This window comes from Zhihengliuella halotolerans (assembly GCF_004217565.1).
Lineage (GTDB): Bacteria > Actinomycetota > Actinomycetes > Actinomycetales > Micrococcaceae > Zhihengliuella > Zhihengliuella halotolerans.
The window spans coordinates 3,130,699-3,188,369 of record NZ_SHLA01000001.1 but is presented as its reverse complement, the minus strand read 5'-3'; the positions used below and the strand labels follow the sequence as shown (position 1 = coordinate 3,188,369).

The window sequence follows — 57,671 nt, the reverse complement described above, 5'->3', positions numbered from 1 at the left end:
GGCGATCACCCACGGGGCCGTGGGGACCGCCGACGCGGAAGCGCTGTCGACCTACTTCGACTCGCTGGCCGACGCGATCACCCCGCTCAGGGCGTCGATCGCGGAGACGAGCGCCGCCGCGCGGTCGCGGGCCGAGCACGCGGCGCGCGTCGAGCTGGCCGCCTGCGCGGCCGAGCTGGATCCGCGCGAGTTCGGGGTCACGGGCCTCGAATGCGAATCGCTCGTCATGATCCTGCGGCCGATGACCGTGGACCTGCTGGAGGCCGCAGGCCTCGACCACGAGGAGGCACGCGGCTATCTGCCGAGGCTCTAATGCGGGTGGCAGCGGCTAGAGTCGGGGCCATGGCGAGCAAGACATCATCACGCGGCAAGACCCCCGGATACCGCTGCGCCGAGTGCGGCTGGACCACCGTGAAGTGGGTCGGCCGCTGCGGCGAATGCCAAGCGTGGGGCAGCATCGGCGACAACGGCCCGGTCGGCGCCCGGACCCAGGCCGCGTCGGTGGCCGAACCGGCTCCGATCATCGCCGACGTCGACGCCTCCGCCGCGCAGTTCCGGCCCACCTACGTCGGCGAACTCGATCGCGTGCTCGGCGGCGGCCTCGTGCCCGGGGCGGTGATCCTCCTCGCCGGCGAGCCCGGCGTCGGCAAGTCGACCCTGCTGCTCGACGTCGCGTCGCGGGCAGCCGTCAGCGGCAACCGCGTCCTCTACGTCACGGGCGAGGAGTCGGCGGCGCAGGTCAAGCTCCGTGCGGACCGGATCGGCGCCATCGCGGACACCCTGCACCTGACGGCCGAGACCGACCTGGCGCAGGCTCTGGGGCAGGTCGAGGCGCTGTCTCCGGACGTGCTCATCGTCGACTCCGTGCAGACCCTCTCCTCCACAGAGGTCGACGGCGCCGCCGGGGGCGTGACCCAGATCCGCGAGGTCGCTTCGTCGCTCATCAGCGCGGCGAAGAAGCGGAACATGACCGCGATCCTCGTCGGCCACGTGACCAAGGAGGGCTCGATCGCGGGGCCCCGCCTGCTCGAGCACCTCGTCGACGTCGTGTGCCAGTTCGACGGCGAGCGGCACTCCCGCCTGCGCCTACTGCGGGCGATCAAGAACCGCTACGGCCCGACGGACGAGGTCGGCTGCTTCGACCTGACGGAGAACGGCATCATCGGCCTCGCCGATCCGAGCGGCCTGTTCATCGCCGGCACGGAACAGCAGGTCTCCGGCACCTGTGTCACCGTCTCGCTGGAGGGGCGCCGTCCCCTCCTCGCCGAGATCCAGGCGCTGGTCTCCCCCACCTCCGGCGGACAGGCACGGCGCTCGGTCACCGGCCTCGACAGCTCGCGCATGTCGATGCTGCTGGCGGTCCTGCAGGCGCGCGCCAGCGTATTCCTCATGGAACGGGACACCTACGTCGCGACCGTCGGCGGCGTGAAACTCACGGAACCGGCGGTCGACCTGGCTGCCGCGATGGCGCTGGCCAGCGCCTACGCCGATCAACCCCTGTCGCGCAGGCTCGTGACCTTCGGGGAAGTCGGCCTCGCGGGCGAGGTCCGGCGGGTGCCCGAGATCTCGCGGCGCCTCCATGAGGCCGAACGGCTCGGCTTCACCCACGCGATCGTGCCGCCGAGCCCAGAGCCCCTCACGGGCATCCCCAGTGGCTTCAAAGTCCGAGAGGTCACCACTCTGGCCGAGGCCCTGCAGACCGTATTCCCGAGGAAGTAGGCCACCCGCCGTCGTCGTACGGGGCATAAACTGGGCTGACCACTCACCACCGCCGCAGAGGAACCCTCCATGACCAAGAGCCCCGAAGACGCGCTCCGCGCGACGCTGGCCCGCGTCGCGCCCGGAACCCAGCTGCGGGACGGGCTGGAGCGGATCCTGCGCGGGCGCACGGGCGGCCTGATCGTCCTCGGGTTCGACAAGACAGTGGACTCCATCTGCTCCGGCGGATTCGACATCAACATCCATTTCTCCCCCACCCGCCTGCGCGAGCTCGCGAAGATGGACGGCGCCATCGTGTGCGACAAGGACTCCTCCAACATCCTGCGTGCCGCAGTGCAGCTGGTTCCGGACCACACGATCCCGACGCAGGAATCGGGCACCCGCCACCGCACCGCCGAGCGCGTCGCCATCCAGACGGGCTTCCCGGTCATCTCCGTCTCGCAGTCCATGCAGACGATCGCGATCTACGTCCAGGGGATCCGCCACGTCCTTGAGGGCTCGGAGCCGATCCTCGCCCGGGCGAACCAGGCGCTCGCCACCCTCGAGCGGTACCGGATGCGACTCGATCAGGTCACGAGCCAGCTCTCATCGCTGGAGATCGAGGCCATGGTCACCGTGCGCGACGTCGCCGTCGTCCTCCAGCGCCAGGAGATGGTCCGGCGCATCTCGGAGGAGATCGCCCAGTACGTGCTCGAGCTCGGCGTCGACGGCCGCCTGCTGTCCCTCCAGCTCGACGAGCTCACGGCCGGCCTCGGCCCGGGCAGCGACATCCTGCTCAAGGACTACTCCAAGAACGGCACGACGGCGGAGGCCATCGACGTCGCCCTGTCGAAGCTGCGCCACTTCTCATCAGCGGAGATCATCGACCTGAACAAGATCGCGGTAGTCCTCGGGTGCAGCGCCCACCCCGACACCCTCGAGTCGCCCCTGCGTCCCAAAGGCCACCGTCTACTCGCGGGCATCAAGGCGCTCCCCCGGGCGGTCGCCGGCCGACTCGTGGAGAACTTCGACGACCTGCAGAAGCTGATGGCCGCCGACATCACCGACCTGATGCACGTGGACGGCATCGGCGAGCAGCGAGCCAGGACCGTCCGGGAGAATCTCTCGAAGGTCGCGGAGTCGAGCCTGCTCGACCGTTTCTCCTGACCCGGTCAACCACCGCGACACCTCGCAACACCCCGTCCCTCCACCCCCGCTACAGCCCGCGGATCAAGGTCCCGCGGAGCCCGGCCGCAGGGCCTCGCACTCTCTGTCCACAAATCGAATACATCTTCCAAAAGTACCCACAGCCCATACTACAAATCGCTGTCCTGTACTAAAATAGAGGCATGGCCATCACGCACCCCACGGAGACCCCCGCCGCCGCTTCCGGCGCCGCGGGCCGGGTCCGCGAGGCCGCCGAGCACCTGACCGGACTCTGCCCCGAGGTCGGGTCCCTGAGTGACGCGGACCTCGTGCACGCCGCGGGTGCGGTCGAGGCCCTGGGCCGGCTCGTCGACGCCCTGCGCGTACGTGCCGCCGGGGAGATCGAGGACCGCTCCAGTCAGGGTCTGGGTGAGGACCGGCTTTCGGCCCGGTACGGGTGCCGGACCGGTAGTGAGCTGCTCGAGCGTCTCACCGGCGCCCCGGGGCGCGAGGTCCGCCGCCGGGCCGGACTGGACGCGCGGACCCGGGCCGGTGTCTCATTGACCGGTGAAGAGCTTCCCGCGCGGTTCCCCGACATCGCGGACGCCCTGCACGCCGGGAGCCTGGGCATCGAGACCGCGGAACTGCTCACCGGGATGCTTACCCGCGTCGGCCCGCGGGCGGACCCGGGTGCGGCGGCCGCGGCCGAGGCGGCGCTCGTGGCCACCGCCACCGCCACCACCGGAAGAGACTTCGCGACACAGGACTCGGCGGCCGATGCCGACGACAGCTCCAGCAGCGGCCCGGACGACGGCACCGGCACTCCGGACGGCTCCACCGACAAAGGCGCCGGCGGGATGCCGGCGGCGACGTTCGCGGAGGTCAAGATCCACTCCCAGGTCTGGGAAGCGCACCTGGATCAGGACGGACCCGATCCCGAGGCCACCCGTGCCGCCGCACGCCGCGGCCTGACTCTCGGGTCGGCCCGGGACGGGCTGATCCCTGTCCGCGGGAACTTGATGCCCGAAACCGCCGCCCAACTCACCCGGCTCCTCGCGGCGTATCTGAATCCCGCGGCCCGCCACCACGGCACCGACCCGAACCCAGAAACCCACGCCGGCGCTACCGGCGCTGAGGATGCTGCAGCCACGCACGGCGGCGCGGACGGCGACAATGTCGCCGGTTCCGAAGCCGCAGGTGAGGCCAGCACTGCTGGCGGCACTACTGCTGAGACCGGCACGACCTCCGGGACGCCGGCGGTCGTGGATGAGCGCACGCCCGCGCAGAAACGCCACGACGTACTCGCCTCCATCCTCACCGCTGCCGCCCGCTCCGCCGAAACCCCAACACTGGGCGGGGACGCCGCGACCCTGCTCGTGCACATCACCGCCGAAGACCTCACCGATCCGGCCGGGAGCGCGACCCTGGACGGCATCGACATCCCCGCAACCGCCCGGATCGCCCACCGCATCGCGTGCGCCGGGGCCGTGCAGAAAGTCCTCTTCGACCGTGCTGGCCGCATCGTGGCCCTCGGGACGAAGGAACGAGTCTTCAACGCCCACCAGCGCCGGGCCATCACGGCCCGTGACGGCGGGTGCGTGATCCCCGGGTGCACGATCCCGGCCTCCTGGTGCGAAATCCACCACGTGCACGCGCACGCCGAGGACGGTCCGACGCACACCGACAACGGAGTGCTGCTCTGCTGGTTCCACCACCACCACCTCGAAAACTCCGGCTGGGACATCAGCATCACCGACGGAGTCCCACACGTGAAAGCACCACCCTGGTACGACCCGACCGGCACATACCGCCCAACAGTCAACGTCCTCACCCGCCGCGGCCGACACCACCGACCCGAACCACCACCACCAGTGGCACCCGAAGCCAAGACCACACCGAAACGGGACGTGCTACCGGACTCTGCCCCGAACACGAGACCTGCAGTGGACACGGGAACGAGCGCGGGCGGCAGCGACGAGAACAGCCCGCCGGGCTGGAACCCGAGCGAGACCGCACGCCCCTTCACGCTCGAAGAAGGCTCCCCGACCCGCTGGGACCCTGCCACAGGGCGGAGCCTCGAAGAGGCCGCCGAGGAACGCCGGCGACGATGGAACGCAGCAGACGACGAACCACCCTGGTGAACCCTCCGGAACTGCAGTAGCGCATCGGGAACCGCGGAGCCGCCGCGACCGAGTGCGGTCAAGGACGCTGGAACAGGTCGAGATCCGGCGAGCCCACCAGAGCGACGCCGAGGACGCCGACTCGGACTAGTTGACGTGGATGATCTGCACGAGATTGCCGCAGGTATCGTCGAAGACGGCAGTCGTGGCCGGGCCCATCGTCAGCGGATCCTGGGTGAACTTGACCCCCAGGCCTTTGAGCCGCTCGAACTCGGCCTCCACATCGTCCACGGCGAACGAGACGACCGGGATGCCATCGGCGGCAAGCGCCTCCTGGTATTGGCGTGCGGCAGGGTGACGATTGGGCTCGAGCAGAACCTCCGGCCCGTCCTGCTCGTCCGGAGCGACGACGGTGAGCCACCGGTCCGCGCCGAGCGGGATGTCGTGCCGCTTCACGAAATCGAGGACGTCCGTGTAGAAGCGGAGGGCCGCCTCCTGGTCCTCGACGAAAACGCTCAACTGGTGAATTCTCATGCTTCTCCTCCTGGCTTCGGAGGCCGCAGCCACCGAGTGGCCAGGGTCTCGAGGGGTTCGATATTCAGGTCGTGGAACTTGTATCGGCCACTGCGACGAGTGCGGACCAGGCCAGCCTCCTCGAGGACCGCCAGGTGCTGGCTGACGCCCTGTCGTGACAGATCGAGGCCGTGCTTGGAGACCAGACGAGTACACAGCTCGAAAAGCGTCTGCCCGTCGCGTTCGACGAGTTCGTCCAGAATGCAGCGGCGAGTCGGGTCAGCCAAGGCCTTGAAGACGTCTCCTGCCATGGCCCGAGATTATGCAAGTATGTGCTTGCCTGTCAATGGGTGGCGGCGACTACTGAAGCTCGAAGACGGCGACACTGGACTCGCGGTTCCCGAGCTTCGCCTGAAAGAGGTACGTGCCCGGTCGCGGCTTCGCCGACACGGCCTGGCAGCCCGGTGCGCTGCGTTCGCGCTCCCACGTGAAACGGGCCGTCTCCTGCTGCCCGGGCTTCAAGGTGATGTGCAGATCCGCCGGATCCGCGAGGCAGTCGGCGGTCGAGAAGATGCGGTCTGCGGTGGACGTCGCAGTGTCCTTGCCGCTTGTGACCAGGAACTCCTGCTCCCCCGTGCCGACGTTGACCTCGCAGTCGAATCCGCCCGAATTCTCCACGGTCATGACCAGCACCGGGTTCTCCTCGGGCCCGTACCTCCGCTGCTCGGTCGAAGCCTTCACAACGACGTCGCGCGGCTGGCAGCTCGTCGGTTCCTCCGTCGACTCCGGGCTCTTCGAGGCGCCCGCACCGTCACCCTCCGACGGCGATCCGTCGTCGCCTCCGCCGCCTTCAGGCGGGTTGGCCGTCACGTCCGGGTCCGCTGTCGTCGCAGCGCGAAGCGCACCGACCGCGGCGATGGATCCCCAGACGATGAGGCCGACGACAACGAGCATCGCGAGCAGCACGACCAGGCGCCGGCGGCGGTAGACGGCCGGGCTGGATCGACGACGAGGGGTTGGCATGCTGCAAGCGTATAACCGCGCGGCCGGTGAGCGCGGAACGCGCGCCGCGTTAGGGTATTCGGGTGCAGAAGACAACCCTGACCCCCGCCCCTGCCGACCTGCACCGGCTGCACACGCAGATAACGCACTGGTTCGACGTCCACGGGCGCGACCTGCCCTGGCGGCGCCCCGAGGCCGGCGCGTGGGGCGTGATGGTCAGCGAATACATGCTGCAGCAGACCCCGGTCGTGCGCGTGTTGCCGGTGTGGCACGAGTGGATGGAGCGCTGGCCGACGCCCGCGGATCTCGCGGCGGAGCCGTCCGGCGAGGCGCTGCGCGCGTGGGGCAAGCTCGGCTATCCGCGGCGAGCTCTGCGCCTGCACGCGGCGGCCCAGCGGATCGTCGAGGACCACGACGGCGAAGTCCCCGGCTCGTTCGACGAACTCATCTCGCTGCCCGGAGTCGGCGACTACACGGCCGCCGCGATCGCGTGCTTCGCGTTCGGTGCCCCGGAAACCGTCGTCGACACCAACATCCGCCGCGTGCACGCCCGCGCCATCACCGGCAATGCCCTACCCGAACCCAGCTACACCGCCGCCGAAGCGCGCCTCGCGGCGGCGCTCATGCCACCGCGCGACGCGGCGGACCCGCGACTTCCCGGCCCGTGGGGCGAGTACGACGACGGCGCGCTCGCGTGTCGCTGGAACGCCGCGGTCATGGAGCTGGGCGCGCTGGTGTGCACGGCGCGAAACCCGAAGTGCGACGCGTGCCCGGTGGCGTCGTCCTGCGCGTGGATCGAGGCCGGCCAGCCGGCCCCGCACTACACGCCGAAGGGCCAGCCGTGGGCCGGCACGGACCGGCAGGTGCGCGGGGCGTTCATGGCGGTGCTCCGCGGGGCGGATGCCCCCTTGGGTCGGGACGAGCTGGTGGCCGCCGACGTCGTGCTCGCGACGGACGCGAAGGCCGACCAGCTGGAGCGGTGTCTGGCGTCGCTGCTCGCGGACGGGCTGGCCCACGAGGGCGCGCACGGAATCAGCTTGCCGCACTGACGCCCCGCAGGTCAGATGATCCTCGCAGGGCTCAGATCTTCTTGACGATGGACGACTTGAGTTCCATCGGCCCGAACCCGTCCACCTTGGCCGCGATGTCGTGATCGCCGCTGCCGTCGACGAGCCGGATGTTCCGGACCTTGGTGCCCGCCTTCAGCGCACTCTGCGCTCCTTTGACCTTCATGGTCTTGACGATCGAGACCGTGTCCCCGTCGGCGAGGACGTTGCCGACGGCGTCCTTGACCACGCGCTCCGACTCGGCGGCCGTTTCAGCCTCCGGGCTCCACTCGTGGGCGCACTCGGGGCAGACCAGGAGAGCGCCCATCTCGTAGGTGTAGGCGCCGCGGCACTCCGGGCAGGGCGGAAGCGAATCGCTCATGGTCTTCTTTCTCGGACGGACGTCGAGCCGGCAGGAGCCCGTAGGACCAGCCAATTCTACGGGCTGCCGACCGGGCTTCACCTGACGACGAGGTCCGCGGTCGTCAGGTTGTCGCAAGTCGCGATCAGCGCGTGCCCGTCGTCGACGCGGATGGTCACGAGAGGGCCGGGCGCGCCCGTACCGGAGCCCGCCGCGTAACAAAGCGGACGCAAGAGCGACGTTGCCCTTGTCCGCCCCATCAGGGTGCGAAAATCTTCCCCCAGCCAGCATCGCTGTCGGCAACGGATCCGTCGTCGCAGCTCAGACACGGAAAGGCCACCCCATGAGCAGTACCGAGCCGCGCACGCTCGCGAAGTCCCTTGGAAACATCGACGCCCTCGCGCTCGGGTTCGGAGCCATGATCGGCTTCGGCTGGGTGGTGCTGACCGGCGGCTGGCTCGAGAGCGCCGGAACGCTCGGGGCGACGGCCGCAATGCTCGTCGGCGGTGGAATCATGGCCGTCGTCGGCCTGACCTACGCCGAGCTCACGGGCTCCATGCCGAAGGCCGGCGGCGAGCACAACTTCATCCTCCGGGCACTCGGGCCACGCCCCTCGTTCATCGGCTCCTGGGGCATCACCGGCGGCTACGTCACGATCGTGGCGTTCGAGGCGGTGGCCCTTCCACGCACGGTCGAGTACATCTTCCCGGGCGTCAGCCAGATCCCCCTGTGGACGGTCGCGGGATTCGAGGTCCATCTGACGTGGGCGCTCGTCGGGGTGGCGGCGGCCGTGGCCCTGACGTGGATCAACATCCGCGGCGCCAAACAGGCCGGTGTGGTCCAGACGTTCACAGTCCTGTTCCTGCTGATCATCGGGTTGCTCCTGATCTTCGGCTCGTTCGCCGGCGGCGAAGCGCAGAACATGCAGCCACTCTTCAGCGGCGGGATGGCCGGATTCTTCGCGGTGCTCGTGGCCGTGCCGTTCCTCTTCATCGGCTTCGACGTGATCCCCCAGTCCGCTGAGGAGGTCAACATCCCGGCGCGCAGGATCGGTGCGCTCGTGGTCCTGTCCGTCGTACTCGCGACCGCCTGGTACGTCATGGTGGTCCTGACGACGTCGACGGCGATGCCCGCGGCGGATCTCGCCGGAGCCGACATCGCGACGGCGGACGCGTTCGGCGCGATGTTCGGTTCCGCGTTCATGTCGAAAGTCATGATCGCCGGCGGCATCGCCGGCATCCTCACCTCATGGAACTCCCTCCTGCTCGGCGCCTCGCGCCTCATCTACTCGCTGGCGCGCAGCGGCATGCTGCCCGAGTGGTTCGCCGACCTGCACCCCAAATACCGCACACCGTACAAGGCGCTGATGTTCATCGGCGGCATCTCGATGCTGGCCCCGTTCTTCGGGGCACAGATGCTCGGCTGGCTCGTCGACTCCGGCGCGCCGAGCATCATCGTGGCCTACTTCCTGGTCTCGGTGACGTTCCTGGTGCTGCGACGACGCGAACCAGGGATGGACCGCCCACTGCGCATCGGTGGTGTCGGCCGCGGAGGCGAGGCCATCGGCTGGATCTCGGTCATCCTCACTGCAGCCCTTTTCAGCCTCTACATGCCCGGCATGCCGGCCTCGCTCACGTGGGAGCCGTGGCTGATCTTCGCCGTGTGGTGGGCGCTCGGCGCCGTATTCTTCTTCCGCGTCCCCGCGGGCATCACTCCGGGCGTGGATGCCGAGGAGAAGGTTCTCGCCGCCGTGCGCACCCGCAACGCGCGCTAGGAGGCGAACGCCACGACGAGGCCTGGTGGTCGTCCGCTAGGCTTCCAGAGGTACTGCGGCCACGGGAGGGAGAACACAGCATGGAAGTCCTCGACGACCTCGAACGCCGTATCGCCGCCGCGCTGCAGATCAACCCCCGTGCGTCGTGGCGAACCGTGGCTCACGCGCTCGACGAGCACGAACGCACGGTGGCCCGCCGCGGCACGGACCTGCTCTCGGTCGGGCGGATCGCCGCCGTCGGAATCCGCTCGCGCCCTGCCTCCCTGCTGGTGCGTGCCCGGTGCACGCCGGGTTCCGCCCCCGTCACGTCCGAGGCGCTGGCGACGCGGGCGGACACCAGCTTCTCCTACATGGTGACCGGCTCGACCGACGTCGTCGCGGAGATCCTCACGACCCGCGACCAGCTGGCGCATCTGGTCTCCGTCGACCTCGCGACCACCCCGGGCATCGCGCATGCGGAGACGCTGCCGGTGTTGAAGTACTTCCGCACCATCCGGTCGTGGCGCATCGGCGCGCTCACCCCGCGCGAGGTCGAAGAGCTGGGGGGACCCCGGCTGGCCCGCGACGGCGCGCCGTTCGTGGACCTTGACCTCTCCGCGCAGGACAAGGACATCGTCGACTGCCTCGTCGCCAACGCGCGCATGAGTTTCGAGGAGATCGCCCGCCGGGCCGGCGTATCGGAGACCACGGCCCGGCGGCGGGTCGAGTGGATCCTGAGCAGCGAGGCCGTCCAGCTGCGTCTTCTCGTGGAACCGGCCGCCGTCGGCCTGCCGCTGGAGGCGCTCGTGTGGCTGCGTATCGCCCCCGCGAAGATCAGCGCGATCGGCGAGTCCCTGCGCCGTGACACCCGCGTCCGGTACGCGGCCGCACTGGCCGGCAGCTCGCAGATCGTCGTCGACGTGACCCTGCCGACGGGCGACGACCTCTACCGCTTCGTCACCGAATCCGAGTGGTCCTCCGAAGTCGAATCATTCGACATCACGATGGTCGTGCGCGCCCGCAAACGCGGGGGCCGTCTGAACGATCCGTCCGTCGCCTGAGATCTCCGGCGCGGTCCGGGCGTAGCCCGTCGCCGCTTCGAAGACGCGCGCGACGCGCAGCAGCTGCGGGTCACGGTAGTGGAATGCGCTCAACTGCACCCCCGTCGGCAGGCCGGAGTCGCTGAACCCGGCCGGCATGGCGAGCGTGGGCAGCCCCGTCGCCGAGAGCAGGCAGGCTGAACGCATCCAGTCCAGGTATGTCATCGACTCGACTCCGTCCACGTCCGACGGGTAGCGCAGCGTCGCGTCGAACGGGAGGACCTGCGCCCCCGGAGTCAGGAACAGGTCGTACGACTCGAAGTAGGCGCGGACCCGCTGCTGCAGCCGCGTCGCGGCCGCCGTCGTCTCGATCAGGGTCCGCGCGTCGAGCGCCCACCCCTTCTCGACGTTCCAGATGACCTCGGGCTTGACGAGCTCCGGCTGGGAATCGACGAGGGCGCCCAGGCCGGTGGCGAAGTCGATCGCTCTGGTGTCGCCGAAGACCCGGTCGGCCTCGGACAGGTCGATCGTTGCCTCCTCAACGGTCGCGCCGAGGGATTCGAAGACAGCGACCGCGCGGTCCAGGGCCGCGAGCATGGGCGCCTCCACGGGCACGCCCAGGCCGAAGTCGCGGCTGACTCCGATCCGGACGCCACGCAGGTCGGCCGGCGCCTCGCCGCCGAAGGCCGACGCGTCCAGCGGGGCCTGCAACTGCAGCTCGGCCGCGGGCCCCGAGGCCGCCCGCATGAAAAGCTCGATGTCTTCGACCGTGCGGGCCATCGGGCCGACCCTGCCGAGCCAGGCCCACGCGTTGCGCTCGCCCGGCATCGGGATGACGCCGAGCGAGGGGCGGAGCCCGAACACATTGCAGAACGACGCCGGGATGCGCACCGAGCCGCCCATGTCGCTGCCCTCGCCGAGCGGCTGGATCCGCGCGGCCAGGGCTGCGGCCAGACCTCCGCTGGATCCGCCGGCGCTGCGCGTCGGCGCGTACGGGTTGGTGGTTGTCCCGAAGACCTCGTTGAAGGTGTGCGACCCGGCACCGAACTCGGGCACGTTGGACTTGCCGGTGGCGACGACGCCGGCCGCGCGCAGCCGGGCGACGATGAGGTCGTCGCGATCGGGGACGTGCTCGGCGAAAGCCGGCGAGCCGTTGGTCGAACGCATCCCGGCCACCTGGTGCGTGTCCTTGTGCGTCATGGGCAGCCCGTGCAGTGCGCCCGTCGGACCGGACTCCGCGAATCGACGGTCCGCCTCCGCGGCCCGCTGCATCGCGCCCTCGGCGTCGATGGTGACGATCGCATTGATCGGACCGTTGACCGCTTCGATGCGGTCGAGATGGGCCCGCGTCGCCTCCCGCGAGGACAGTTCGCCCGCGGTCATCAGGGCGACGAGTTCGGTCGCGGACTTCTCGTGCAGGTCGGTCATGTTCTCTCCTCGGTTCGGCTGGCGGCGTCCGTGTGCGACGACGTCGCCGGCACCTCACATCTCCCCTCGAGTGTGTTCGACGTCACGGTCGCAGGGAAGCGCGGGCGACAAAAACCCCGCTGGTGGCGGATATGGACAGATCGCGGTCCGATTCCGCCAATCATTGAACCGGGCCGCGAGGAGTGTGAATGTTATGGACATCACATTTGGCACCGGAAGGAAATTCCATGAGCAGCACATCAGCGGTCGTCGCCGCGAGCGGCGCATCCACCGACATCGCCGCGGTGGCCAACTCGCCGGTCCTGTGGATCTGCGCACTCGGCGTCTTCGCCATCATCTTCGTCCAGACGGCGATCTACATGAAAGCGGCCCGCACGGCCGGTTCGTCCGTCGATCTGGACAAGAAGGACCTGACGCGGGCCTTCCGCTCCGGCGCCATCGCCTCAGTGGGTCCGTCGCTCGCCGTCGTCATCGTGGCAATCGCACTGCTGGCGCTCTTCGGGACACCCGCGGTGCTGGTCCGGATCGGCCTCATCGGCTCGGTGTCGACCGAGGTCGCCTCAGCGTCCATCGCCGCCTCGTCGCTCGGCGCGGACCTCGGCGGGCCCGACTACACGCAGCAGGTTTTCGCTATCGCCTTCATCGCGATGTGCCTCAGCGGTGGTGCCTGGATGCTGGCGACCCTCATCCTGACCCCGCTGCTCAAGCGCGGCGGGAACAAGCTCTCCGAGGTGAACCCGGCCGCGATGGCGCTCATCCCGGGCGCCGCGCTGCTGGGAGCGTTCACGACCCTGACGGTCGCTGAGCTGCCCAAGTCCGGCCTCGGCGCGCTCACGATCGGCATCTCGGCGATCATCATGGCTGGACTCCTCTTCACGGCGAAGAAACTCAACGCCGGCTGGATCAAGGAGTGGGCCCTCGGCATCTCGATCATCGTCGCCCTGACGTTCGCCTACTTCGCCCACACGGCCACCGTCGCCTGACGAGACCGCTAGAGAAGGAACCCCCATGTCAACGATCATCTCGGAATCCCCGACCGGTATGCAGGCCTTCGAACGCACGACGTCTCGCTGGGGTCGGCTCACGATGCTGGCTGGTCTGCTCATCTCCTTGGCGGGACCGCTCTACGTGGCCCTGTTCATGGACGTCGGGGTCACCCTGACGCACATCATCACCGCCTACACCGCCGTCGCGGCCACGTTCCTCATCTTCGCGGTCGTCGAACCCGTCACCTACTTCCCGATCCTCGGCCAGGCCGCCATGTACCAGGCCTTCATGATCGGCAACATCTCCAACAAGCTGCTGCCGGCGGCCCTGTGCGCGCAGAGCAGGATCGACGCGAAGCCGGGCAGCAAACAGGGCGACCTCGCGGCCGTCATGGGCATCTGCGGCGCCGCGATCGTGCACTTGACCTCGCTGCTGATCTTCGTGGGCATCTTCGGGACGTGGCTGCTGACCATCATCCCGGAGTCCGTCACCGAGGTCACACGCCTCTACATCCTGCCCTCGATCGTCGGGGCCGTCCTGATCCAGGCGATCGCCGCCGTCAAGCAGGCGCGGCCGACGGTGATCGCGCTGGCGGTGGCCGTCGTCCTCGTCTTCGCCGTCATCCCCGCCGTCCCGGCCCTCACGTACTACGCAACAGCGATCGGCGTCCTCGCGACGGTGCTGATCTCCTGGTTCGCCCGCAAACGCGACTGATGAAAGAGAACACCATGACACACGCCATCGACCGGATCCGGCCGCTCGACGCCGCGGCCCAGGAGCACGTGCACGCCCTCTACCGGCACCTGCACGCCCACCCCGAGTTGAGCATGCAGGAGCACGCCACCGCCGACTTCATCGCCGCGGAGCTGGACGCGCTGGGCGTCGAGAACTTCCGCTGCGGCGGCACCGGCGTCGTCGGCATCCTGCGCAACGGCGAGGGCCCCGTCGTCGCCTTCCGCGCCGACACCGACGGCCTGCCCATCGCCGAGGACACGGGACTAGACTACGCGTCGACGGCGACCGGCACACTGGCCGACGGCACGGAGGTCCCCGTCATGCACGGGTGCGGGCACGACACCCACGTGGCCGCACTGCTCGCCGCCGCCCGGATGCTCGACGCGTCCCGCGACGGCTGGGCCGGGACGATCGTGCTGCTCTTCCAGCCCGGTGAGGAGACGGCAGCGGGCGCCCGCGCCATGGTCGACGACGGCCTCTGGGACAGAGCTCCCCGCCCCGAAGCGGTGCTGGGCCAGCACGTCATGCCGCTGCGGGCCGGGACGATCGCGATCAGCAGCGGGACCGCAATGGCCATGGCCGACGCCCTGCGCGTGACCGTGCGCGGCAAGCAGTCGCACGGCTCGCAGCCCCAGCACGCGATCGACCCGATCGTCCTCGCCTCGTCCATCGTGACCCGCCTGCAGACGATCGTCTCCCGTGAGCTGGATCCGATGGATCCCGCCGTCGTCACGGTCGGCACCTTCCACGCCGGCCTGAAGGAGAACATCATCCCGGACCGGGCAGAGTTCACGCTCAACATCCGCACGCTGACGCCGCCCGTGCGCGAGCAGGTGCTGGCCGCCGTCGAACGCATCGTGAAAGCCGAGGCCGCCGCCGCGGCCGCCCCCGAACCGACGATCGAGAAGCTCTACGACTTCCCGGAGAACTACAACGATCCCGCTGCGGCCGCCCGCGTGACCACCGCGCTCGAACACGCCATCGGCGCCGAGAACGTGAACGCCACGGGCCCCCTCATGGGGTCGGAGGACTTCGGCCACCTCGGGTCTGCCATCGGCGTTCCCACGGTCTACTGGATGTTCGGCGGCTTCGACCGCGACGAGGACGTGCCCATGAACCACTCCCCCTTCTTCGGCCCCGTGCCCGAACCGACCCTCACGACCGCGGCGCGCGCTGCCGTCGCCGGCGTGCTCGCCTGGGTCGGCTCCGACGACGAGGAGGCCACCGCATGAGCGGCCCCGCGACTCCCCCGGCCACCGGCCCGCTGACCGGAACGACGGTTCTGGACCTCAGCCGCGCCCTGGCCGGCCCGCACGCGGGCATGATGCTCGGAGATCTGGGCGCACGCGTCATCAAGGTCGAGAGCGCCGCCGGCGACGACACCCGCCGCTGGGGACCGCCGTTCGTCGGGCCCGAGGACGACCCGCAGGCCACCTACTTCCTCTCCTGCAACCGCAACAAGGAGTCCGTGTCGCTCGATCTCAAGGACGACGACGGCCGGGCCACCCTCGAGGCGCTCGTCGCCGACGCGGACGTGCTGATCGAGAACTTCCGCCCGGGCGTCATGGACCGCCTCGGGCTCGGTTTCGAGCGGCTGCACGCGCTCAACCCGGCCCTGGTGATCCTGTCGATCTCGGGGTTCGGGCACGACGGCCCGGAGTCCCACCGCAGCGGATACGACCAGATCCTGCAGGGCGAGGCCGGCCTGATGTCCCTCACTGGGTCAGGCCCGGACGATCCCCAGCGAGTCGGCGTCCCGATCGCGGACCTGCTGGCCGGGATGTACGGGGCCTATGGAGTCGCCGCTGCGCTGGCCGAGCGGGAGCGCACGGGCCGCGGCCAAGTCGTGCGGACTTCGCTTCTGGCCGCCGTCGTCGGGGTGCACGCCTTCCAGGGCACGCGGGCCACGGTCGCGCACGAGGTCCCGCGCGCGCAGGGCAACCACCACCCCTCGATCGCCCCCTACGGGCTGTTCCGGTGCGCCGGCGGGCAGGTGCAGATCAGCGTGGGCAGTGAGAAGCTGTGGGCCTCCTTCGTCGAGGCGTTCGGCCTGGGCGACCGCGTCGAGGGACTCGAAACCAACGCGGAGCGCGTGCACCGGCGTGAGGACGTCATCCGCATCGTGGAGGAGGCGTTCGCGGCCTACGGCCCCGCGGACCTGCTGGCGCGGCTCGACGCCGCCGGCGTCCCCGCCGGCAAGGTCCGCACCCTCGACGAGGTCTACGCGTGGGAGCAGGTCGCCTCGCAGCACCTGCGGGTCGACGTCGACCACCCCGTCCTGGGGCCTGTGACCCTGCCGGGGCCGGCCGTGCGCTTTTTCGGTACGAACGGCGCCGAGACGACCCGGCTCGAGCACACCCCGCCGCCCACCCTCGACCAGCACGGGGCCGCAATCCGCGCCGCAGCCCGCGGCGCCGCCGACGCGGGAGCCGGCGCTGCCCCGGCGCCAGCCACGGGGGGCGGCCGATGACCGCCACGCCCCGCCCCCGCCGCACCACGGCGCGCGAACTGATCGCGGAGGTGCTCGACGGCGGCACGTTCGTCTCGTGGGACCGCACCCCCGAGACCGGGCACCTGCCGCCGTCGTACCGGGACGAGCTCGCGGCCGCTGCCGCGAAGAGCGGGACGGACGAGTCCATCATCACGGGCGAGGGCCGGGTCAACGGGCGTCGCGTGGCGGTCGCCGTGAGCGAGTTCGGCTTCCTGGGCGGATCCATCGGCATGGCAGCCGCCGACCGCCTCGTGCGCCTGTTCGACCGGGCCGCCACCGAGGGGCTCGCCGTGCTCGCGAGCCCGGCCTCGGGCGGCACGCGCATGCAGGAAGGCACGCCGGCGTTCGTTTCGATGGTCGGCATCTCGGCCGCGGTGCGTCGCCACCGGCTCGCGGGGCTGCCGTATCTCGTGTACCTGCGCGACCCGACCACCGGCGGCGTCATGGCCTCGTGGGGATCGCAGGGCCACGTCACCGTCGCGCAGCCGGGCGCGCTGCTCGGGTTCCTCGGCCCGCGCGTCTACGAGACGATCTACGGCCGCCCGTTCCCCGCCGGCGTGCAGGTCGCCGAGAACCTGCAGGCCAAGGGGCTGATCGACGCAGTCGTCCCGCTGAGCGAGCTCGCCGGGGTGGTCGACCGCGCCCTGCGGATCCTCGCCCCCGCCGATTCCCAGCGGCACGACGGCGGCGCCCCGGCCGCCACACCGCCCACACCGCCCGCGCCGGCCGGCCCCGAGGACGTGTGGCGGTCGATCGAGGCGACGCGCGCGACGCGCCGACCCTCGGTGCGACACCTGCTCAAGTACGGCGCCTCCGACATCCTGCCGCTCTCCGGCACGGCGCAGGGAGAACGCGACCCGAGCATGTTCCTGGCCCTCGCGCGGCTCGGCGGGCGCGCGTGCGTCGTCGTCGGGCAGGACCGGCGGCCCGAGCGTTCCGAGCCGTTGGGGCCGGCGTTCCTGCGCGAGGCCCGGCGCGGAATGCGCCTGGCCGAGCAGCTCTCGATCCCGCTCGTCACCGTCATCGACACCGAGGGCGCCGCGCTCTCCCGTGAAGCGGAGGAGGGTGGGCTGGCCGGGGAGATCGCCCGGTCGATCACGGAGCTGATCGGGTTGCGCACCGCGACGGTCTCAGTGCTCCTGGGCCAGGGCACAGGCGGCGGGGCGCTCGCGCTGCTGCCAGCGGACCGCACGATCGCCGCGGCCAACGCGTGGCTCTCGCCGCTGCCGCCGGAGGGTGCCAGCGCGATCGTCTACCGCGACACGGAGCACGCCGCGCAACTGGCCGCCGAGCAGCACGTCGACTCCGCGTCGCTGTTCGCGGCCGGGATCGTCGACACCGTGGTGCCCGAGCCGGGACCAGCCGACGAGCGCCCACGGGAGTTCTCGCGCGATATGGCCGACGCCGTCGCCGCGGCCCTGGCTGAGGTGTCGGCGCTGCCGCTGGCGTCGCTGCTGGCGGGCCGAGAACACAAGTACGCCCGCATCGGACTGCCCCTCTGATCGCGCGCCGTGCCGGCCCGGAAACGGGTGCCGGGCGCGGCGCGTATGACCCGTCGTCGTAATATCCGCGCCTGAGCGCGAATCATGCTGATAATTGGGGGATGAATGCCGGGCCGAACGTGCTCTCCTTTACGGAGACGATCGTCACGCGCCGCGGAGTGCGGCGCGTCGGCGTCCTCCGTCGCCGCAAAGCCGTGGAGATGCGGGAGTCGGTCTGGAACATCCAGGTCGACGGCAAGCCGCTCCAGGGGTGGATCCGCGACTGGACCGGGGCCCAGGACGCGCCGGCCGAGATGGCGGACCTGCATTCGTCATTCCCCGCCGCCGGCCTCCTGCGTATTGACCACCTGCTCGGGCTCGAGCAGGGCCCCGGGACCCAGCGGGTCGGCCTGCTGTTCTGCCCGATCTGCCGCAACGAGGCCTGCGGCTACCTCTCCTGCGAGATCGACCTCCAGGACGACGCCGTGACCTGGACCCGCTTCGGCTGGGAGGACACGGTCGCCGGCTCGGCGCGCACGACGCCGATCGCGGGTGCCGAGACGCTTTCGTTCGACCCGGAGGCCTACCGTGAGGCGCTGCTGACGCTGCGCCGGAAGATCTCACCGGTCGACCAGTCGACTACCGTCTAACCGAGCAGGCGGGCCTTCAACTCCTTCACGCGCGCGTGGATGTCGTCGCGGACGAGCTCCATGCGTTCCCGCCCCGCGATGCCGCGCGCGCTCGGCTCGTCGGTCTCCCAGCGCTCGATCACGACGCCGTCGACCGGCTCGACCTGCGCCTCTGCCCCGAGCACGACCACGAGCCCGGCGGCGCGCATGTTCTCCACGGTGAGCGGCTTGGGGACCTCGGCACGGATGTCGACGCCGGCGTCGAGCAGGACCTCGGCGGAAAGCGTGTTGATCTTCTCGGCGGGCTTGGTGCCCGCACTCGTCACCACGACGTCGTCACCGGCCTCGAGCGTCATCAGGCCGGCGGCCATCTGGGACTTGCCGCCGTTCTTCGAGCAGACGAACAGGACTGCGGGCTTGACGGTCATGGGATCTCCTTGTTCTCAGGCGTTGGCGCCGAATGCGCCCAGGGCGCCGGCCAGGTCGTCGAGCGCGCCGGGCACCACGGAGTAGTACGCCCAGACGCCGCGCTTCTCGCGGGCGAGCAGGCCGGCGTCGACGAGGATCTTCAGGTGGTGGGAAACGGTCGGCTGGCCGAGATCGAGCGGACCGGTCAAGTCGCACACGCAGGCCTCACCCGAGTCCCCGGCCGCCACGAGTGAGAGCAGGCGCAGCCGGTTCGGGTCGGCGAGCGCCTTGAACCGCGCAGCCAGCACCGACGAATCCGCTGCGCTCAGGCCGGGAGTCTCCACCGACGGCAGGCAGCAGGCGCCGTCGGCGGTCTTCTCTGCGACCTCCGCAAGTGCTTCCGCCATGACCTCTCCCCTCATCCGCCGGACACTCCCGGCAAAGATTGACAGTTATCGATGCATTACATCATACTCGAGACATCGACAAACGTCGATACCTGAACCCGACCACCCCGGGCGGGCCGCCGACCGCAGCCCACCCGCGACAGGAGCACCCCGTGGACACCGCCGTCACCACCGCCTCGCTTCCCATGAACCAGCACGACGACGACGCGCTTCCCGTCGCGGTCATCGGGGCCGGGCCGATCGGCCTGGCGACCGCGGCCCACCTGCTCGAACGCGGCCTCCCCGTCGTCGTACTCGAGGCAGCAGCCTCCGTCGGCGCGACCGTGTCGGCCTGGGGTCATGTCAAGACCTTCTCGACGTGGCAGTACAACATCGACGCCGCCGCGCGCAGGCTGTTGGACGCGGCAGGGTGGGAAGCCCCGAAGCCCAAGCGCCTGCCGACCGGCGCGGATCTGGTCGAGCAGTACCTCGCCCCGCTCGCCGCAACCGCACCCATCGCCCGCGCCCTGCACCTCAGCCACCGGGTCACGGCCGTTTCCCGGGCGGGGACCGACGGGCGCGGGCTCGACAAGACGCACTCACGGGGCCGGGACGACTCACCTTTCCTGCTGCGCATCGCGGCAACCGGCGCACAGGACGCAACCGCAGCGGACGGCGCGACCGGCGCGGGCAGCCGCGACGCCGTCGTCGTACAGAAGACGCTGTACGCACGGGCCGTGATCGATGCGTCAGGCACGTGGGAGCAGCCGAACCCCGTCGGCCCGGCGGGGCTCGAGGCCCCCGGCGAGCGCGAGGCCCGCGGGGCCGGGCTGATCACCTCGGCGCTGCCGGACGTGCTCGGCGCCGATCTCGAGCGGTTCGCCGGTCGCCATACGCTGGTCGTCGGCGCAGGTCACTCGGCGGCGAACACGCTACTCCTGCTCGGCCGCCTGGCCGACGCGGAGCCGGGAACGCGGGTCACGTGGGCACTGCGCGCGGCCGACCCGGCGCGGGTCTACGGCGGCGGCGATGCGGACGGGCTGCCGGCTCGCGGCGCGCTCGGTGCGCGCCTGAAGAACATGGTGGACACGGGCCGGATCGAGCTGCGCACCTCTTTCTCCGTCGCTGAGACCCTGCCCGCCGGCGGCCGTCTGGACGTGCTCGCACGCACGCCTGACGGCGAGGAGGTCCTGACCGTGGACTCGCTCGTGCCCGCCACCGGATTCCGCCCGGACCTGGACGTGCTGCGCGAGTTGCGGTTGGATCTCGACCCGGCGGTCGAAGCTCCGCGCGCGCTCGGCCCGCTCATCGACCCGGAGTTCCACAGTTGCGGGACGGTCGAGCCGCACGGCGCGCGCCTCCTGGCACACCCCGAGAAGGACTTCTACATCGTGGGCATGAAGAGCTACGGCCGCGCGCCGACGTTCTTGATGGCAACCGGGTACGAGCAAGTGCGCTCGATCGCCGCAGCCCTCGCCGGCGATGCCGAGGGCGCCGAGCGCCTCGAACTCGAACTGCCAGAGACCGGAGTCTGCTCGGCGGGCGCCGGCAGCAGCTGCGACGCACCCGCCCCGGCCGAACAGGAAGCGGCCGACGACGACGGCGCCGCCGGGTGCTGCCCCACCCCGGAGCCGGTGCTCATCGGAGTCCCGACCGGTCTCGCGCACGGCCGGCAGGGTGCAGAATAAACCGCCCGGAGCCATATATTGACATCCGTCGATCTACGGCGCGATGATTGACCAGCAATGCATCGATAATCATCGATACAAGATTCGGAGAACCCCTCGTGCCCCAGGCCGACACCCGCGCCCCCGCCCCGCCGCTCGACGAGACCGCTCACGTCGTCGCGAAACTGTCCGTGCTCGACCGCTTCCTGCCCGTCTGGATTGTGGCCGCCATGGCCGTCGGCCTCGGACTCGGCGCGGTGGTCCCGGGCTTCGGCGAAGCCCTCGAGGCCGTGCAGATCGCCGGGGTCTCCCTGCCCATCGCCATCGGCCTGCTGGTCATGATGTACCCCGTGCTGGCGAAGGTCCGTTACAACGAGACGCAGCGCGTCATTGGCGACAGGAAGCTCATGATCACGTCCCTCGTGATCAACTGGGTGCTGGCTCCGGCCTTCATGTTCGTGCTCGCCTGGATCTTCCTCGCCGACCTGCCGGAGTACCGGACCGGCCTGATCATCGTGGGCCTGGCGCGCTGCATCGCGATGGTGCTGATCTGGAACGATCTCGCCTGCGGCGACCGCGAAGCCGCCGCCGTCCTCGTCGCCGTGAACTCCGTCTTCCAGGTCTTCATGTTCGGCATCCTCGGCTGGTTCTACCTGCAGCTGCTGCCCAGCTGGCTCGGCCTGCCGACGACGAGCGCAGAGTTCTCCATCTGGGCCATCACGATCTCCGTCTTGGTCTTCCTCGGCATCCCGCTCGTCGCCGGCTACCTGACGCGCACCCTCGGCGAGCGCGCCCGCGGGAGGGAGTGGTACGAGGCGAAGCTGCTGCCGAAGATCGGCCCATGGGCCCTCTACGGCCTCTTGTTCACGATCGTCGTGCTCTTCGCGCTGCAGGGCGAGCAGATCGCGAGCCGCCCGCTCGACGTCGCGCGGATCGCGCTGCCCCTGATTGTTTACTTCCTCGTCACGTTCTTCGCCTCGATGCTGATCGGCTACGTGCTTAAGCTCGGTTACGCACGCACGACCACACTGTCCTTCACTGCATCGGGCAACAACTTCGAGCTGGCGATCGCCGTGGCGATCGCGACGTTCGGGGCGACGAGCGGTCAGGCCCTGGCCGGCGTCGTCGGGCCGCTGATCGAGGTCCCGATCCTCGTGGCCCTCGTCTACGTGGCCCTCTGGGCCCGCAAGTTCTTCACCGCCAGCCCCGCACCGATCGAGAGGTAGTACCCATGAGCAGCAAACCCTCCGTCCTGTTCGTCTGCGTCCACAATGCCGGACGCTCCCAGATGGCCGCAGCCTTCCTGACGAGCCTCGCCGGGGACCAGATCGACGTGCGCTCCGCCGGTTCGGCGCCGGCGGAGACGGTCAACCCGGCTGCCGTGGAGGCGATGGCCGAGCTCGGCATCGACATGTCGACCGAGGTCCCCAAGATTCTGACGACCGACGCGGTTGCGGCATCCGACGTCGTCATCACGATGGGCTGCGGCGACGAGTGCCCGTTCTTCCCGGGCAAGCGCTACGAGGACTGGAAGCTCGAGGATCCCGCCGGGCAGGGCGTCGACGCCGTCCGCCCCATCCGCGACGACATCAAACGACGCATCGAAGCGCTCATCGCGTCCCTCGTCCCCGCCTCCTTCTAGGGCCGACCGGTCCGCAACGAAAGGCCGTCATGAGCAACGAGACTCCCGCCCGGAACACTTCGACACCGAACTCGGGTAATGACCGCTCGACCATGGACCGCCACGTCCTGATGCGGGAGGTCAACCACCTGGCCGCGCGGTATCGCGGGATCTTCGCACCGGAGATGATCGAGCGCTACCTGTTCGAGTCGTACACCACGCTCAGCCGCAGCGCGCGCGTGCGCACCTACTTGGCGGCGACCGCGACGCACTTCACTGCGGACCGGCTGCACGCCCTTGCACAGTCGATGGGCGCGGCCCCGAAGGACCAGCCGGAGGTCCTGTTCGTGTGCGTCGAGAACGCCGGTCGATCGCAGCTGGCCGCCGCGTTCATGCGGAAGATCGGCGGCGACGCCATCTCCGTTCGCTCCGCAGGGTCGAACCCATCCGCCGAGTTGCACCCCGTCACCCTGTACCTCATGCAGCAACGCGGGTTGCCGACCGAAGGCTTGTACCCGAAGCCGCTGACGGACGACGTCGTGCGGGCTGCCGACGTCGTCGTGACAATGGGCTGCGGCGACGCCTGCCCGATCTATCCGGACAAGCAGTACACCGACTGGGATCTCGACGACCTCCGCGCGGTCGACGAAGCCGGCGCCGAGGCGGTCGCGGAGGACATCGAACGCCGCGTGACCGCGCTCTGGGAAGAGCTCCGCAACCGCTGACACTCTAGGTGGACTCGTCCAGACGCTCGGAGAGAAGCCGCCGCGCCGTCGTGCGCAGGAACCCGAGGGAGTCCGCGATAAGCGGCGCGCCTTCGGTCCCCCGGCGGATGGTCGCGACGATCCGCCGCGTCGGACGCCCCAGACCCGAGATCGGCAGGCGCGTGACGTTCTCGGCCCCGCCGAGGCTCGCCAGTCGGGGAATCAGCCCGAGGCCCATGCCCGCGCCCACGAGGGCCGTCGCGGTCTCCCATTCGGTCGCCTCGTGCTCGACCCTCGGCGTCACGCCCACGGCCGTGAAGGCCGCGGCGAAGAGGGACCGATAGGGCGTGCCCACTGCGTCTGAAATCCAGGCCTCGCCGGCGAGCTCGGTCAGGGAGATCGACTCGCGGCCGGCATGCTCGTGATCCGCCGGAATCATCACGTCCAGCGGGTCATTGAGCAGCGTCGTCTCTTGGAAGCGCGCGTCGCTGCCCAGACTCGCTTCCGCCTCCGTGGCCACCACGACGGCTAGATCGATGCGTTCGGCCGCCAACAGCTCGAGGCACCGGGACGGACTCGCTTCGGCGACGTGTACGCGAACCTCCGGACGTGTCCGACGCATATCCGCGGCGAGCGGGACGAGCAGGTTCGAGGCCGCCGTCGAAAAGCCGCCGAGGCCGAAGTCGGTCGGCGCCTCACCGGACTCCGACATGGCGGTCGCCTTGATGCGCTCCCACTCGGCGACGAGCGCGTCGCTCCGCAGGACTAGGGAGCGTCCCGCTGACGTCAGCTGCAACCCCCGCCCCTCCTTCACAAGGAGTCTCATACCGAGCGAATTCTGCAGCTCCCGCAGTTGGGCGGAGACTGCCGACGGGGAGTACCCCGTGAGTTCCGCCGTGGCAGCTATGGTCCCGCAGGAGGCGAAGGCCCGCAGGGTCGTCAGACGGTGATCGATCATGCATATATTCTGCACTGTATTCGCCACAAATTCATGCTTTTTTCGCACGTTCTGCGGCTCTAACCTGAATGGACCAGCCCGTTCGCAATGACGCGACACTGGCGTTGGGCGACACCCGCCCCACCAAGTTCAGAACGACCCGGAGGAAGACATCCCCATGGCTCAAGCCGTCAAGACGAAGACCAGCTCGCGGGGCAAGGTCAGCCCCGCTCGCTCTGAGGATCAGTTCGCGGCCGTCCGCACCCTCTTCGAGAACCGACGGGCCGGCTACTCCCTCGACGCCCCCTTCTACACGGACCCCGAAGTCTTCGCGGCCGACATGAAGGGCATCTTCGGGCAGCACTGGCTGTTCGCCGCGAGCCTCGCCGAGATCCCCGAGCCGGGGGACTACGTCACCATCGACTACGGCCCCTACTCCCTGATCATCCTCCGCACGGACGAAGGCGTGAACGCGCTGCACAACGTGTGTCGCCACCGCGGCGCGAGGGTCCTCACCGAGCCCGCCGGCACCACGGGCAACCTCGTGTGCGGTTACCACTCCTGGACGTACGACGCGGAGGGTTCGCTGATCCACGCGTCGTCGCCCGGCGAGATCAACTTCGACAAGGCGTGCTTCTCCCTGAAGCGGGCGCACAGCCGCGTCGTCGCCGGTCTCGTCTTCGTCTGCCTGGCCGCCGAGCCGCCCGCAGACTTCGACGAGGTCTCCAAGATCTTCGAGCCCTACGTGGCCCCGCACGAGATCGCGAACGCGAAGGTGGCCTTCCAGCAGGAGCTCATCGAAGAGGGCAACTGGAAGCTCGTCATGGAGAACAACCGCGAGTGCTACCACTGCGACGGCCACCCCGAGCTCGCCTGTTCGCTGTTCCCGACCTGGGGCCTCACCGAGGAACTCGTCCCCCCGCACCTCGAGGACGCGTGGCAGCGCAACGTCACCGCCGAGACCGCGCTGCAGGAACGCTGCAACCGCTACGGCCTCCCCTATGAGGTCGTCGAGGAGCTCGACACCCGCATCGCCGGAATCCGCATCTCCCGGGAACCGCTGGACGGCGCGGGTGAGTCCTTCTCCGCCACGGGCCGCCGCCTCTCCAAGAAGCTGCTCGGCGACCTGCGCGACTTCCGGCTCGGTCGGTGCTCGATGCACCTGCAGCCGAACTGCTGGTTCCACCTGCTCTCCGACCATGTCATCACGTTCGCCGCGTTCCCGATCAACGAGCACCAGACGCTCGTGCGCACCACGTGGCTCGTGGCCGACGACGCCGTCGAGGGAGTCGACTACGACCTCGAGTCGCTGACCTACACCTGGAAGCAGACCAACGTCCAGGACAAGAACTTCGTCGAGATGTGCCAGCAGGGCGCGGCCAGCCCCGCCTACGAGCCCGGTCCGTACATGAAGAGCGAGTACCAGGTCGAGGCGTTCATCAACTGGTACACGCAGCGCATGCAGGAGCACCTCGGATGACAGTCAGCACCACCCTCACCGCGATTCCCGACGTCCAGCGCATTCGCGGGCTGGAGATGCCGTGGAACCGAGTGTTCCAGAGCACTCCCGAACCCGCGGGGGCGGCGCGGGCGCTGTGGCCGTGGTACCCGCAGGAATTCCTCGCGGAATGCGTCGAGACGGTGCCCGAGGCCGGCGACATGCTCACCATCGTCCTGCGCAGGATCGACGGCGCACCGCTGGCCTTCCGGTCGGGCCAGTACCTCAACATCGCCTTCCCCGTGGACGGTCCCGACGCGGAACCGGTGAACCGCAGCTATTCGATCTCCAGTGCGCCGACACAGCCCTGGACCTTCGCGATCACCGTCAAGCGCGAGGAGGGCGGCCGCGTCTCCCAGTGGGTCCATGAAAACGTCCGCCCCGGCATGGTCCTCGACATGCTCGGCCCCGTCGGCGCGTTCCACCTGCCCGACATGGACCGGCGGGCCCGGTACCTGTTTCTCGCCGCCGGCGCAGGCGTCACGCCCTTGATGTCGATGATCCGGACGATTCACTCGCTGCCCGGCCGCGCCGACGTCGTCATGCTCTACCACGGCGCCGAACCAGGCGCGTTCGCCTTCTCGCGGGAGCTGGAGCACCTCGCGTCCGTCGACTCCCGGATCAAGGTGTACTACTCCCTCGGAGATCGCAGTGTGACCGGGACATGGCAGGGCATGGTCGGCCGACTGACCGCTCAGATGATCGACGAGGTCGTTCCCGACGCCAACGGCCGCCAGGTGTACGCCTGCGGGCCCGAAGGGTATCTGGACGTCGCGACGGATTTCCTGAGCAAGGTGGGCGTCGACGACACGTCCATCCACATGGAGTCCTTCTCCGGCAGCCGGGCCACGCGACTCGAGTACCGCGACGAGGTCGCCTTCGCCGGCGAGATCGCCGAGGAGATCGCTGCGGCTCAGGACGAGGCGCACGAACCGGAACCGGTGACGGCCGCCTTGGACCTGTACCAGATCGCCGCCGGAACCGAAGCCAAAGCCGACGACGGCACCGCGGAGCACTACGAGACCGGGGACGTCCTGGCGGCCGAACCGACCGCCTCCGCAGAGACCCCCGCAGAACCGTCGTCGTTCGAGACCGTCGGCCAAGGAAGCCTGAACATGTCCTTCCTCCGCAGCGGCCTGAACGTCAGGATCGACCCGGGCGAGGAGATTCTGGCCGCCGCCAAGCAGGCGGGCATCAGGATCGGGGCCAACTGCCAGGAGGGCATGTGCGGTTCCTGCAAGATCGTCAAACTCTCGGGTGATGTCGACATGCACCATCAGGGCGGTATCCGTGCGCGCGAGATCGAGGCCGGCAAGTTCCTGCCGTGCTGCTCCACCGCGCAGACCGACCTCGTACTCGACGCCTGACCCCACCGGTTGCCCGTCACCGGGCAACCGGCTACGCACCACCACCACATACCAAGAATTTAGGGAGTCCCCCGTGTCTCACACCACACCGAGGATCGTCATCATCGGCGCAGGCATCGTCGGCGCGAACCTCGCGGACGAACTCGTCCAGCTCGGCCACACCAACACCCTCGTCCTCGAGCAGGGGCCGCTGGGCATCCCCGGAGGTTCGACGTCGCACGCTCCGGGCCTCGTCTTCTCCTCGAATGGGTCGAAGTCGATGACCGAGTTCGCCCAGTACACCATCGAGAAGCTGACCGGCCTGGTCGGCGAGGACGGGCGCGGGTCCTTCCTGCCGGTCGGCGGTCTGGAGATCGCGACCAACGAAGAGCGCCTGCAGGACCTGCACCGCCGCGCCGGATGGAACCGCTCCTACGGCGTCGAGGCTGAGGTCATCGATGCGGCCGAGTGCCTGAAGAAGTTCCCGATGCTCAACCCTGAAAAGGTGCTTGGCGGGCTGTTCACCCCGGGTGACGGCCTCGCTCTGGCCGCCAAGGGCACCCAGCTGGTCATGGAGCGTGCCAAGGCCGCCGGCGTCGAGTTCCGCGACCGCACGATCGTCACTGATATCGAGCAGTCCGGCGGCAAGGTCACCGCGGTCATCGCGGGCGAAGAGCGTTTCGAAGCCGACATCGTCGTCTCCTGCGCCGGTTTCTGGGGTCCGGCCATCGGCAAGATGGTGGGCACCGCGGTTCCGCTGCTGCCGCTGGCGCACCAGTTCGCCTGGAGCACCCCGGCACCGAGCCTGGCCGGAGTCAACGAGCTGCCGAACGGCGCCTCGCGCCCGATCCTGCGCTACCAGGACAAGGACCTGTACTACCGCGAGTGGGGCGACCGCATCGGCATCGGCTCCTACGCCCACCGCCCGATGCCAGTGGACCTGGACACCCTTCCGGCCTACAAGCCCGAGGACATCACGAGCGAGAAGATGCCCTCCTCGCTGCCCTTCACCCTGGAGGACTTCGCCCAGCAGTGGGAGGACACCCAGGAGATCCTGCCGGATCTGCGCAACACCGAGATTCAGCGCGGCTTCAACGGCATCTTCTCCTTCACTCCCGACGGCGGCTCGCTGGTAGGCCAGTCCCGCGAGGTCGATGGATTCTTCGTGGCCGAAGCCGTGTGGGTCACCCACGCACCGGGTATCGCCAAGGCCGTCGCCGAGCTCATCGCCACCGGGACCTCGAAGACCGACCTGTCCGACTGCGACCTGAACCGCTTCGAGGACATGCAGACGACCGCCGAGTACGTCGAAGAGACCTCGAAGCAGAACTTCGTCGAGATCTACGACGTGCGCCACCCGCTGGAGCCGCGCACCAGCCCGCGCGATGTCCGCCTCAGCCCGTTCCACGAGCAGCAGAAGGCGCTGGGCGCCTTCTACCTCGAAGGCACCGGATGGGAGCGTCCGCACTGGTTCGAGGCCAACGCCGCACTGCTCGACGAGCTGCCCGCCGAATGGGCAGCCCCCGAGCGCGACGAATGGTCGAACAAATTCCACTCGCCGATCGCCGCGGTCGAGGCCTGGAAGACCCGCACCGCGGTGGCCATGTTCGATATGACCCCGCTCAAGCGCCTGGAGATCACCGGCCCCGGCGCCGGTCAACTGCTCCATGGCCTGACCACCTCGAGCATGCTGCGCAAGCCGGGTGCGGTGAGCTACACCCTGCTGCTGGATGCAGCCGGCGGCATCACCAGTGACATCACCGTGGCTCGCCTGTCCGAGGAGCTGTACCAGGCCGGCGTGAACTCGAACGTGGACCTGGCCTACCTCTCCCGCGAAGCGCGCAAGCAGACCGCCGCAGACCCGGCGAAGTGGGCAGCCGTGCGGGACATCACCGCCGGCACCTGCTGCATCGGCCTGTGGGGCCCGTACGCCCTGGACTTGATCAACAAGATCACCCGCGATGACCTGAGCAAGGAGGGCCTGAAGTACTTCAACGCCAAGCAGGTCTCACTCGGCGGCATCCCGGTGACCGCGATGCGCCTGTCGTACGTGGGCGAGTTCGGCTGGGAGTTGTACGCCTCGGCCGACGTGGCACACAAGCTCTGGGACGTGATCTGGGAAGCCGGTCAGGAGTTCGGCGTCATCGCCGGCGGCCGCGAGGCCTTCCAGTCGATGCGCTTGGAGAAGGGCTTCCGCTCCTTCGGGACCGACATGACCAGCGAGCATGAGCCGAACCAGGCCGGCCTCGGATTCGCGGTCAAGGCGTCGAAGACCGACGACTTCGTCGGCAAGAGCGCGCTGGCGGAGCGCGCGGCGGCGGCCACCAAGCGCTTGCGCTGCCTGACCGTCGACGACGGGGTCTCGATGGTTCTCGGCAAAGAGCCGGTATTCATCGACGGCGTGGCCAGCGGCTACGTCACCAGCGCGGCCTACGGTTACACGGTGCGCCAGCCGATCGCCTACGCGTGGCTGCCGAACAGCGTGGAAACCGGTGACTCGGTCGAGATCGAGTACCTCGGTCGCCGCATCGCAGCCACCGTGGTGGACGACCCGCTGTACGACCCGCAGATGACCCGTCTGCGCGGATAGCTCGAGATGCTGACGGCGGACGGGACGAGACACCCGTCCGCCGTCACAATGATTCGCGGCCGCACCAGTTTTCGGACGTGAAAAAGACGAGTCAACAATTCCTCCCGCTTCGAGTCATTTCTCGACTTACAACTTGTCGGTTCCCAAAAACTGACCGATCCGCGCACATAAGCTCGGCACCACATCGCGGTCTGATTATCAACGCTGAGCATCCGCGAACAATCCTCCGATGCCTCCCCCACTGAAGCACCAAACCTAGGTGTCTAGCCGCAGTACTCCTCGTGCATGACGAGTTCAACCAGTCGCCAGGCGTCCAGCACCTTTGCGAACGAAATGATATGCGCCGCCTTCTGAAACCACGGCGAAATGTCATTCGGAGATGATTGTCGTACATCCCAGGAAAGCCTTCATTTTATTGCGAAAGAGGCATCTCTATGTCAGCTTCACCCACGGAACATAAGGCGGGCTCCGCCTCCAGATCGAAGATTTTGAAACCCGTCTTCATCCCCGCATCGATCGTGATCTTCGCGCTGCTCATCGCGACGGTGATCTTCAGCCGGGTCGCTGGCGACACACTGGAGGAGGCCACCGGGGAGCTCAACGCTGCGATCTCCGACGGCGTCGGCTGGTGGTACGTGATCGCGGTGAACATCTTCCTGGCCTTCGCGATCTACTTCGCGGTCTCGAAGATCGGCCGCATCCGGCTCGGCCGCGACGACGAACAGCCCGAGTTCGGGATCGCCTCCTGGTTCTTCATGCTCTTCAGCGCCGGCATGGGCATCGGCCTGGTCTTCTTCAGCGTCGCCGAACCGCTCAGCCACTACATCACCACCCCCTACGGCGTCGAGTCGGAGACGACGGACGCGGTGAACACGTCGATGGGCGTCGTGATGCTGCACTGGGGCCTGCACCCGTGGGGGATCTACGCGATTGTGGGCCTGGGCTTGGCGTACATGACCTTCCGCCGCGGCCGCCCGCTGGCGGTGCGCTGGCTGCTCGAACCGCTGCTGGGACGCGAGCGTGTCGAGGGCTGGATCGGGCACGCGATCGACACGGTCGCGATCGTCGGCACCCTCTTCGGCGTAGCGACCTCGTTCGGATTCGGCGTCAGCCAGATCATCGGCGGCCTCGAGTTCCTCGGCTGGGCCGAGTCCTCGAACTGGCTGATCATCACGATCATCGCCGCGATCACCCTGATTGCGGTCTGGTCGGTGGTCTCGGGTGTGCACAAGGGCCTGAAGTGGCTCTCGAACTTCAACATGAGTGTCGCGGCGCTGCTCGCCTTCGCCGTGTTCGTCATGGGTCCGACGATCATCCTGCTCAAGGCGTTCCCCGAGAACCTGGGCAACTACCTGAGCATCCTGCCCGAAACCATGCTGCACTCCGGCCCGTTCTCCGAGGACGGCTGGGAGGCCGGCTGGACGATCTTCTACTGGGGCTGGTGGGTGAGCTGGGCGCCGTTCGTCGGCATGTTCATCGCCCGCATCTCCCGCGGCCGGACGATCCGCGAGTTCATCGTCGGCGTGCTGCTGGCTCCGACGCTGGTCAGCCTGATCTGGTTCACGATCTTCGGTGATTCCGCGATCCTGTTCCAGCGCGAGGGCACGGTCGACATGCTCACCGACGGGGCCGTGAGCAGCACGACGGCGCTGTTCCAGTTCTTCGAGGCGTTCCCGCTCACGGTCGTACTCAGCGTCATCGCGATGCTCGTCATCGTCCTCTTCTTCGTGACGTCTTCGGACTCGGGGTCTCTCGTGATCGACATGCTCGCCAGCGGCGGTAGCACGAACACCCCGAAGTCGACCCGCATCTACTGGGCGTCGCTGGAAGGTGTCGCGGCGGCCGTGCTGCTCGTGATCGGCGGCAGTGTGGCCCTGACCGCGTTGCAGACACTCTCGATCGCAACCGCGGCGCCGTTCTCGATCATTCTGGTGCTGGCGTGTATTTCGCTGACCCGGGCCTTCCGCCACGACGTGGCCTCGATGCCCAGCTACATGGAAGTCATCACCACCAGTGAGACCGAGGGCAGCGAGGCAGGAACCGGGAACGACAAGACCCGATCCAATGTTCTCCGCGGTATCTCGGGGGCGTCCGCCGCCCTCTCCGGGTTCTCGGCCAACGGGCGTACCGACGTCGGAGACGAGACGAAGCAAGTGATCTCGTTCCGCCACGTCGACCCGGCGGTGGCCGTCGTCGACCCGGAAACCGGTGCCATCACGATCGTCGACGAGCAAAGGGACCCCCTGGCGGGGCAGACGTTCGACACCCCCGAGTTCGAGTCCTCCCAGGAATACCTGGACCAGGGCGGTGAACCCAACGGAGCCGATGACGGCGACCGCTCCGCCACCTGACCCGACGGACGAGTAGCCCCCGAACGCCGGCGGGGCCCGGACATGGTCCGGGCCCCGCCGGCGTTTATCGTCTGCCCGGCCTGGCGATTCGCAGGTCGAAGGGCGGCCGCTGTCCCCTACCGCTGCCGGGCGACTGGAGTCCCGGCGACAGCTCCTCGCTGCGGACACCTGCCTCACACGACAACGGCGCCCGACACGAGATGCTTCGGGCGCCGTTGTCCGGGTGCGATCAGGCCGGGTCGATGACGAGCAGGAGGTCCCCACCGTTGACCTGTGCAGTGCCGCTGATGGCCACGCGCGAGACGGCCCCGGCAACCGGCGTCGTGATTGCCGCTTCCATCTTCATCGCCTCGATCGTCGCGACCGTCCCACCGGCTTCGACGATGTCGCCGGCCTCGACTGTGGCGGTCACAGCGCCCGCGAACGGCGCGGGGACGTGCCCGGAATCAGCCAGGTCGGCCTTCTCCGCGACCTTGACCGTGGACTCCACCGAACGATCCCGCACCACGATCTGGCGCATCTGCCCGTTCAACGTGCACATCACATTCCGCAGGCCCTTCTCATCCGGCTCGCTGATGGCCTGCAGCGTCACGAGCAGGCGCACCCCCTTGCCGAGTGAGATCACGTGCTCGGCCCCGGGCCTCAGGCCGTAAAGGTAGTCCCTCGTGCCCAGAACGGATACGTCGCCGTAAGAGGCGCGGTTCGCCTCGAAATCACGCGTCGGCCCCGGGAACAGCAACCGGTTCAAGGTCGACCGGCGGGTTGCAGAGTCTGCTTCCAAACCTGCTTGGTCCTCGTCGGACAGGGACTCAACCCGCGGCTTGACCGTACGGCCCTCGAGCGCCTTCGAGCGGAACGGCTCGGGCCACCCTCCGGGCGGATCCCCGAGCTCGCCCGAGAGGAACTGAATCACGGATTCGGGAATGTCGAACGCCCGCGGGTTCGCCTCGAACTCCGCCGGGTCGACCCCCATTCCGACAAGTTGGAGTGCCAAGTCGCCGACGACCTTGGACGACGGCGTCACCTTGACGAGGCGACCGAGCATTGCGTTGGCCGCCGTGTACATGTCCTCGATGGCCTCGAAGCGTTCACCCAACCCCAACGCGATCGCCTGCTGGCGCAGGTTCGAGAGCTGACCGCCGGGGATCTCGTGCCGGTAGACTCGGCCGGTCGGCCCGGACAGACCGGACTCGAATGGCGCGTACATGGTGCGCACCGCCTCCCAGTAGGGCTCCATTCCGGCGGCGGCGTCCAGATCGATGCCCGTGTCGCGATCGGTGTGGGCCAGAGCGGCCACCAGCGCCGACATCGACACCTGGCTCGTGGTCCCGGCCATTGACGCGACCGCGACGTCGACCGCGTCCACCCCCGCCTCGACGGCCGCCATGATCGTCGCCAGCTGGCCGCCGGCAGTGTCGTGGGTGTGCAGGTGCACCGGCACCTCGAACCGCTCACGCAACGCGCGCACGAGCTTGCCTGCAGCTGCGGGGCGCAGCAGACCGGCCATGTCCTTGATCGCCAGGATGTGGGCTCCGGCGTCCACGATCCGGCCGGCAAGCTCGAGGTAGTAGTCCAGCGTGTAGAGGTCCTCGGCCGGGTCCAGCAGGTTGCCCGTGTAGCACAGGGCGACCTCCGCAACCGCCGTACCGGTCTTGCGCACGGCCGCGATGGCCGGGGCCATCTGGGACACGTCGTTGAGCGCATCGAAGATCCGGAAGATGTCGATGCCGGTGGCCGCGGCCTCGGCCACGAATGCATCGGTGACCTCAGCCGGGTACGGCGTGTAGCCAACCGTGTTCCGACCGCGCAGGAGCATCTGCAGCGGGATATTCGGCAGCTCGGCACGCAGCAGTTCGAGCCGCTTCCACGGGTCCTCGCCGAGGAAGCGCAGTGCGACGTCGTAGGTCGCCCCGCCCCACACCTCCATCGAGAACAACCCCGGAAGCGTGTGCGCCATAGCGGGTGCGGCGGCGAGCAGATCGCGCGTGCGCACGCGGGTCGCCAGCAACGACTGGTGCGCGTCCCGGAACGTCGTATCGGTGACCGCGACGGCGTCGGTGGAGCGCAGGTGGGCGGCGAAGCCCTCCGGCCCCTTCTGAAGCAGGACCTGGCGCCAGCCTTCCGGCGGGGTCACGCCCGGGGCCGGACCGTCGAACGGGCTGCGCTCGGGCTGCTCGGACTTGTCCCCCGGGAATCGCGGCAGCTTCACCCGGGGATCGATCCCGTCGACGCGATCGCCGTTCGGCTTGTTCACCGTCGTGTCGGCCAAGTACGTCAGCGCCTTCGTGCCGCGATCCTGGCTGCGATTGCCGACCAGCAGGTCCGGCCGCGCATCGATGAAGTCCGTGGCCACATCCCCGGCGATGAACTGCGGATCATCCAGCACGTTCATCAGGAACGGGATGTTCGTCGCCACCCCACGGATCCGGAACTCGGCCAGCGCGCGCCGTGTACGGCGAACGGCCATCTCGTAGCCGCGGCCGCGACACGTGAGCTTGACCAGCATCGAGTCGAAGTGCGGCGACACTTCGGCGCCGGTATAGATCGTTCCTCCGTCCAAGCGCACCCCGGACCCGCCCGCGGACCGGTACACGCTGATGGTGCCGACATCCGGACGGAATCCGTTGGACGGGTCCTCGGTCGTGATGCGGCATTGCATCGCCGCACCCCGGATCGACAGTTCCGCCTGGCGGATCCCCAATTCCTCCAGGGACTCACCCGCTGCGATCCGCAACTGGGCCGAGACCAGATCCACGTCCGTGATCTCCTCGGTGACCGTGTGCTCGACCTGGATGCGCGGGTTCATCTCGATGAACACGTGCTGTCCGGCCCGCTCACCGACCGTGTCAACGAGGAACTCGACCGTGCCCGCGTTCTGGTAATTCAACGCTTTCGCGAACTTCACCGCGTCCGCGTACAAGGCCTGACGGATGTCCTCGTCCAGATTCGGGGCCGGAGCCATCTCGATGACCTTCTGGTGGCGACGCTGAAGCGAGCAGTCGCGCTCGAAGAGGTGAACCACGTTGCCTTCGCCATCGGCCAGGATCTGCACCTCGATATGACGCGGACGCAGTACGGCCTGCTCCAGGAAAACCGTTGAGTCGCCGAAGGCGGTACCGGCCTCGCGCATCGCTGCGCCGAGGAGTTCCGCGAGATCTTCGCGCTTGTCCACACGGCGCATGCCGCGCCCGCCACCGCCGGCAACGGCTTTGACGAAGATCGGGAAGCCGATCCGGTCCGCTTCGGCGAACAAGTACTCCTCGTCGTCGCTCGGTTCGGATGATTCCAGCACCGGAATCCCCGCGCGCCGTGCCGCGCGCAGGGCTTCGACCTTGTTGCCGGCCAGTTCCAGAACCTCCGGCGGCGGGCCGACGAAAGCGATCCCCGCGTCCCGGGCAGCGCGCGCGAGGTCAGGGTTCTCGGACATGAATCCGTACCCGGGGTAGATCGCGTCCGCCCCGGATTCGGTCGCGACGCGGATGACCTCCTCGACGTCGAGGTAGGCCCGCACAGGGTGCCCTTCCTCGCCGATCTGGTAGGCCTCATCCGCTTTCTGACGATGGATCGAGCCGCGATCCTCGTACGGGTACACCGCGACCGTCTTCGCACCCAGCTCCACCGCGGCCCGAAAACCACGAATCGCGATCTCGCCACGATTGGCGACCAAAACCTTCTCGAACATCATCGTCCTCTTTCATCGGTAGCGGATTGCCCCCGGTCCCGCGGCGAATGCGCGGCGCGGGCCTGCCCTTCGGTTGCGGATACAGGGCGGGGAGGGAACCGGCCTCGGTTCCCTCCCCGCCCAACCATCGTTCGGCCTAGACCCGCCGGGTCCGCTACTGGACGGGCCCGAACAAGCTAGCGCAGGATGACGGTCCGTCCCTCGTGCAACATCACACGTCCCTCGCAGTGCCAGCGCACGGCGTCGGACAGGGCCTTGCGCTCGGTGTCACGACCCGCGGCGACGAGGTCCTCAGGCCCGAAGGAATGGTCGACCTGCTGCACCTGCTGGGCGATGATCGGTCCCTCGTCCAGCTCGCTGTTCACGTAGTGCGCCGTGGCGCCGACGGTCTTCACGCCGCGTTCGAACGCCTGGTGGTAGGGCTTGGCCCCCTTGAACGACGGAAGGAAGGAGTGGTGGATGTTGATGATCCGGCCCTCCATCTTGGTGGCCAGCGAATCGGAGAGCACCTGCATGTAGCGGGCGAGGACCACCAGGTCGATCTCGAACCGGTCCGTCAGGTCCAGCAGCTTCTGCTCTGCTTCAGGCTTGTTCTCCGGCGTGACGGGCACGTGGTAAAACGGGATGCCGTGCCACTCTACGGACCGCTGGTGGTCCCGGTGGTTGGACACCACCGCGGCGATGTCGACCGGCAGTTCGCCGATGCGCGCGCGGTAGAGCAGGTCGTTGAGGCAGTGGTCGAACTTGGACACCATGATCAGCACACGCCGCTTCTGGCCGGCGGGCAAGACGTCCCAGCGGGCCCCGCTCCGAGCCGCCAGCTCCGCGATGTCCTTGCGTACGGCTGCCGCCGCGGCCGCCGGCTCCGCCCCGTTACCGATCGCGAAGTGCACGCGTGCGAAGAAGTGCTGCGCCCTAGGATCGTCGAAGGTCTTCAGCTCGACGATATCGCCATCGTGCTTGAGCAGCACGCCGGTCAGAGCGTTGACGATGCCCGGCTCCTCCGGGCAGTCGAAGGTCAGGACGAGTTCGTTGTTCTTTTCAGTCATGGCACGAGCCACCTTTCAGCATTCGACGACGTTGACCGCGAGGCCGCCGCGCGAGGTTTCCTTGTACTTGGTCTTCATATCCGCGCCGGTCTGACGCATGGTGGCTATCGCCTGATCGAGCGACACCCGGTGCTGGCCGTCCCCACGTACGGCGAGGCGGGCGGCGTTGATCGCCTTGACGGAGGCGATCGCGTTGCGTTCGATGCAGGGCACCTGAACCAGGCCGCCGACGGGGTCGCAGGTCAGGCCCATGTTGTGTTCGAGCCCGATCTCCGCCGCGTTCTCCACCTGTTCGGGTGTCCCGCCGAGCACCGCGCAGAGGCCCGCAGCCGCCATCGAACAGGCGGAGCCGACCTCTCCCTGGCAGCCGACTTCGGCCCCCGAGATCGAGGCGTTCATTTTGAACAGTATCCCGATCGCTCCCGCAGTGAGCAGGAAGTCGACGATCCTGTCGTTGTTCACTCCAGGAACGAAGTCCTTGTAGTAGTGCAGGACGGCGGGGATGATGCCGGCCGCCCCGTTCGTCGGGGCCGTCACGATCCTGCCGCCCGACGCGTTCTCCTCGTTGACCGCGAGCGCGAAGAGGTTGACCCACTCCATGGCCTCGAAAGGATCCCCCTGGCTCGTCAGAGCCACCGCGTCGGCCCGGAGCCGCGCACGCAGGTCGGGAGCACGACGTCGGACGTTCAGCCCGCCCGGGAGCGTCGCCTCCGTGCGGGTGCAGCCGTTCTCGACGCATTCCTGCATGACCTCCCAGATGCGCAGGAGCGAGCTGCGCAGGTGCTCCTCGCTGTGCCGGGTCAGCTCGTTCGCGAGCATGACGCCCGCGATCGAGAGTCCCGACTCCCGGCAGCGCGCCAGCAGCTCGCCCGCGTCGCTGAAGGGGTACGGCTCGTCCGGGGCGACCTCGGTGACCGGCCGGTCGAGTTCGTCGGAGGAGACCACGAACCCGCCGCCGACCGAGAAGTACTCGCGTTCGACGAGGGCCTCCCCGCCGTCGTCGTACGCCGTGATCCGCATCCCGTTGGGGTGCCCGGGCAGGGAACGCCGGCGGTGGAGCACGACGTCGCGGGCCCGGTCGAAGCGGACCTCACGGCTACCGCCGAGAAGCAGGCAACGCCCCTCGACGGCCTCGGCCACGATCGCCGGCGCAGCGTCCGCGTCCAGTGTTTCGGGGTCGTGCCCGCACAACCCGATCACAACAGCTGCGTCGGAGCCGTGCCCGATGCCCGTGGCGCCCAGCGACCCGAAAAGCTCGGACTTCACGCGCGCCACCCGGTCCGACAGCCCCTGGGCCGTCAGTTCCTCGGTGAAGCGACGTGCGGCCCGCATCGGCCCCACCGTATGAGAGGAGGAGGGGCCGATGCCGATGGAGAACAGGTCCAGGACGCCGAGCGGCATCAGCGCACCTCGTCCGAAGCGAACTCTTCCATGGCGTCCAGCAGCCAGCGCACCTGGTAGTCGGCGAAGGACGATCGCGGGTAGAGGCGGAACTCCGACTCGCCAGTCCGGTGCAGGATGATCGGCACCGGCCCCAACTGGGTCACGATAGCCGCTCCCACGGCGAATGCACGGGGGTGCAGGTCGGCGTGGCAGCCCTTCTCCAGCACCTTCCGGGCGCTCGCGCCGGAGAGCTCCAGGATCGTGCGGTTCGCCGAGAGGTCGATGACCTGCCCGGGCAGACCCTCCAGCGCCGCGGCTGCCTCGTCGGCCTCGCCAGCGCCCTGCTGCCGGGAGACGTCCACGGCCAGGAACTCGTCCGGGGCCAGCCAGATGAGGTGGAGCGCGGAGGCGTCTCCGGCGACCTGGCCGTGCCGGGTGGGCAGGTCGACTCCGAAGACCGCTTCCAGGGCCTGCGCGGACGCGCTGCCCGGCTCGGCGCGCACGCCCAGCTGCACGGTGAACGGGATCTCCTTCAGGGCCACCGAACGCTCGCCCTCGACCGCCGCAGCGGCCATCGCCGCGGCGAGGTGCCCGGCCGGCGAGACGCGGAGCGTGTTCAGGGTGGCGACGTCGGCGGGCGCACGGCCCTCCGGGCCGACAGAATCAATCGTCACGGTCTCAGCCATCACGGCGGGTCCCTTCTGGATCGTAGAGAACGGGGGAGGTGATTTCGACGTCGACCAGCTGGTCTCCCAGCGGGACCTGGACGATCTCACCGAAGCGGTCGCGTCCGCCGGCGACGAGCGCCAAACCGAACGGGCGGCCCAACGCGGCGGAGTCGTAGGAGGAGGTCACGTGCCCGAGCATCGGGACCGGCCCCGCCTCCGGGGTGATCGGCGTGCCTGCCGCGACCAGTTGCGCGCCCTCCGGCAGGCGGGTCTTCGCATCCACGGGGAGGACTCCGACCAGGTGCTTGCGGTCCGCGCGCTGGTTGTCCTCGCGCGAGTACGAACGCTTGCCGATGAAGTCCTTGACCTTGGAGACCACCCAGTCCATGCCGGCGTCCTGAGGGGTCACCGTGCCGTCGGTGTCCTGCCCGACGATGATGAAGCCCTTCTCGGCGCGCAGCACGTGCATCGTCTCGGTGCCGTACGGGGTGATGTCGAACTCCGCCCCGGCCTCGGCGACCGCCTCCCATACGGACAGGCCGTAGAACGTGTCCACGTTGATCTCGAACGCGAGCTCACCGGAGAAGGAGATCCGGCAGATGCGCGCCGGGATCCCGTTGGCCAGCACCGTCTCGCGGAACGCCATGAACGGGAAGGCCTCCTGGGAGACGTCCACATCCGGGCACAGCTTCGCGATGACTTCGCGGGACTTCGGGCCGACGACGGCGACCGTGCTCCACTGCTCCGTCACCGAGGTGAAGGTGACGTCCAGCTCCGGCCACTCGGTCTGCTGCCACAGCTCGAGCCATTCGAAGACCTTCGCGGCTCCGCCCGACGTCGTCGTCATGTAGTAGCGGTCCTCCTCGACGCGCAGCGTCACGCCGTCGTCGAAGATCATGCCGTCCGGCGTGCACATGACGCCGTAGCGGGCCATGCCCTGCTTGAGCTTCGCGAAACCGTTCGTGTAGACGCGGTTCAGGAACTCGCCGGCGTCGGCGCCGCGGATCTCGATCTTGCCGAGGGTCGAGGCGTCCATGAAGCCCACTGATTCGCGAGTCGCGCGGCATTCGCGCAGCACCGCTGCGTCCATGTCCTCGCCGGGCTGCGGGTAGTACCAGGGGCGCTTCCACTGGCCGACGTCCTCGAACTCGGCCCCCTGGGCGACGTGCCAGGGGTGGATCGAGGTCAGGCGCGCCGGGTCGGCGAGCTGTCCGCGCATCCGCCCGGCGAGTGCCACGAAGGCGACGGGCGTGTACGGGGCGCGGAACGTCGTCGTGCCGACGTCTCCGACGCTGGGCCCGCCCAGTGCGTCCGCGATCACGCCGATCGCGTTGACGCCGCTCGTCTTGCCCTGATCGTTGGCGGTCGAGATGGACGTGTAGCGCTTGATGTGCTCCACCGAGCGCATGCCGGCGCCGGTCGCGCGGAGCACGTCCGGTACCGTCTGGTCGCGCTGGAGGTCCACGAAGTGGGTCTTCCAGTCGCTCGGCTCACCCTCGAGGCCGGGGACGAGCCAGAGCGGGCGCACCGGCCCGAACTCCGGCGCCTCGGCGCGCGGGGCGACGAGCGGCGCGGTGCGGCCCGTCCGCTGCGCGGCGCGGTGGCCGGCGACGGCGCCGTCGTGCAGCGCCTTGTCGAGGCGGTAGGTGCCGTTGGCTGCACCGACGACCTGCTGGTCGCGCACGGGGGCCGCGGGCACGAACCCGGCGAGCTCCTCGTTCCAAGCGAGCTTGCCCTGGCGCTGGCTGTGCAGGTGCACGACCGGGGACAGGCCGCCGGAGACGGCGAGCAGGGTGGCCGGCAGCGTCTCTACCTCGCCGGTCAGCGCGCCGTCGGCATCGATCTGCGAGACCTTCACCGCGCTGACACGCCCGGCCGTTCCCTCGCCGAGCGTGTCGACGACGGCGGCGCCCAGGATCGCGCGCGCCCCGGTCTCGGCCAGTACCTCGGTCGCGCGGGCGGAGGGATCGGGGCGGGAGTCGACGACGGCGGTCACGGAGATGCCGGCGTCGTACAGATCCGCGACGAACTCGTAGGCCGAATCGTTGGTCGTCGCGACCACGATGTCCCGTCCCGCGACGACCGCGTACCGGTTGAGGTACGTGCGTGCGGCGGACGCGAGCATGACGCCGGGCCGGTCGTTGTTAGCGAAAACGATCGGGCGGTCGTGGGCGCCGGTCGCGAGCACGACCTGGGACGCGCGCACGTGCCACACCCGCTGGCGCGAGACGCCGCGGCGCTCGCGCGGTTCCAGGTGGTCGGTCCGGTGCTGGACGGCGACGACGAAGTTGCCGTCGTAGCTGCCGAACGCCGTCGTCCGCGGAAGGTAGGTGAACTCCTCCGCGTGCTCGAGCCGGTCCAGCGTGGCGGCCACCCAGTCGCGGCCGTCCTGGCCGTCGATCTCCTCGTTGCGGCCGGAGAGCAGCGAGCCGCCCGCCGTCGGCTGGTCGTCCATGAGCATGACCCGGGCGCCGGTCTTCGCGGCTTCGCGGGCCGCGGCCAGGCCGGCCGGGCCGGCGCCGACGACGAGGACGTCGGTGTGCACGTACTTGCGGTCGTACAGCGCCTCGTCGGGCGTCGGGTCCATGGTGCCGAGCCCGCTGAGGAACTTGACGTGCATTCCCTCGGCGATCTGGGTCGCGGTCGCGGGGAGCATCGACTCGTCGCAGTGACCCGGGAACCGCGCCTTGATCTTGACGAGGGCGTTGGCCTCTTCGACGCCGGCGCTCATGATGCCGCGCGGGCGGTTCAGGTAGAGGGACGGCCCGCAGTCGATGCGTCCTGAGGCGAGGAGCGCGCTCGCGAGCGTGTCACCGGCGTAGCCGGTGTAGGCGAGGCCATCGACGGCGAACGTGATCTCCTTGCCGCGGTCGATCGAGTTCCCGCGGGCCTTGTCGGCATCCAGCCGGATTGCGCTCATTTGATCCCTCCTTCGGAAACGACCGGGCGGGGTTCATTCAACCGGTACGTGGCTTTGAATTCGTAGGTGACGGTGTCACGGAGGGCGTTGAACCACTTGCGGCACGCCGTGCAGACCCACATCTCGGCGAAGACGCCTTTGGTGTTGTTGCGGTAGAACAGGTACTCGGCCCATTCGCGGTCGTTCAGGGCGTAGGGGTCCGCCGGGTAGGGGACGTGGGCTTCGCCGCCGTAGTGGAACTCGGTCTCGTCGCGAGGACCGCAGTTGGGGCAGTCGATCTGGAGCATGGCGTTCCTTCCTAGTGCGCGACGGCGGCGGCGCCGTGCTCGTCGATGAGGTGTCCGGTTTCGAAGCGCTCCAGCGCGAAAGCCGCGTTGAGCTCGTGTGGCGCGTCGTTCGCGATGGTGTGCGCGAACGTGTACCCGGCACCCGGAGTGCCCTTGAAGCCGCCCGTGCCCCAACCGCAGTTGACGTACAGCCCGTCGATCTCGGTCTTGGAGACGATCGGTGAGGCGTCGAACGTCGTGTCGACGATGCCGCCCCACGTGCGCAGCAGGTGCGCCCGGGCGAAGATCGGGAAGAGTTCGACGGCAGCGGCCATCTGCTCCTCGATGACGTGGAACGCGCCGCGCTGGCCGTAGCCGTTGTAGCTGTCGACGCCGGCCCCCATGACGAGTTCGCCCTTGTGGGCCTGCGACACGTAGACGTGCACGTGGTTCGACATCACCACGGTCGGGTGCACCGGCTCGAAGAGCTCGGAGACCAGGGCCTGCAGCGGGTGCGACTGGATCGGCAGGCGGATGCCGGCCATCTCGGCCAGCACCGACGAGTGGCCTGCCGCGCAGAGGCCGACCTTGCCCGCGTTGATGCGGCCGCGGTTGGTCTCGACGCCGACGACGCGGTCGCCGTCCTTGATGAAGCCCGTGACTTCGCAGTTCTGGATAATGTCCACGCCCATCTCGTCGCACTTGCGCGCGAACGCCCAGGCCACGTGGTCGTGCTTGGCGATGCCGCCGCGGGGCTGGTAGGTGGCGCCCATGATCGGGTAGCGGATGTCGTCCGAGATGTTGATGATGGGGCACAGCTCTTTGACCTCGGCCGGGCTCACCCACTCGGCGTCGACGCCGTTGAGGCGGTTCGCGTTGACCCGGCGCTGGGACTCGCGCACGTCCTGGAGCGTGTGGGCCAGGTTGAGGACGCCGCGCTGGGAGAAGAGGAAGTCGTACTCGAGCTCCTCCGGCAGACCTTCCCACAACTTGAGCGAGTGCTCGTACATCCCCGCCGACTCGTCCCACAGGTAGTTGGAACGGATGACGGTGGTGTTGCGGGCCATGTTCCCGCCGGCGAGCCAGCCGCGTTCGAGCACGGCGATGTTCGTCATCCCGTGGTTCTTCGCGAGGTAGTAGGCGGTGGCCAGGCCGTGCCCGCCGCCGCCGACGATCACGGCGTCGTAGCTGGACTTCGGATCCGGGTTGCGCCACAGGAAATCCGGGTGCTCCGGCAGCAGATCAGCCATCAGAGGGCTCCGATCGGTGCGAGGTTCGGGTAGAGGGGGAAGGCCGCCGCGAGCGACTCGACGCGGGCACGCAGGGCGTCGAGCACGTCGTCGGATGCGCCGTCGTCGTCCTTGGACGCCGCGATGAGCGCCTCGGCGATGATGTCGGCGACCTCGGTGAAGGCCACCGCGTCGAATCCGCGGGTCGCGAGCGCCGAGGTGCCGATCCGCAGGCCCGAGGTCACCATGGGCGGGCGCGGGTCGTTCGGGACGGCGTTGCGGTTGATCGTGATGTCGATCTTCGCGAGCAGATCCTCACCCTGGCGCCCGTCGAGGACCGACTGGCTGAGGTCGACGAGGACCAGGTGCACGTCGGTTCCGCCGGAGACCACCTTGATGTCGCGCTCGGCGACGTCGGGCTGCGACAGGCGCTCGGCGAGGATCTGCGCCCCGGCGATCGTGCGCTCCTGGCGCTCCTTGAACTCGGGCGTGGCCGCGATCTTGAAGGCGACGGCCTTGCCGGCGATGACGTGCTCGAGCGGCCCGCCCTGCTGCCCCGGGAAGACGGCGGAGTTGATCTTCTTCGCGAGGTCGGCGTCGTTGGTCAGGATGATGCCGCCGCGGGGACCTGCCAGCGTCTTGTGCGTCGTCGAGGTCGTGACGTGGGCGTGCGGCACGGGCGAGGGGTGCAGGCCGGCCGCGACGAGACCGGCGAAGTGGGCCATGTCCACCATGAGGTAGGCGCCGACCAGATCGGCGATGCGGCGGAACTCGGCGAAGTCCAGCTGTCGCGGGTAAGCGGACCAGCCGCCGATGATGAGCTTCGGCCGGTGCTCAAGGGCCAGCCGCTCCAGCTCCTCGAAGTCGACGCGCTGGGTCGCCGGGTCGACGCCGTAGGCGGCCACGTTGTAGAGCTTGCCGGAGAAGTTGATCTTCATGCCGTGCGTGAGGTGCCCGCCGTGCGCCAGGTTCAGGCCGAGGATGGTGTCGCCCGGCTGGATCAGAGCGTGCATGACAGCAGCGTTGGCCTGCGCACCGGAGTGCGGCTGGACGTTCGCGTACTCCGAGCCGAACAGGGCTTTGAGGCGGTCGATGGCCAGCTGCTCGATGACGTCGACGTGCTCGCAGCCACCGTAGTAGCGGCGGCCCGGGTAGCCCTCCGCGTACTTGTTGGTCAGCACCGAGCCCTGCGCCTGCATGACGGCTGCGGCGGTGTAGTTCTCCGAGGCGATCATCTCGAGACCGTCCCGCTGGCGTGCCAACTCGGCATCGATCCGTTCGGCGATCTCGGGATCGAACTCGGCCAGGGACGCGGTCAGCTCCACCGGGACTCCAAGCTTCTGCTCAACTGTCTGCGTCATGCGTGCCTCCTCATAGATCCATAATCGACTACTGATATATCAGTGTTGAGACAATAGTATGATGGTAATCGCAGCGCCGTCAACGGGTTGGACAGAACTAGTTCCACCCCCGGCGGCGGAGACCACCAGGAGGTAATCCAGTGAGCATCGCCCCCGAGACCACCACTCCGCAGGAGTCCATGGCAGAGCGTGCCTACAGGTCTCTGCGCGACCGCCTCATCATGTTGGAGATCGCCCCCGGGGACCCGATCAACGAGGGCGAGATCGCGGCCGACCTCGGCTTCGGGCGAACGCCGATCCGGGAGGCGCTCAAACGCCTCGAGACGGACCACCTCGTCATCTCCTACCCGCGGCGCGGAACGTTCGCGACGATCGTCGACATCGGCGATCTGGCCTCCATCTCTGAGATGCGCCGCCTCCTGGAACCGTTGGCGGCACGCAAGGCCGCGCTCAACACCCGGAATATCGACCGTGCGGCCTTCGAGCAGACGGCGCAGGCGATCGCCCGCTTCAGCCCCTCCGACGGGCGGGAGCTGCTCCTGGAGTACGACCTGTTGGTCCACCGGCTCATCTATCAGTCGACGGGGAACCCGCACCTCGAGGAAACCTTGATCCGGCTCGACAACCTCGCCACCAGGATCTGGTGCCTGGTCCTGGGGCGCCTGCCGGAGATCACCGAGAACATCCGGGAGCACGTCGATTTGCTCGAGGCGATCCTGGACGGCCGCCCGGACGACGCGGAACGATTGACCAGCCAGCACATCCAGCACTTCGAAGCAACCATCCGCGCGGCACTGTAGCGCCGACCTGCGGACATGAAGAAGACCCCCACCTCATGGTGGGGGCCTTCTCCGCTCGCAGTCCGGGGCTGGTTCCTACTTCAGGAATTCCTGGCCCCTGTCAACGGCGTCGTTGACCTTCTCGGAGTGCTTGCCCAGCTTGTCGCCGTGCTCCTCCTGCAGGTTGTCAACGGTTTCGTTGATCTGGTCGCCGTGCTCTTCCTTCAGCTTGTTGACCTTGTCTCCCAGACCGCCCAGCGAATCTCCCAAACCCATACTGACCACCTCTTCTCTGCTCGAAGTCTTCTCGCTTGCCGGGCCGTCGGGGTCCGGCGAGACCACCATAGGCACGCCGCCCGGGACCCGTCTAGAGTTCCTGAATGGAATCTTGAGGATCGCCGATCAGAACGTGGCGATCATCCGGGTGTTGCCCAGAGTGTTCTGCTTGACCCTGGCGAGATCGAGGAACTCGGCCACGCCGTCGTCGTTCGACCGCAGCAGCTCCATGTAGACCTCCGGGTCGACAGTGCCCTGGTCCTCCATCACCTCGAACCCGTTGCGGACGAAGAAGTCCACCTCGAAGGTCAGGCAGAAGACGCGCTTGACGCCCAGCTCGCGCGCATTGCTCATGAGCCGCTCGAGCAACGCCTGGCCGACTCCCCTGCCCCGCCAGTCGGCGCTCGTCGCCAGCGTGCGCACCTCGGCGATGTCCTCCCACATGACGTGCACGGCGCCGCAGCCGATGACCTTGCCGTCGACATCGACGGCAACGACGAACTCCTGCAGCGACTCGAAGTAGGCAACAGCCTCCTTCTCGAGCAGGATCCGCTCATCCGCGAGCGGCCGGACGAGGGATCGGATCCCGGCGACGTCGCTCGTGCGGGCCGGGCGAACGGAAAATGTACTCATGACCTCATCCTAGATGCGCCGGGTGGCTGGGACCGGCCCGATGACGGGCCGGCGTTCCACATGAAACCCCCGGCGGGTTGGTTTCGTGCGTTACTTCCGATTCGTCGCACGTACGACGACGGCGCCCGCCGAGTCCATGGACTCGGCGGGCGCCGTCTCGCTAGCCGTTCAGCGTGTGCGCTCAGGAGGCCTGATCGGCCTCCGCCGGATCGGCCGCGGCGGCGGACTCGATCGCGGCCGGGACAGGCTCGCCCTCGATTTCAGCCGGGGTATCGATGCCGGTGAAGGTGAACTTCGCGGAGTCCCCCTCGCCCTCGACGTCGACCTTGACGGTCTGCCCGGAGACGATCTCGCCGAAGAGGATCTTTTCGGAGAGCTGGTCCTCGATGTCGCGCTGGATCGTGCGGCGCAGCGGTCGGGCACCCATAGAAGAGTCGTAACCCCGGGTCGCGAGCAGAGCCTTCGCGGCCGTGCTGAGGTCGACGTGCATGCCCTTCTCGACCATGCGCTTCTCGAGGCGGTTCACGAACAGATCGACGATCTCGACGATCTCCTTCTCGGTCAGCTGCGGGAACACGACCACGTCGTCGACGCGGTTCAGGAACTCGGGACGGAAGTGCTGGCGCAGTTCCTCCTGGACCTTCGCCTGCATCCGGTCGTAGCCGGTGGCGGTGTCACTCGAGGACTGGAAGCCCGTCATGACGCCCTTGGAGATGTCCCGCGTGCCGAGGTTCGTGGTCATGATGATCACGGTGTTCTTGAAGTCGACGACGCGTCCCTGCGAGTCGGTCAGTCGACCGTCCTCGAGGATCTGCAGCAGCGAGTTGAACAGATCGGAGTGCGCCTTCTCGACCTCGTCGAACAGGACCACGGAGAACGGGCGACGACGGACCTTCTCGGTGAGCTGCCCGCCCTCCTCGTAGCCGACGTACCCGGGAGGCGCACCGAACAGGCGGGAGACCGTGTGCTTCTCCTGGTACTCGGACATGTCGAGGGTGATCAACGCGTCCTCCTCGCCGAAGAGGAACTCGGCGAGAGCCTTGGCCAGCTCGGTCTTGCCGACGCCGGTCGGGCCCGCGAAGATGAACGATCCCGTGGGACGGTTCGGGTCCTTCAGTCCGGCACGGGTGCGGCGAATCGCACGCGAGATGGCCTTGATCGCCTGATTCTGGCCGATGACCCGCTTGTGCAGCGCGTCCTCCATGTTGAGCAGCCGCGTGGACTCCTCCTCGGTGAGCTTGACGACGGGGATACCGGTCGAGTTCGCCAGCACCTCGGCGATGAGCTCCTCGTTGACCTCGGCGATGGAATCCATGTCGCCGTTCTTCCAGGACTTCTCCTTCTCGTTGCGCGCATCCTGGAGCTTCTGCTCCTTGTCGCGCAGCGAGGCGGCACCTTCGAAGTCCTGCGAGTCGATCGCGGCTTCCTTCTCGCGACGGACGTTCGCGATCTCCTCGTCCATCTCCTTGAGCTCGGGCGGTGCGGTCATGCGCTGGATGCGCAGGCGTGCACCGGCCTCGTCGATCAGGTCGATGGCCTTGTCCGGCAGGAAGCGGTCGGAGATGTAGCGGTGCGCGAGCGACGCGGCCGCAGCCAACGCGTCATCCGTGATGGACACGCGGTGGTGGGCCTCGTAACGGTCACGCAGGCCCCGCAGAATCTGCGTCGTGTGCTCGACGGACGGTTCGCCAACCTGGATCGGCTGGAAACGGCGCTCGAGGGCGGCGTCCTTCTCGATGTGCTTGCGGTACTCGTCGAGCGTCGTCGCGCCGATCGTCTGCAATTCGCCGCGGGCCAGCATCGGCTTCAGAATGCTGGCGGCGTCGATCGCGCCCTCGGCGGCGCCCGCGCCGACGAGGGTGTGGATCTCGTCGATGAACAGGATGATGTCGCCGCGGGTGCGGATCTCCTTGAGGACCTTCTTCAGCCGCTCCTCGAAGTCGCCGCGGTAGCGGGAGCCGGCCACGAGGGACCCGAGGTCGAGAGTGTAGAGCTGCTTGTCCTTGATCGTCTCCGGGACGTCGCCGCGCACGATCGACTGCGCGAGGCCCTCGACGACGGCGGTCTTGCCGACGCCGGGCTCGCCGATGAGCACGGGGTTGTTCTTGGTGCGGCGGGAGAGGACCTGCATGACGCGTTCCATCTCGTGCTCTCGCCCGATGACGGGGTCGAGCTTGCCCTCGCGGGCCGCTGCGGTCAGGTTGCGTCCGAACTGATCCAGCACGGCCGAGCCGGCCGGCGTGCCCTCCTGCTGGCCGCCGGAGCTGACGCCGGCGCCGGCGGTCTCCTTGCCGCCGCTGCCGCCCTGGTATCCGGAGAGCAGCTGGATGACCTGCTGGCGCACGCGGTTCAGGTCGGCACCCAGCTTGACGAGCACCTGCGCTGCCACGCCCTCGCCCTCGCGGATGAGGCCGAGCAGGATGTGCTCGGTGCCGATGTAGTTGTGACCGAGCTGCAGCGCCTCGCGCAGGGACAGCTCGAGCACCTTCTTGGCGCGCGGCGTGAAGGGGATGTGACCGGAGGGCGCCTGCTGGCCCTGGCCGATGATCTCCTGGACCTGCTCGCGCACGGCCCCGAGGGAAATGCTCAGGGACTCGAGGGCCTTGGCGGCGACGCCTTCACCCTCGTGAATGAGGCCGAGCAAGATGTGCTCGGTCCCGATGTAATTGTGGTTGAGCATGCGCGCCTCTTCTTGGGCGAGCACAACAACCCGACGGGCTCGGTCTGTGAATCTCTCGAACATGGCGGCACACTCCTAGCTGATGCGTAGCGTCCTTCGATGCTACGCACCGCGAGCCCGGCTGTGGTCAATGTTCGCCGTAGGGATAACCCCGACAAAAACGTACGACGCCGGCACCCGGGTGGGTGCCGACGTCGTACGCTCTGCCTGGGCGCCTCGCACGCCTTAGTGGGCGGCGCGATAGGCCTCGATGATGCTGCCGTGGATGCGTCCGCGGGAGCTCACGTTGTAACCGTTCTTCTGCGCCCATTCGCGAATCGCGGCGGTGTCGTTCTTACCGGAACGAGAAGGGGCCTTGGACTTGGTCCCCGAAGACCGGCGGCCGGCCTCGATGTATTTAGCGAGGCTGTCGCGCAGCTCCTGCGCATTCGCTTCGCTCAGATCGATTTCGTACTCGGTTCCATCGATCGAGAAGCTCACGCTTTCCGATGCGCTGGTTCCGTCAAGGTCGTCAACAAGGGTTACTTCTACTTTGCGTGCCATGTCTCAAATCATAAACGCACTTCAGCGAAAATTGCTACTGAAAACACACCTTCATTCAGGCAATCATGAGATTTGCGACGCACGCCTATTTATTCACTCACTGGATTCATTGGATGAATCACGTGCTGTGGGCGCGCTGGGCGAATCCTGTGCATGACTCCGCCGCTCAACTTCGGCCTCAGCCAATCGTTCATTCCTGTCCACCCGAAAGAGGGCTCGGATGACGAACCAAAAGATCAGTGCGACGACAATCGTCGGGGCTAGAACCTGTACGTATTCCATGATCAAGCCTCCGGCTTGAGAAGCGGGTAGAGGATCGATTCTCGGATTCCGACGTCCGTGAAGAGCATGACCAACCGGTCGATGCCCAGCCCGATGCCGCCCATCGGCGGAGCGCCGTACTCGAGGGCGCGCAGGAAGTCCTCGTCGAGCTGCATGGCTTCATCGTCACCGCCTGCTGCGAGTTTCGATTGCTCGGTCAGACGCTCGCGCTGGATCACCGGGTCGATGAGTTCGGAGAAGGCGGTGCCCCTCTCCATGCCGCCGATGATCAGGTCCCATGCCTCGATGACACCCGGCTCACTGCGGTGCGGGCGCGCCAGAGGCTGCGCCGCCGGCGGGTAGTCGTAGACGAAAGTCGGATTGATGAGCGTCGGTTCCACGATCTCGCCGAAAAGCTCGATCACGAGCTTCTGCGCGTCCCACTTCGGGTCGAACTTCACCTCGTGCTTCTCGGCGACGCCCCGCAGCACGTCGACCTCCGTCTCGGGCGTGATGTCGACGCCGACCGCCGCGGACAGCCCCGGATACACGCTGAGCCACGCCCACTCGCCACCGAGATCGATCGTGCCCTTGGACGTCTCCAGTACCCGGCCCGCCCCCGCCGCGTCTGCGGCGTTGAGGATGATCTCCTGCATGCGCTCGGCCATGACGAACTGGTCGGCGTATGCCTCGTAGGACTCGAGGGTCGTGAATTCGGGCGAGTGCGTCGAATCGACACCCTCGTTGCGGAAAATCCGACCGATTTCGAAGACGCGGGGAACTCCGCCGACCACCGTGCGCTTGAGGTAGAGCTCGGTCGCAATGCGCAGGGTCATGCCCTGATCGAACGCGTTGAGGTGGGTTTGGAACGGGCGGGCGCTCGCACCGCCGTGCACGAGCTGCAGCATCGGGGTTTCGACCTCGACGTAGCCGTGCCCATGCAGGGTCGCGCGCACGGACCGGGTGATGGCGTCGCGGCGGTAGACCATCTCGCGGGCCTCGTCGCGGACCATGAGGTCGGCGTAGCGCTGTCTGGTGCGCGTCTCATCATTCAGGTCGGCGTGCAGGACCGGCATCGGGCGAATCGCCTTCGACGCCATCGTCCACTCGGTCACCATGATGGAGAGCTCGCCCCGGCGCGACGAAATGACCCGACCGCTCACGGCCACGTGGTCACCCAGGTCCGTCAACTTCTTCCAGTCTGCCAACGACTCTTCACCGACGTTCGCGAGGGAGATCATGGCCTGAAGGCGGACGGCTCGACCATCCGGTCCCGACTCCTGGAGCGTCGCGAAGCACAGCTTGCCGGTGTTTCGAGCGAAGACGACGCGGCCTGCGACGGTGACGACGTCGTCCGTTTCCTCACCGGCCTCGAGGTGCTCGTAGGCGTCGCGGACCTGCAGGAGCGAGTGCGTGAGATTGACGCCGACGGGGTAGGCCTCGCGCCCGGACTCCAGCAGTTCCGCGCGCTTCTCCAGGCGCACCTGGCGCAGATCGTGCGTGTCGATGGCTGGGTTCTGTCCGGAGGAATTTTTATCTGAAGTCACGGTCGCCCATTCTACCGTGGCACGCAATTCGAAGTGGACGCGCAGCCGATACGCTTGGCTCAACATGAAATCGTTGCGAATTCCCTTCTCACGCAGCTTTGCGAGCGCGGCCCGCGAGAGCCTTGTCGCCGCACCCGACGGCGGCACGCTGGGCCTGGCCTCCTACGGGGCAGCCGATGCCCCGGGAGACCGGCGTCTCCTCGTCGTCGGGGGAGCCTTCCTCACCGCACTCATCTACCGCCCGTTCGCTCTGGCGCTGAGCCGTGAGTTGGGCAAGGACTGGGCCGTCGACGTCTACGACCGGCGCGGGCGCGGCAACTCCAGCGAACAGCCGGCGGATTACTCCCTCGATACCGAGATCGCTGATGTGCAATTGATGCTGCGACACACCGGTTCCCGAAATCTTTTCGGCCATTCCCTGGGCGGTTCGGTCGTCTTGAATGCGGTCCAGGCCTTTCAGGGAAACGACGCCACCGACCGCCGTTTTGCAGACCCGAGGATCGTCCCCGATCGGCTGGCTGTCTACGACCCAGCAATCAATATCGAAGGTGAAATGAATGCATCCTGGATGCGGGAATTCGTCGCCGAAGCCAATCGGGGCCGGACGGGTAGGGCATTGAGCATCATGCACCGGGGAATGCGCACTTCGCCGACCCTCTCCCGTGTTCCGGCCCCTCTTCTCGCCGCACTCTTGGGAATCGCAACCAACACCCGCTGGGGACAGATGACCCGGACCGCGATCAGCTCCGGGACCGGGGAGCTGCTCGCGGCGCTCGGAGAAGTGGAATCCGCTCAGGAATTCGCGTCGCTTCCGCCCGTGACCCAATTCATGGCAGGAGCCAAAAGTCCTGTCTACTTCCGCACCACCGCCGCGAAGCTGCATGCCGTCGTGCCCGGATCCACCTACGTCGAGTCCCCGGACGGCGTGCACGCGTCAGTCCCGGCCGCCATCGGCGAGCTCGTCGGCGACATCGCGGCCTACTTCACCGGCAACCCCAGGCACAGCGGACGGTAGTCCGGGTCAGCTGGCCCATGGTGTTGGTTCGTGCACGGCGCGACCACTTCCTCGTACCGAGTGGTGATCACGGTGAACTTCGGTCCCGGCACCGTGCCACCGATTCCATTCAGCTCTGTCATCTACTCACGGCAGGCGAATCGATCGGCGCACGCCGCGCACAGCTCTTCAAGCAGCTCGGCCGCCAACACGGCGCCGGCGGGCGTCGGAACGAGCACCGATAAGAGTGTGGACCAGTTTTTGACCGCGGCCTCGAACGTGCGTGGAGGGTCCGACAGTGTCGCCTCCGCGTCGAGATCCTGAGCCGGCTGCATTCCAGCCTGCTGGGCCGTGGCCCCGAGCGAAATAGCGAAGGCGCTCCCGATCCGACCCTGGCCCGGTAGCGCCTACCAGATGGTGACGCGTTCGGCCGGCTCGAGCCACATGGCATCGCCCGGCTTCGTCCCGTACGCCTCGTGGAACGCGTCGAGGTTTTTGGCCACCTGATTGCAGCGGAACTCGGCCGGCGAGTGCGGGTCGGTCGCGATGCGGGTGACCATGGTCTCCGGACGTGTCAGGCTTCGCCAGCACTCGGCCCACGCAGAGAAGAAGCGCTGCACGCCGGTCAGCCCGTCGACAACCTCATCCTCCTGGAGCCCACGTTCAGCAAGATCCAACCGATAGGCCTTGTAGGCGATCCCGAGCCCGCCGAGGTCTCCGATATTCTCGCCGAGGGTCAGCCGCCCATTGACGTGGTGCCCCGGCGCCTCGGGCGGTTCGAGCGCGTCGTACTGGTCGACCAGTCGAGCCGTCAATTCATCGAAGCGCGCCCGGTCCTCCTCTGACCACCAGTTCTTGAGCTCACCCGTCCCGTCGAATTGAGAGCCCTGGTCATCGAAGCCGTGCCCGATTTCGTGGCCGATCACCGCGCCGATCGCCCCGTAGTTGCTCGCCGCATCGCGCTCGACGCCGAAGAACGGCGGGCGCAAGATCGCCGCGGGGAAACCGATTTCGTTGAGCAGGGGATGGTAGTACGCGTTGACCGTCTGCGGAAACATGAACCAAAGGTCCCGATCGACGCCGTCGTCGATCTTCTGCAATTCGCGGTCGAAGTCGAAGTCGTTGACGGCGGCCACGTTCGCGATCAGGTCGCTCCCGGCGTCGATGGACGAGTAGTCGATCCACTTGACCGGATAGCCGATCTTGGGACGGAACATGGACAGCTTCTCCAGCGCGCGCTCGCGAGTCTGCGCGCTCATCCACGGCGATGCCGCGATGGACTGCCGGTACGCCTCGATGAGGTTGCCGACGAGAAGCTCCATCCGCTCCTTGGACTCGCCGGGGAAGTGCCGTTCAACGTAGATCTGTCCGATGTCTTCACCGACTCCGCCCTCCGTAAAAGCGACGCCGCGCTTCCAGCGTTCCTTCTGCTGTTCGGCGCCCGCGAGCTTGGCGGAGTAGAACGCGAAGTGCTCAGCGACGAAATCCGAGGAGAGGTACGGGGCGAAACTGCGGATCACCTGCACTTCCGCCCAGTGCTTCCAGGCCTCCAGTGGGTATTCGGCGAGAACGGACTCTAGCCCCTCGAGATAACTGGGCTGCCACACGTCGACCTCGGCGAAGTACTTCGCCTCGATGCCGGCGCCGGCAAGCCAGCGTTCGATCGACGGGTTGAGCTTGATGAGCTCCTGCCCGGTCAGAAGGTTGTATCGTGCCTGCGCGTCCCGGCTCTTCACTCGGTCCCAGTGCTGGCGGGCGATCGCCGTCTCAAGCCGCACGACGGCGTCGGCCGCGGCCTCGCCGTCCGGAATCCGAGCGAGGGCGAAGAACCGGACGAGGTGACGGCGGTACTCGGCAAGCAGTTCGGCAAACTGCTCCTCACGGTAGTAAGACTCATCTGGCAGTCCTAGCCCCGCCTGCATGATCGTGAGCAAATTGCGGTCCGGTTGGCCGGCGTCGCTACTCGCACCGACGTTGTAGAACCCGGAGACTCCGCGACGCTGCAGTTCGCCGACGTAGGCGACAAAATCCTCGACGCTCTCCAGGGCACGGATCGCCTGGAGGTAGCCGACGATCGGCTCCAGTCCCCGAGCTTCGATCGCCTCCTCGTCCATGAAAGACGAGTACAGCGCGGCGATGCGCTGCCGGCGCTCGTCGGCCCGCCCCGCCTCGACTGCTGCCTGAGAATCCTCGATGATGGACCGAACGGCCAGTTCGGAGTCGTCGCGCAGTTTCATGAACGAGCCGTAGCTGCCGAGGTCTCCCGGGATCGAAGCCGTCGCGAGCCATCGGCCGTTGACGTGGCGGTAGAGGTCGTCTTGAGGCCGTACATCATGATCGCGGTAGTCGTCAGTCGCGATTCGCTCGTCAGCCTGAAGTTCCGGAGTGTTGGCCATGTCCAATGGTCCCTTCGTCGTACGGTCCGCCGCTGCAGTCGGCCACGTGTGATGCCCATTACGTTCTGAAACAAGGACTTTACTCCCCTTGCCGCACTCCGGCGGTGCCCGTTCTCTCCCAGCGAGAAATCGGGCCCGGCATCGTCGCGCGATAGGGCATTGTCACGCCGCTCAACCTGAGCTGACCCCCAGCTGAGAATACCGCTCCGCCCGTTGACGCCTGGCCCCGGGTGCGCCTTATGGTGGCGGAGACAGCTATTCGGCGAAGGAGATTGAGCATGGCACACGAAAAGGATGACGAGCAGGCCCCGCAGACGGGCAGTCCGTTCGGCGACAAAGAGTACGACGGCGGCCAGAAGCAGGACGTGGCTGACAACGAGGACGTCCAGCGCGGGACGACCGGTAGCCCGTTCGGCGATAACAAGTACGACGGCGGCCAGAAACAAGCAGAGCAGGACGACGACGAAAAGTCGTAGGCCGCCAGTCGTCGTATTTCCGTGTTAAATGGGTCAGGCCTCGCAACATCTCTGTTGCGAGGCCTGTCCTCTTAATGAGTGTCCGGCGGTGACCTACTCTCCCACACCCTCCCGAGTGCAGTACCATCGGCGCAGTGGGTCTTAGCTTCCGGGTTCGGTATGGGACCGGGCGTTTCCCCCACGCTATGACCGCCGTAACCCTAGCACCCACCAGTCACACACACGAAGGCATGTTGTCGGGGGAAAACCTGGGCCACGATCTTTCATCGTGGTGCCACCCACCCACCCACAAGGGGACGGGCACATGGCGGTTATTCGGTTACATCGAAACAAAAGTTGTTGTTTCGGTACCGCATAGTGGACGCGTAGCAATCATGCCACCAGAACTCCCACAATTGAAGCGTGGGTGGTGGTGTTTGTGGTGTAAGTTGTCGGCCTATTAGTACGGGTCGGCTTCACGAGTCTTTAGTCCTCGCTTCCACGTCCCGCCTATCAACCCAGTGGTCTAGCTGGGGGCCTCTCACACAAAAAGTGTATGGAAATCTCATCTCGAAGTGGGCTTCCCGCTTAGATGCTTTCAGCGGTTATCCCTTCCGAACGTAGCTAATCAGCGGTGCACCTGGCGGTACAACTGACATACCAGTGGTTCGTCCGTCCCGGTCCTCTCGTACTAAGGACAGATCTCCTCAAATTTCCTGCGCGCGCAGCGGATAGGGACCGAACTGTCTCACGACGTTCTAAACCCAGCTCGCGTACCGCTTTAATGGGCGAACAGCCCAACCCTTGGGACCGACTCCAGCCCCAGGATGCGACGAGCCGACATCGAGGTGCCAAACCATGCCGTCGATATGGACTCTTGGGCAAGATCAGCCTGTTATCCCCGAGGTACCTTTTATCCGTTGAGCGACGGCCCTTCCACGAGGTGCCGCCGGATCACTAGTCCCGACTTTCGTCCCTGCTCGAGCTGTCGCTCTCACAGTCAAGCTCCCTTGTGCACTTACACTCGACACCTGATTGCCAACCAGGCTGAGGGAACCTTTGGGCGCCTCCGTTACTCTTTAGGAGGCAACCGCCCCAGTTAAACTACCCATCAGGCACTGTCCCTGGACCAGATCATGGTCCGAAGTTAGGAATCCGGTACGGCCAGAGTGGTATTTCAACGATGACTCCACGAACACTAGCGTGCCCGCTTCACAGTCTCCCACCTATCCTACACAAGCCGCACCGAACACCAATACCAAACTATAGTAAAGGTCTCGGGGTCTTTCCGTCCTGCTGCGCGTAACGAGCATCTTTACTCGTACTGCAATTTCGCCGAGTTCATGGTTGAGACAGCGGGGAAGTCGTTACTCCATTCGTGCAGGTCGGAACTTACCCGACAAGGAATTTCGCTACCTTAGGATGGTTATAGTTACCACCGCCGTTTACTGGGGCTTAAATTCACCGCTTCACACCGAAGTGTTGACAGCTCCTCTTAACCTTCCAGCACCGGGCAGGAGTCAGTCCATATACATCGTCTTGCGACTTCGCATGGACCTGTGTTTTTAGTAAACAGTCGCTTCCCCCTGGTCTCTGCGGCCCACACCCGCTCACGCCAGCAAGTGGCGGTCACGAGGCAGGCCCCCCTTCTCCCGAAGTTACGGGGGCATTTTGCCGAGTTCCTTAACCATGATTCTCTCGATCGCCTTAGTATTCTCTACCTGATCACCTGTGTCGGTTTGGGGTACGGGCAGTTAGAACCTCGCGCCGATGCTTTTCTTGGCAGCATAGGATCACCGGATCACCCACTTACGTGGGCGCCTGTCGGGTCTCAGCCTGAATGCCTCGCGGATTTGCCTACGAGACGGCCTACACCCTTGGACCAGGACGATTCCATTGCCTGGCCCGGCTACCTTCCTGCGTCACACCTGTTAATACGCTGACTTCCCCGGTTCGGGTCCCACGTCGCCCACCAACGCCGCCCCGAAGGGCAGTCTATGGTGCTTGAGGTGGTTAGCATCACCGGTTCAGTAGGGACGGTTCTTCACTGGTACGGGAATATCAACCCGTTGTCCATCGACTACGCCTGTCGGCCTCGCCTTAGGTCCCGACTCACCCAGGGCAGATTAGCTTGACCCTGGAACCCTTGATCATTCGGCGGACGGGTTTCTCACCCGTCATTCGCTACTCATGCCTGCATTCTCACTCGTGTAGCGTCCACCACTGGTTTCCACCGCGGCTTCACTCGCTACACGACGCTCCCCTACCCATCCAGTCCACTGAACCACGAAGGCTAATGTGTATGACTGAATGATGCGACTTCGGCGGTGTACTTGAGCCCCGCTACATTATCGGCGCGGAATCACTTGACCAGTGAGCTATTACGCACTCTTTCAAGGGTGGCTGCTTCTAAGCCAACCTCCTGGTTGTCTCAGCAACTCCACATCCTTTCCCACTTAGCACACGCTTAGGGGCCTTAGTCGGCATTCTGGGCTGTTTCCCTCTCGACAATGAAGCTTATCCCCCACTGTCTCACTGCTACGCTCTCACTTGCCGGCATTCGGAGTTTGGCTGACGTCAGTAACCTGTTGGGGCCCATCGGCCATCCAGT

Annotated in this window: 47 protein-coding genes and 2 rRNA genes (2 of these 49 only partly in view); 24 read left to right on the top strand and 25 right to left on the bottom strand. The window is 67.6% G+C overall.

From position 1 onward, the window contains the following. The 4 genes from EV380_RS14670 to EV380_RS14655 form a co-directional block, all read left to right on the top strand. Nucleotides 1-313: the final stretch of an FUSC family protein gene (locus EV380_RS14670; RefSeq protein WP_130451738.1), read on the top strand. The gene continues 809 nt to the left of window position 1, outside the view; 313 of the gene's 1,122 nt are visible here — the last part of the coding sequence; its start codon lies beyond the left edge, outside the window; the stop codon is at nt 311-313. A gap of 29 nt (nt 314-342) precedes the next feature. Continuing rightward, nucleotides 343-1,719 (top strand): DNA repair protein RadA, encoded by a 1,377-nt coding sequence (gene radA / locus EV380_RS14665; protein WP_130451737.1) that lies wholly within the window; start codon nt 343-345, stop codon nt 1,717-1,719. A 69-nt stretch (nt 1,720-1,788) separates the two neighbouring features. Beyond that, entirely contained in the window at nt 1,789-2,865 is a 1,077-nt protein-coding gene (gene disA, locus EV380_RS14660; RefSeq protein ID WP_130451736.1) for a DNA integrity scanning diadenylate cyclase DisA, read from the top strand. Between the two features lie 182 nt (nt 2,866-3,047). Further along, a complete protein-coding gene (locus EV380_RS14655; protein WP_130451735.1) occupies nt 3,048-4,985 on the top strand; it encodes an HNH endonuclease signature motif containing protein in 1,938 nt (645 codons plus the stop codon). Between the two features lie 126 nt (nt 4,986-5,111). Here EV380_RS14655 and EV380_RS14650 read toward each other — a convergent pair whose 3' ends face one another. Genes EV380_RS14650 through EV380_RS14640 form a run of 3 tightly spaced genes read right to left on the bottom strand, consistent with a single transcriptional unit; the run spans nt 5,112 to nt 6,500 of the window. Beyond that, complete coding sequence (locus EV380_RS14650; protein WP_130451734.1) at nt 5,112-5,498, bottom strand: VOC family protein; 387 nt, start codon at nt 5,496-5,498, stop codon at nt 5,112-5,114. Next, complete coding sequence (locus tag EV380_RS14645) at nt 5,495-5,788, bottom strand: ArsR/SmtB family transcription factor (protein WP_102160421.1); 294 nt, start codon at nt 5,786-5,788, stop codon at nt 5,495-5,497. The genes EV380_RS14650 and EV380_RS14645 overlap by 4 nt, the downstream gene beginning before the upstream one ends. Nucleotides 5,789-5,837: 49 nt before the next feature. Next, complete coding sequence (locus EV380_RS14640; protein ID WP_130451733.1) at nt 5,838-6,500, bottom strand: hypothetical protein; 663 nt, start codon at nt 6,498-6,500, stop codon at nt 5,838-5,840. Nucleotides 6,501-6,562: 62 nt separating this feature from the next. Here EV380_RS14640 and EV380_RS14635 point away from each other — a divergent pair, with 62 nt between their 5' ends. Continuing rightward, nucleotides 6,563-7,528, top strand: a complete 966-nt coding sequence (locus EV380_RS14635; protein ID WP_423219029.1) for an HhH-GPD family protein — start codon at nt 6,563-6,565, stop codon at nt 7,526-7,528. A 31-nt stretch (nt 7,529-7,559) separates the two neighbouring features. On the opposite strand, the gene EV380_RS14630 is transcribed toward EV380_RS14635, so the two are convergent. After that, entirely contained in the window at nt 7,560-7,907 is a 348-nt protein-coding gene (locus EV380_RS14630; RefSeq protein ID WP_130451732.1) for a zinc ribbon domain-containing protein YjdM, read from the bottom strand. 322 nt (nt 7,908-8,229) lie between these two features. Between EV380_RS14630 and EV380_RS14625 the strand changes: the two genes are divergently transcribed. After that, the gene (locus tag EV380_RS14625) at nt 8,230-9,660 is read left to right on the top strand and encodes an APC family permease (RefSeq protein WP_130451731.1); all 1,431 of its coding nucleotides are present in this window, start codon (nt 8,230-8,232) and stop codon (nt 9,658-9,660) included. Nucleotides 9,661-9,740: 80 nt separating this feature from the next. Next, the gene (locus EV380_RS14620; RefSeq protein WP_130451730.1) at nt 9,741-10,700 is read left to right on the top strand and encodes an Lrp/AsnC family transcriptional regulator; all 960 of its coding nucleotides are present in this window, start codon (nt 9,741-9,743) and stop codon (nt 10,698-10,700) included. Here EV380_RS14620 and EV380_RS14615 read toward each other — a convergent pair. Then, entirely contained in the window at nt 10,629-12,107 is a 1,479-nt protein-coding gene (locus EV380_RS14615) for an amidase (RefSeq protein ID WP_130451729.1), read from the bottom strand. The genes EV380_RS14620 and EV380_RS14615 overlap by 72 nt on opposite strands. Before the next feature lie 227 nt (nt 12,108-12,334). On the opposite strand from EV380_RS14615, the gene EV380_RS14610 reads away from it, so the two are divergent. The 6 genes from EV380_RS14610 (at nt 12,335) to EV380_RS14585 (ending at nt 18,451) form a co-directional block, all read left to right on the top strand. Then, the gene (locus EV380_RS14610) at nt 12,335-13,090 is read left to right on the top strand and encodes a DUF5058 family protein (protein ID WP_102160407.1); all 756 of its coding nucleotides are present in this window, start codon (nt 12,335-12,337) and stop codon (nt 13,088-13,090) included. Nucleotides 13,091-13,115: 25 nt separating this feature from the next. Continuing rightward, entirely contained in the window at nt 13,116-13,808 is a 693-nt protein-coding gene (locus EV380_RS14605; RefSeq protein WP_102160406.1) for a hypothetical protein, read from the top strand. A gap of 14 nt (nt 13,809-13,822) precedes the next feature. Beyond that, entirely contained in the window at nt 13,823-15,061 is a 1,239-nt protein-coding gene (locus tag EV380_RS14600) for an amidohydrolase (RefSeq protein WP_130451728.1), read from the top strand. Further along, complete coding sequence (locus tag EV380_RS14595; protein ID WP_130451727.1) at nt 15,058-16,299, top strand: CaiB/BaiF CoA transferase family protein; 1,242 nt, start codon at nt 15,058-15,060, stop codon at nt 16,297-16,299. The genes EV380_RS14600 and EV380_RS14595 overlap by 4 nt, the downstream gene beginning before the upstream one ends. Beyond that, nucleotides 16,296-17,822: a carboxyl transferase domain-containing protein gene (locus EV380_RS14590; protein ID WP_130451726.1), complete on the top strand. Its 1,527-nt coding sequence runs from the start codon at nt 16,296-16,298 to the stop codon at nt 17,820-17,822. Before EV380_RS14595 ends, EV380_RS14590 begins: the two co-directional genes overlap by 4 nt. Nucleotides 17,823-17,923: 101 nt before the next feature. Beyond that, nucleotides 17,924-18,451, top strand: a complete 528-nt coding sequence (locus EV380_RS14585; protein ID WP_130451725.1) for a hypothetical protein — start codon at nt 17,924-17,926, stop codon at nt 18,449-18,451. On the opposite strand, the gene EV380_RS14580 is transcribed toward EV380_RS14585, so the two are convergent. Then, a complete protein-coding gene (locus EV380_RS14580; protein ID WP_130451724.1) occupies nt 18,448-18,858 on the bottom strand; it encodes an arsenate-mycothiol transferase ArsC in 411 nt (136 codons plus the stop codon). The two genes, EV380_RS14585 and EV380_RS14580, sit on opposite strands and share 4 nt — an antisense overlap. A 15-nt stretch (nt 18,859-18,873) precedes the next feature. Further along, nucleotides 18,874-19,245, bottom strand: a complete 372-nt coding sequence (locus EV380_RS14575) for an ArsR/SmtB family transcription factor (RefSeq protein ID WP_130451723.1) — start codon at nt 19,243-19,245, stop codon at nt 18,874-18,876. Between the two features lie 185 nt (nt 19,246-19,430). Between EV380_RS14575 and EV380_RS14570 the strand changes: the two genes are divergently transcribed. The 4 genes from EV380_RS14570 to EV380_RS14555 all read left to right on the top strand — a co-directional run bounded on the left by EV380_RS14570 (nt 19,431) and on the right by EV380_RS14555 (nt 23,237). Continuing rightward, nucleotides 19,431-20,912, top strand: coding sequence for an NAD(P)-binding protein (locus EV380_RS14570; RefSeq protein ID WP_130452259.1), 1,482 nt, complete (start codon nt 19,431-19,433; stop codon nt 20,910-20,912). A 98-nt stretch (nt 20,913-21,010) separates the two neighbouring features. Next, complete coding sequence (gene arsB, locus EV380_RS14565) at nt 21,011-22,117, top strand: ACR3 family arsenite efflux transporter (RefSeq protein WP_130451722.1); 1,107 nt, start codon at nt 21,011-21,013, stop codon at nt 22,115-22,117. A gap of 5 nt (nt 22,118-22,122) precedes the next feature. Further along, entirely contained in the window at nt 22,123-22,533 is a 411-nt protein-coding gene (locus EV380_RS14560; RefSeq protein ID WP_130451721.1) for an arsenate reductase ArsC, read from the top strand. A gap of 29 nt (nt 22,534-22,562) precedes the next feature. Next, nucleotides 22,563-23,237 carry an arsenate-mycothiol transferase ArsC gene (locus tag EV380_RS14555; RefSeq protein ID WP_207219440.1) on the top strand — a complete coding sequence of 225 codons (675 nt, stop codon included), beginning with the start codon at nt 22,563-22,565 and terminating at the stop codon, nt 23,235-23,237. A gap of 4 nt (nt 23,238-23,241) precedes the next feature. On the opposite strand, the gene EV380_RS14550 is transcribed toward EV380_RS14555, so the two are convergent. Continuing rightward, nucleotides 23,242-24,174, bottom strand: coding sequence for a LysR family transcriptional regulator (locus EV380_RS14550; RefSeq protein WP_102160692.1), 933 nt, complete (start codon nt 24,172-24,174; stop codon nt 23,242-23,244). A gap of 157 nt (nt 24,175-24,331) precedes the next feature. Between EV380_RS14550 and EV380_RS14545 the strand changes: the two genes are divergently transcribed. The 4 genes from EV380_RS14545 (at nt 24,332) to EV380_RS14530 (ending at nt 31,938) form a co-directional block, all read left to right on the top strand. Beyond that, entirely contained in the window at nt 24,332-25,633 is a 1,302-nt protein-coding gene (locus EV380_RS14545; protein WP_130451720.1) for an aromatic ring-hydroxylating oxygenase subunit alpha, read from the top strand. Beyond that, complete coding sequence (locus EV380_RS14540; protein WP_130451719.1) at nt 25,630-27,018, top strand: flavin reductase family protein; 1,389 nt, start codon at nt 25,630-25,632, stop codon at nt 27,016-27,018. The genes EV380_RS14545 and EV380_RS14540 overlap by 4 nt, the downstream gene beginning before the upstream one ends. A 73-nt stretch (nt 27,019-27,091) precedes the next feature. Then, entirely contained in the window at nt 27,092-29,587 is a 2,496-nt protein-coding gene (locus tag EV380_RS14535; protein ID WP_242607647.1) for a GcvT family protein, read from the top strand. A gap of 488 nt (nt 29,588-30,075) precedes the next feature. Next, on the top strand, nt 30,076-31,938 hold the full coding sequence (locus EV380_RS14530) for a BCCT family transporter (protein ID WP_242607646.1): 1,863 nt from the start codon (nt 30,076-30,078) through the stop codon (nt 31,936-31,938). A 229-nt stretch (nt 31,939-32,167) separates the two neighbouring features. Here the strand turns inward: EV380_RS14530 and EV380_RS14525 are convergent, their stop codons facing one another. The 8 genes from EV380_RS14525 to glyA form a co-directional block, all read right to left on the bottom strand. After that, nucleotides 32,168-35,620 (bottom strand): pyruvate carboxylase, encoded by a 3,453-nt coding sequence (locus EV380_RS14525; protein ID WP_130451716.1) that lies wholly within the window; start codon nt 35,618-35,620, stop codon nt 32,168-32,170. 176 nt (nt 35,621-35,796) lie between these two features. Beyond that, a complete protein-coding gene (gene purU / locus EV380_RS14520; RefSeq protein WP_102160755.1) occupies nt 35,797-36,669 on the bottom strand; it encodes a formyltetrahydrofolate deformylase in 873 nt (290 codons plus the stop codon). 15 nt (nt 36,670-36,684) lie between these two features. Continuing rightward, the gene (locus EV380_RS14515) at nt 36,685-38,070 is read right to left on the bottom strand and encodes an L-serine ammonia-lyase (protein WP_130451715.1); all 1,386 of its coding nucleotides are present in this window, start codon (nt 38,068-38,070) and stop codon (nt 36,685-36,687) included. Then, nucleotides 38,070-38,738 (bottom strand): sarcosine oxidase subunit gamma, encoded by a 669-nt coding sequence (locus EV380_RS14510; protein WP_130451714.1) that lies wholly within the window; start codon nt 38,736-38,738, stop codon nt 38,070-38,072. Before EV380_RS14510 ends, EV380_RS14515 begins: the two co-directional genes overlap by 1 nt. Next, complete coding sequence (locus EV380_RS14505) at nt 38,731-41,640, bottom strand: sarcosine oxidase subunit alpha family protein (protein WP_130451713.1); 2,910 nt, start codon at nt 41,638-41,640, stop codon at nt 38,731-38,733. The genes EV380_RS14510 and EV380_RS14505 overlap by 8 nt, the downstream gene beginning before the upstream one ends. Beyond that, nucleotides 41,637-41,927, bottom strand: a complete 291-nt coding sequence (locus EV380_RS14500; protein WP_102160762.1) for a sarcosine oxidase subunit delta — start codon at nt 41,925-41,927, stop codon at nt 41,637-41,639. The genes EV380_RS14505 and EV380_RS14500 overlap by 4 nt, the downstream gene beginning before the upstream one ends. An 11-nt stretch (nt 41,928-41,938) precedes the next feature. After that, the gene (locus tag EV380_RS14495; protein WP_102160764.1) at nt 41,939-43,156 is read right to left on the bottom strand and encodes a sarcosine oxidase subunit beta family protein; all 1,218 of its coding nucleotides are present in this window, start codon (nt 43,154-43,156) and stop codon (nt 41,939-41,941) included. Next, complete coding sequence (gene glyA / locus EV380_RS14490) at nt 43,156-44,496, bottom strand: serine hydroxymethyltransferase (RefSeq protein ID WP_130451712.1); 1,341 nt, start codon at nt 44,494-44,496, stop codon at nt 43,156-43,158. Before glyA ends, EV380_RS14495 begins: the two co-directional genes overlap by 1 nt. A 179-nt stretch (nt 44,497-44,675) precedes the next feature. Here glyA and EV380_RS14485 point away from each other — a divergent pair, with 179 nt between their 5' ends. Next, nucleotides 44,676-45,296, top strand: coding sequence for a GntR family transcriptional regulator (locus EV380_RS14485; RefSeq protein ID WP_102160776.1), 621 nt, complete (start codon nt 44,676-44,678; stop codon nt 45,294-45,296). Nucleotides 45,297-45,371: 75 nt separating this feature from the next. On the opposite strand, the gene EV380_RS14480 is transcribed toward EV380_RS14485, so the two are convergent. The 5 genes from EV380_RS14480 to lysS all read right to left on the bottom strand — a co-directional run bounded on the left by EV380_RS14480 (nt 45,372) and on the right by lysS (nt 51,281). Beyond that, nucleotides 45,372-45,551 (bottom strand): hypothetical protein, encoded by a 180-nt coding sequence (locus EV380_RS14480; RefSeq protein WP_102160770.1) that lies wholly within the window; start codon nt 45,549-45,551, stop codon nt 45,372-45,374. A 126-nt stretch (nt 45,552-45,677) separates the two neighbouring features. Continuing rightward, nucleotides 45,678-46,184, bottom strand: a complete 507-nt coding sequence (locus EV380_RS14475) for an amino-acid N-acetyltransferase (protein ID WP_102160772.1) — start codon at nt 46,182-46,184, stop codon at nt 45,678-45,680. A gap of 181 nt (nt 46,185-46,365) precedes the next feature. Further along, a complete protein-coding gene (locus tag EV380_RS14470; RefSeq protein ID WP_102161010.1) occupies nt 46,366-48,927 on the bottom strand; it encodes an ATP-dependent Clp protease ATP-binding subunit in 2,562 nt (853 codons plus the stop codon). A 162-nt stretch (nt 48,928-49,089) separates the two neighbouring features. Continuing rightward, on the bottom strand, nt 49,090-49,407 hold the full coding sequence (locus tag EV380_RS14465; protein WP_130451711.1) for a histone-like nucleoid-structuring protein Lsr2: 318 nt from the start codon (nt 49,405-49,407) through the stop codon (nt 49,090-49,092). A 284-nt stretch (nt 49,408-49,691) separates the two neighbouring features. Further along, nucleotides 49,692-51,281, bottom strand: coding sequence for a lysine--tRNA ligase (gene lysS / locus EV380_RS14455; protein ID WP_102161017.1), 1,590 nt, complete (start codon nt 51,279-51,281; stop codon nt 49,692-49,694). On the opposite strand from lysS, the gene EV380_RS14450 reads away from it, so the two are divergent. After that, nucleotides 51,175-52,230 carry an alpha/beta fold hydrolase gene (locus tag EV380_RS14450; RefSeq protein WP_242607644.1) on the top strand — a complete coding sequence of 352 codons (1,056 nt, stop codon included), beginning with the start codon at nt 51,175-51,177 and terminating at the stop codon, nt 52,228-52,230. The genes lysS and EV380_RS14450 overlap by 107 nt on opposite strands. A gap of 122 nt (nt 52,231-52,352) precedes the next feature. On the opposite strand, the gene EV380_RS14445 is transcribed toward EV380_RS14450, so the two are convergent. Both EV380_RS14445 and EV380_RS14440 read right to left on the bottom strand, forming a co-directional pair. Continuing rightward, entirely contained in the window at nt 52,353-52,544 is a 192-nt protein-coding gene (locus tag EV380_RS14445) for a hypothetical protein (RefSeq protein WP_130451709.1), read from the bottom strand. A 72-nt stretch (nt 52,545-52,616) separates the two neighbouring features. Continuing rightward, entirely contained in the window at nt 52,617-54,605 is a 1,989-nt protein-coding gene (locus tag EV380_RS14440; RefSeq protein ID WP_130451708.1) for a M13 family metallopeptidase, read from the bottom strand. A gap of 278 nt (nt 54,606-54,883) precedes the next feature. On the opposite strand from EV380_RS14440, the gene EV380_RS14435 reads away from it, so the two are divergent. Further along, entirely contained in the window at nt 54,884-55,081 is a 198-nt protein-coding gene (locus EV380_RS14435) for a hypothetical protein (RefSeq protein ID WP_130451707.1), read from the top strand. Between the two features lie 80 nt (nt 55,082-55,161). Here EV380_RS14435 and rrf read toward each other — a convergent pair. Then, nucleotides 55,162-55,278, bottom strand: a 5S ribosomal RNA gene (rrf, locus tag EV380_RS14430). Between the two features lie 221 nt (nt 55,279-55,499). Beyond that, nucleotides 55,500-57,671: ribosomal RNA gene (locus tag EV380_RS14425) — 23S ribosomal RNA — on the bottom strand; it runs 960 nt beyond the window's last position.

Bases quoted from the DNA above. Each gene is read 5' to 3' on its own strand.
- EV380_RS14475 (WP_102160772.1), bottom strand. From the start codon at position 46,184: ATGAGTACATTTTCCGTTCGCCCGGCCCGCACGAGCGACGTCGCCGGG.
- EV380_RS14645 (WP_102160421.1), bottom strand. From the start codon at position 5,788: ATGGCAGGAGACGTCTTCAAGGCCTTGGCTGACCCGACTCGCCGCTGC.
- EV380_RS14515 (WP_130451715.1), bottom strand. From the start codon at position 38,070: ATGCCGCTCGGCGTCCTGGACCTGTTCTCCATCGGCATCGGCCCCTCC.
- EV380_RS14500 (WP_102160762.1), bottom strand. From the start codon at position 41,927: ATGCTCCAGATCGACTGCCCCAACTGCGGTCCTCGCGACGAGACCGAG.
- EV380_RS14505 (WP_130451713.1), bottom strand. From the start codon at position 41,640: ATGAGCGCAATCCGGCTGGATGCCGACAAGGCCCGCGGGAACTCGATC.
- EV380_RS14640 (WP_130451733.1), bottom strand. From the start codon at position 6,500: ATGCCAACCCCTCGTCGTCGATCCAGCCCGGCCGTCTACCGCCGCCGG.
- EV380_RS14600 (WP_130451728.1), top strand. From the start codon at position 13,823: ATGACACACGCCATCGACCGGATCCGGCCGCTCGACGCCGCGGCCCAG.
- EV380_RS14615 (WP_130451729.1), bottom strand. From the start codon at position 12,107: ATGACCGACCTGCACGAGAAGTCCGCGACCGAACTCGTCGCCCTGATG.
- EV380_RS14655 (WP_130451735.1), top strand. From the start codon at position 3,048: ATGGCCATCACGCACCCCACGGAGACCCCCGCCGCCGCTTCCGGCGCC.
- EV380_RS14495 (WP_102160764.1), bottom strand. From the start codon at position 43,156: ATGGCTGATCTGCTGCCGGAGCACCCGGATTTCCTGTGGCGCAACCCG.
- EV380_RS14575 (WP_130451723.1), bottom strand. From the start codon at position 19,245: ATGGCGGAAGCACTTGCGGAGGTCGCAGAGAAGACCGCCGACGGCGCC.
- EV380_RS14540 (WP_130451719.1), top strand. From the start codon at position 25,630: ATGACAGTCAGCACCACCCTCACCGCGATTCCCGACGTCCAGCGCATT.
- EV380_RS14550 (WP_102160692.1), bottom strand. From the start codon at position 24,174: ATGATCGATCACCGTCTGACGACCCTGCGGGCCTTCGCCTCCTGCGGG.
- lysS (WP_102161017.1), bottom strand. From the start codon at position 51,281: ATGTTGAGCCAAGCGTATCGGCTGCGCGTCCACTTCGAATTGCGTGCC.
- EV380_RS14480 (WP_102160770.1), bottom strand. From the start codon at position 45,551: ATGGGTTTGGGAGATTCGCTGGGCGGTCTGGGAGACAAGGTCAACAAG.
- EV380_RS14595 (WP_130451727.1), top strand. From the start codon at position 15,058: ATGAGCGGCCCCGCGACTCCCCCGGCCACCGGCCCGCTGACCGGAACG.
- EV380_RS14650 (WP_130451734.1), bottom strand. From the start codon at position 5,498: ATGAGAATTCACCAGTTGAGCGTTTTCGTCGAGGACCAGGAGGCGGCC.
- EV380_RS14435 (WP_130451707.1), top strand. From the start codon at position 54,884: ATGGCACACGAAAAGGATGACGAGCAGGCCCCGCAGACGGGCAGTCCG.
- radA (WP_130451737.1), top strand. From the start codon at position 343: ATGGCGAGCAAGACATCATCACGCGGCAAGACCCCCGGATACCGCTGC.
- EV380_RS14590 (WP_130451726.1), top strand. From the start codon at position 16,296: ATGACCGCCACGCCCCGCCCCCGCCGCACCACGGCGCGCGAACTGATC.
- EV380_RS14445 (WP_130451709.1), bottom strand. From the start codon at position 52,544: ATGCAGCCGGCTCAGGATCTCGACGCGGAGGCGACACTGTCGGACCCT.
- EV380_RS14560 (WP_130451721.1), top strand. From the start codon at position 22,123: ATGAGCAGCAAACCCTCCGTCCTGTTCGTCTGCGTCCACAATGCCGGA.
- EV380_RS14625 (WP_130451731.1), top strand. From the start codon at position 8,230: ATGAGCAGTACCGAGCCGCGCACGCTCGCGAAGTCCCTTGGAAACATC.
- EV380_RS14525 (WP_130451716.1), bottom strand. From the start codon at position 35,620: ATGTTCGAGAAGGTTTTGGTCGCCAATCGTGGCGAGATCGCGATTCGT.
- EV380_RS14510 (WP_130451714.1), bottom strand. From the start codon at position 38,738: ATGGCTGAGACCGTGACGATTGATTCTGTCGGCCCGGAGGGCCGTGCG.
- EV380_RS14545 (WP_130451720.1), top strand. From the start codon at position 24,332: ATGGCTCAAGCCGTCAAGACGAAGACCAGCTCGCGGGGCAAGGTCAGC.
- EV380_RS14580 (WP_130451724.1), bottom strand. From the start codon at position 18,858: ATGACCGTCAAGCCCGCAGTCCTGTTCGTCTGCTCGAAGAACGGCGGC.
- EV380_RS14450 (WP_242607644.1), top strand. From the start codon at position 51,175: ATGGCTGGGTTCTGTCCGGAGGAATTTTTATCTGAAGTCACGGTCGCC.
- EV380_RS14485 (WP_102160776.1), top strand. From the start codon at position 44,676: ATGGCAGAGCGTGCCTACAGGTCTCTGCGCGACCGCCTCATCATGTTG.
- EV380_RS14630 (WP_130451732.1), bottom strand. From the start codon at position 7,907: ATGAGCGATTCGCTTCCGCCCTGCCCGGAGTGCCGCGGCGCCTACACC.
- EV380_RS14555 (WP_207219440.1), top strand. From the start codon at position 22,563: ATGAGCAACGAGACTCCCGCCCGGAACACTTCGACACCGAACTCGGGT.
- EV380_RS14570 (WP_130452259.1), top strand. From the start codon at position 19,431: ATGAACCAGCACGACGACGACGCGCTTCCCGTCGCGGTCATCGGGGCC.
- EV380_RS14440 (WP_130451708.1), bottom strand. From the start codon at position 54,605: ATGGCCAACACTCCGGAACTTCAGGCTGACGAGCGAATCGCGACTGAC.
- EV380_RS14620 (WP_130451730.1), top strand. From the start codon at position 9,741: ATGGAAGTCCTCGACGACCTCGAACGCCGTATCGCCGCCGCGCTGCAG.
- glyA (WP_130451712.1), bottom strand. From the start codon at position 44,496: ATGACGCAGACAGTTGAGCAGAAGCTTGGAGTCCCGGTGGAGCTGACC.
- EV380_RS14465 (WP_130451711.1), bottom strand. From the start codon at position 49,407: ATGGCACGCAAAGTAGAAGTAACCCTTGTTGACGACCTTGACGGAACC.
- purU (WP_102160755.1), bottom strand. From the start codon at position 36,669: ATGACTGAAAAGAACAACGAACTCGTCCTGACCTTCGACTGCCCGGAG.
- EV380_RS14585 (WP_130451725.1), top strand. From the start codon at position 17,924: ATGAATGCCGGGCCGAACGTGCTCTCCTTTACGGAGACGATCGTCACG.
- disA (WP_130451736.1), top strand. From the start codon at position 1,789: ATGACCAAGAGCCCCGAAGACGCGCTCCGCGCGACGCTGGCCCGCGTC.
- EV380_RS14605 (WP_102160406.1), top strand. From the start codon at position 13,116: ATGTCAACGATCATCTCGGAATCCCCGACCGGTATGCAGGCCTTCGAA.
- EV380_RS14470 (WP_102161010.1), bottom strand. From the start codon at position 48,927: ATGTTCGAGAGATTCACAGACCGAGCCCGTCGGGTTGTTGTGCTCGCC.
- EV380_RS14610 (WP_102160407.1), top strand. From the start codon at position 12,335: ATGAGCAGCACATCAGCGGTCGTCGCCGCGAGCGGCGCATCCACCGAC.